Here is a 56,800-nt window from a genome sequence, read left to right on the forward strand (position 1 = left end):
ATTTAGTAGCTGTAGCAGAGAAAGATGAGCGCGATGTGGATATTGAATCAAGCACAATGAATTTTATCGCTGATCGTACAAAGCTTGTATTTATGGACGATAAGTTAACGGTTGATTGGCATGAAGGTGGAGGAACTTTTCAGTTGAAGAGCCCAAGCCAGTTTTATAATCCAAATATGAAATTACACGTTCGAGTATAGTAAAGGAAAGGTGATTCCAAAATGTATTTTGGAATCACCTTTTTTTATTTTATAAGTCGATATATTTGGGAAGTCGCCGATATAAATGGAGTTGCGCCAATATAATTTCATTTACCAAAACGTTTCATATTATAAAAAGTTTTTTCACATAATGAAATGTACACATGATTGAATTTTCTGTATAATTTTCTTTGCGGAGGGGATACGCATGAGAAGATGGGGAATTGAGTTATTAATTTTAAGTGTTGTTATTATTTGGGGGATTAACTATACAATTGCGAAGTATGGACTTTTAGAATTTACAACAATTGAGTTTACCGCACTTCGTATGATGGCGGCGGCACCGCTCCTGTTACTTCTTACTTTTTTTATTGAAAAGTCGGTTTATATGGAGCGAAAGGATATACCTAGATTAATCATCGTTAGCGTTGTAGGTATTGTACTGTATCAAACGTTATTTATGGAAACTGTCAAATATACATCCGCTACAAATGCCTCTTTACTCATTTCTATTTCACCTATTTTTACAACTGTATTTGCGATTTTTCTGAAACAAGAAAAGTTTTCTTCTCGAAAGCTCATAGGTTCTATCATTGCCTTTAGTGGTGCAGCATTAGTTTTAGTAGCAGGACATTCACTTGCTAGTTCTTTTTATGGCAATGGAATTGGACTTATTACATCAATATGCTGGGGGCTTTATCCTGTTTTAGCAGGACCATTAATTAAAAAATATTCAGCACTACGTGTTACCGCATGGTCAGCCTTAGTTGGCGCGATTCCGCTTTTATTGTTAAGTGGACCATATGTATTTATAATGCCATTTCACATTACACACGGAATGACACTATTCGCCTTACTATATTCCATTTTCTTTGTAACAGTATTCGGCTTAGTCATGTGGTATGTTGGTGTTCAAAAAATTGGGGCGTCACATACGATGGTATATATGTATATAACGCCGCTTGTAGCTGTTTTATTTGCAGCTGTCTGGGCAAATGAATATGTATCGTTTCAACAAATCATCGGTGGAATTATTATTTTTTTCGGTCTATGGTTTGTGAAATCAGAGAAAGTAAAAGTTCATTCTACTGCGGGGGAACCTATATCAAAATAGGAAAACAGATCACCTATGATCTGCTTTCCTATTTTTTTATTTTTGGTAAGAAGATGAGAAATAAGATAGCAGTAATAAGTGGAATTAAGTTTAAAAATGGAATACGGAAGAGTGTAATAAGAATAATACCTGGAAGAAGAACACCGAGGACAGCGTAAAAAATGCTATGATTTTTCGTGTACCAATACAGTGAAAGTCCGATAAGTGCAGGGATAATGAGGTGAATGAGAGCCATTAAAAAATAAATCATTAGACGCCCCCTTTATTTGTGTGTTTATTACATCATATCCGTATGTTCATAGATTGATATCATTTTTTTCATAAATGGACGAAAAAGTTTGAAAAACCGTCACAAAATATGAGAATATGATGTTCGAAATCTTGTATAATATTATTTTCTAAAAACATTTAAACAACATGAACATACTGTTTATGTTGTTTTTAATTTGAGTGAAATGAATTTTAAGTAGTATGAACTCGAAAGAACTGAGTTATACAGCTTTTGTTGGATAGATAAAAATTACTGAAGAGGAGAACAGCATGATTAGTATGTCATTAAGATCGTTTAAAATTCAATCGTATTATATATTAGGTCTTCTTTTGTTAGGATGGATGTTAACACCGTTTTCAGCACACTTTTTAGGCGCTGGAATTGGACTTATTGTAAGTATGTATTGCGTTTGGCTTTTAGGGAGACGAATTGAGAAGCTTGGAGATAGTATCGTAAAGAAAACGAAAGCACCGACGCTCGGTATGTTTAACCGTTTTGCCGCTGCTATTTTGGGTGCTATTATTATGTACGAAATTGAGCATCATATGGTTATGTGGGCATTTGCAGTAGGGATTATGGGTGGTTATTTCTTAATTGTTGTTAATTTAGGATACTATAGCATGAAAGATGAGAAAGAATTAACGAAGAGCTAAAAAAGATAAAAAGATAAAAAGATAAAAAACCTCTTTTGGATGGAATAGAGGATCCAGCGAGGGATAGAAGCGGTCAGAGCCTCTTTTAGCCTCATGCGATGTGAAACCAGAGAGATGTAATGAGTAGGGATATAATTTATATGTTCGAAACCGTGATTTGTCCCTGTGGAAATAGGTTTACTCTGGGATAAGTGATTCAGTGATGGATAGTACAACAGGAAGCGAAACTTTGCCTGAAATGCAGGTTTCTGCTTCTAATAAGTTAACATGAAATCACGTATTAGTAGGACTTTTATGTTCTTTAAAAAATTTGGATCGCTCCGTAAATGAATAAAATTTTTCCTGCACGAGAAAAATTTTTCATAGGCTTCACCCTTTCCTGTATATGTAAATTGTATCATAAAAAACTAAAAATGAATGAGTATAAAATGAATTTTCTGTAATTTATTGAACTAAGTCACAGATGAAGAGATTAACGTTGCACTTTATATAAGATATAAAAAGAAGCTTACGTAAAAACGTAAGCTTCTTTTTTATGTAAGTGTGTGTAACCGTTAAGCCGCATTGGGTTTTGTCGGTGAGTACGCGAAACTTTACGGTTACACGACACTTATTCATATGAGTAAAGGGTTATTCCAACAGAAAGTGTTAATTTAAGCGATTGGGCCGCCTAAGTTAATAATATCTTCAGAAACGCTTTCGAACTTTTTGAAGTTCTCTTTGAATTCATTTGCAAGCTCGATTGCTTTTGCTTTGTAAGCAGCTTTATCAGCCCAAGTTTGTTCAGGCATTAACACTTCGTCAGGTACACCTGGTACGTGAAGTGGAACTTCAAGACCGAAGATGTCATGTTTAGCTGTTTCAGTTTTTGCAAGTTCACCGCTTAATGCTGCTTGAATCATTGCACGAGTATAACCTAAGTTCATACGTTTACCAACGCCGTATTCGCCGCCAGTCCAGCCAGTGTTTACTAGGAATACTTTCGCATCGTGTTTCTCGATTTTTTCACCAAGCATTTCAGCGTAGCGAGATGCATCAAGTGGTAAGAATGGTGAACCGAAGCAAGTTGAGAATGTAGCTTGCGGAGATGTAACACCGCGCTCTGTTCCTGCTAGTTTACTAGTGTAACCACTTAAGAAATGATACATAGCTTGCTCTTTTGATAACTTACTGATTGGAGGCAATACGCCAGATGCATCAGCAGTTAAGAAAATAATAGTATTTGGGTGTCCAGCAACACTTGGCAGTACGATATTGTCGATCGCATGCATAGGGTATGCAGCACGAGTATTTTCTGTTAAAGTAGTATCGTTGTAGTCTGCGATACGCGTTTGGTTATTAATGATAACGTTTTCTAAAACAGATCCGAATTTGATTGCATCGAAAATTTGTGGTTCTTTCTCGTGAGAAAGGTTTACACATTTTGCATAGCAACCGCCTTCAATATTGAATACACCGTTATCAGACCAACCGTGCTCATCATCACCGATTAATTTACGGTTTGGATCAGCAGATAAGGTTGTTTTACCTGTTCCAGATAAACCGAAGAATAGTGCTACGTCACCTTCTTCACCTACGTTTGCAGAGCAATGCATAGAAAGAATATCTTGTTCAGGTAGTAAGAAGTTCATAATAGAGAAGATTGATTTTTTCATTTCTCCAGCGTATTCTGTACCACCAATTAGTACAATACGTTTTTCGAATGAAACCATAATGAATGCTTCAGAGTTTGTACCGTCAACAGCTGGATCAGCTTTGAAATTCGGTGCAGAAACAATTGTGAACCCTGACTCATGAGTTGTTAATTCTTCTTCAGTTGGACGAATGAATAATTGATGTACAAATAAATTGTGCCATGCATATTCATTAATAACTTGAATTGGTAGGCGGTAATTGCGGTCAGCGCCTGCAAATCCTTTGAAGACGAATAACTCTTCTTTTTCTTTTAAGTATTCTAAAACTTTAGTATATAATTTATTAAAATGTTCTTCAGAAATCGGTTGGTTCACAGCTCCCCAAGCAATTTTGTCAGCAACCGATGCTTCTTTCACAATAAATTTATCTTTAGGAGAACGTCCTGTATATTTTCCTGTTGAAGCAGAAACGGCACCAGTAGAAGTTAATTTCCCTTCATTTCGCATTAATACTTTTTCCACTAATTGCGGAACACTTAGTTGAATCTGTGCATTGCTTCCGTTCAATAATTCGTGTAAACCAATTTGGACATTCACAGTACTCATATTTATATACCATCCTTTTCATTTAATGAAATATTTCTCGTAATCCCCAACAAGAGTATAACACAATTATATAAATAATGTATACTATTTATTTCTTTTTGTTTGTGTGAATGTATTATTTCCCTATTAATATTTCATTTTAGGCGTATTGAGAAAAACTTTCAGGAAAATGTGAATATTAATTGACAAATGAATATCATTTCTTTAGTATAGGTTGGGACGGATACTCTCTTATCCCGAGCTGGCGGAGGGACAGGCCCGATGAAGCCCAGCAACCTCACTTGTATTGATAAATGCAGGTGAATAGGTGCTAAAACCTGTGCGAGGCTACAGGTCTCGAACGATAAGAGCGAAGGGCAAAAAGCAGTATGCAAGTAGCAAATTAAACCTTTCCTCTATGTAAAGTAGGAAAGGTTTTTCTGTATGCTTGTGTGGGAGAATAAATGTATGTCGCAGTTTGTGGCAAATTAAGGATGAGTTCCGTACAATATATACAATTACTGTAGGGAGGTTTACCACATGACAAAAAAACGTCATCTGTTCACATCTGAGTCTGTAACTGAAGGACATCCAGATAAAATTTGTGACCAAATTTCTGATTCAATTTTAGATGCGATCTTATCAAAAGACGCAAATGCACGTGTAGCTTGTGAAACAACTGTAACAACTGGTTTAGTATTGGTAGCGGGGGAAATTACGACTTCTACTTACGTAGATATTCCGAAAATCGTTCGTGAAACAATTCAAGGCATTGGTTACACACGCGCAAAATACGGATTCGATGCAGAAACTTGTGCTGTTTTAACATCTATCGATGAGCAGTCTGCTGACATCGCTATGGGTGTTGACCAAGCGCTAGAAGCACGCGAAGGTCAAATGACTGACGCTGAGATTGAGGCAATTGGTGCAGGAGACCAAGGTTTAATGTTTGGTTTTGCATGTAATGAAACACAAGAATTAATGCCACTTCCAATCTCGCTTGCTCACAAATTAGCTCGCCGTTTAACTGAAGTACGTAAAGATGATACATTGTCATACTTACGTCCAGATGGAAAAACGCAAGTTACAGTTGAGTATGATGAAAATGGTAAACCAGTACGTGTTGATACTATCGTAATTTCTACACAACATCACCCAGATGTTACATGGGAAGAAATCGATCGCGACTTAAAAGAGCACGTAATTAAAGCTGTAGTACCAGCAGAATTAATGGATGGAGAAACGAAATTCTTCATTAATCCAACTGGCCGCTTCGTAATTGGTGGACCACAAGGTGATGCTGGTTTAACAGGACGTAAAATCATCGTTGATACTTACGGTGGATATGCTCGCCATGGCGGCGGTGCATTCTCTGGTAAAGATGCAACAAAAGTTGACCGTTCAGCAGCATATGCAGCTCGTTATGTTGCGAAAAACATCGTAGCAGCTGGTCTTGCTGACAAAGCAGAAGTACAACTTGCATACGCAATCGGTGTAGCACAACCAGTATCAATTTCAGTTGATACATTCGGCACAGGTAAAGTATCTGAAGACGTACTAGTAGAACTAGTTCGTAACAACTTCGATCTTCGCCCAGCTGGTATTATTAAAATGCTAGACTTACGTCGCCCAATTTACAAACAAACAGCAGCTTACGGCCACTTCGGACGTACTGATGTAGATCTTTCATGGGAACGTACAGACAAAGCTGCAGCTTTAAAAGAGCAAGCTGGTCTATAATATATGAAAAAAAGCTTTGCGCGGTGAGCGCAAAGCTTTTTTTATTTCGTTTTACTTACAATTTGAATACATGAACTACAATATACTTCTCCATCTAGCTCAATATACTTTTTCATATTAGTCATGCCACTTGCTGGAAATGGCATATGAATCCAAGCCTTTTCATACGTTTGTATTTCCTTTTTATATGATTTACAAAGGGTGGGTTTCTTCTGGAACATATGTAATCAACCGTTCATTTGACGTGCTTTACCTGCGCAAAAGGCACTGCTTAGTAAAAATAGTGTCGCGAATATAATGCTTACTAATGTAGCGTATGGAATTGCGCCTTTTAAGGAAAAGCCGACAGTGATTGAAGCGACGAATAAGAGGATGAATGTTGTTGTTAATTTTTTATAAAGTTCCATACTATGTAGACCTCCAATTTATTTTTTAGTACAAGTTTTAAAATTGAATTCTATTATGTAGAAAATATAAAGAGTAACTAAAGATGTGTAGTCTAGGAGTATAAGAAAGTGCACTTTCCTTTTTGTGGATTAGTATACTTATATTGTATCATGGCGCATGATTGGCTTCATACATAATTGTGTAAAGATATGTATGATAAAATGAAGAAAAGTCTTTAAGAAAGGAAAGATAAAAAATGAGTGTAACTGAACATAAAAAACAAGCTCCAAAAGAAGTGCGTTGCAAGATTGTTACGATTTCCGATACACGTACGGAAGAAACGGATAAGAGCGGACAACTATTACATGAATTGTTAAAAGAAGCGGGCCATACAGTAACCTCTTATGAAATTGTAAAAGATGATAAAGAAAGTATTCAGCAAGCAGTGTTAGCTGGTTATCATAAGGAAGATGTAGATGTTGTATTAACAAATGGCGGTACTGGTATTACGAAGCGTGATGTAACAATTGAAGCAGTGTCAGCTCTATTAGATAAAGAGATTGTCGGGTTTGGTGAGTTGTTCCGCATGATTAGTTATTTAGAAGATATCGGAAGCAGCGCAATGTTAAGTAGAGCGATTGGGGGTACAATTGGGCGCAAAGTAGTTTTCTCGATGCCAGGATCGAGCGGGGCGGTTCGCCTTGCGATGAATAAATTAATTTTACCGGAATTAGGCCATATTACATTTGAGCTACATCGCCAATGAGTAGGTGGGCTGGAATTGTATTAGCGGGCGGTATGTCGAGTAGATTTGGTGAGCCGAAAGCGTTAGCGAGCTGGCAAGGTAGTACTTTTATTGAGCATATTTTGAAAGAGATGACAAGTGCGCTCCAAGAAGTTGTAGTCATTAGTCATTCTGATATAAAAGAGCGAGTAGAGCAATTCGTACAAGTTCCTGTTATAGAAGATATCCCGCACTATAAAGGGAATGGACCGCTGGCCGGTATTGTATCAGGAATGGAATACATAGAAGCAGATTGGTATGCTATTATGCCTTGCGATGCGCCAAATGTTTCGCATGAATGGTTTACCATTTTACTGGAGCAAACGAGCAATGAATATGATGCAGTTGTACCTATTATTAATGGAAGAAAACAGCCGCTACTTGCAGCGTATCATAACCGCGTGAAAGAAAAGATTTATGCTTTACTTCAGGAAGAGAAAAGAAGTATGGGGCAGCTTTTATCACAATGTAATGTGAAGTATATTGTTGGTGAAGATGTACAAGCGAATGCGGATTGGTTTATAAATGTGAATACGAAAGAAGAATATGTGCAGGCTCAAAAAGACCTTTCAAATGAATGAAAGGTTTTTTTGTATACAGAAATTGGGGAACAATTACTGTATAAAGGTATGTGAGTAAGTTGATTTTAAGGGGAATTTCTTAAAATCACTATACAGTTAAAATAGTGTATAACCATATATTAATTTTTATGGGTTTTTATTACAAGTCTGTTTAGTTATGTTTGTTTTTGCTATAATAAATATGGAAATAAATGATATTTCACCTTATGTATCATTAGTTTAACTAAAATTTACAAGTGTGTAATAAACTCCCTTCGTTTTTTGAAGGGAGTTTTTCTAGTTAAGCAAGTAACTCTGATGTGTTATGCTGAAGGACTTCTTCATACTGGTTAAGTAAGCCGCGAAAGATCTCATCCCAGCTTTTTGATTTCGCATAAGATGAAGCTGTTATCCCCATTTGTATAAGTTGCTCTTTATTTTGCAATAAAGAATAAATGGATGATAGAAATGCATCCTCATTTTTAGGGGGACAAAGAATTCCCGTTTTTCCATCTGTAATAATATTTTTAACCCCGCCACTATTTGCACCAATGACAGGTGTGCCGCATGCGAGTGATTCAAGTACGACATTTCCGAATGTTTCAGTAGCTGATGGAAATACCATTATGTTAGAACAAGCATATGCTTCAGCTAAATCTGCACTTTGTAAATAGCCAGTAAAAGTGACATTTGTTTGTGGAACAGCTTCACGCAAATTTGTTGCTAGAGGTCCGTCTCCTGCGATGAGCCAATGAATGTCGTTTCGAGTATGCGATGTTTTAACGATAAGGTTTTGCAACGTATCAATATCTTTTTCAGGAGCAATTCGTCCTACATAGGAAAGAACGTACTTCGCTGTAATATTATATTTTTTTCGGAATAGGTCTGTATTGTAAGCTGGATGAAAGAGTGTGCAATCTACACCACGTCCCCAAATGGAGAGGGCCTGAAAGCCTTTATTTTTTAATTGATGTAATGTTTCAGAGGAGGGAACAAAATTTTTTTGCATATGACTATGAAACCATTTTAAATAGTTCCAAAGCATATTGGAGAGAAATTCAATTTTGTAATAGCGTAAATACGCATCGAAATCAGTATGATAAGAACCGACAACTGGGATGTTTAACTTTTTGGCGTAATACAGTCCACAAAGTCCCATGTTGAAAGGTGTGGCAATGTGAATAATGTCAGGTTTAAAGGAATGAAGTTCCCGTTTAATACGCGAAGTAGGAAAAGAAAAGCGACATTCTGGATATAATATTGTTAACGGGATACTTCTCATCTTGTTCACATTAGCTACGAAATTATCTTCAGCTGTATGCTGAGGGGCGAAAACAGAATAGGCGATCTGTTCTTTCTGAAAGTAACTTGTTAATCGTTCTAACGTTTTCGCAACCCCGTTAACTTGTGGCGTAAAAGTATCGGTAAAAATGGCGACTCTCATCATATCACTCCTTTATGTGAAAAGTGGGATGAATTGATAAAAAGAGATGATGCCAGAGCAAGTGCCAAGGCACATGCCGACGAACACATCTGACGGATAGTGAAGTCCTAAATAAATACGTGAAATACCGACGCATAATGCTAACGGTAATAGGAAAGCAAGTAAGCTTGGATTATAGCAAATAAATGGAATGAAGACAGAGAAAACGGCTGTTGTATGACCAGACGGGAAAGAGTGGTCTTTTAATGGATGGACTGGATATTTCGCATCCTGAATTGTTAAATAAGGACGTTTTCGTGGATACCACCTTTTTAATATTTGTACAGGAATATGGCTAATTGCTAAAGAAATAGCAGTAGCGATTGCTGCTTGGTGTAAAGTCCCTTTTGCAAAAATTAAAAAGAAAAGTGTAAGTGCAATGGAGAAAGTAGCACCACCGATATGGGTAATATTGCTGAAAAAGATGTTTAATGTTTTTTGATCAAAGTAGCGATTAATTCCTTTAAAAATGTAACATTCTATTTTATATAATCCACTGACCTTCATGAAAATTCTCCTCCCTCGTTTACATATATATGGAGATATTAGCTTTTATTTTAATAAGATTTTGTTGAGGGAGTAATAATATTTTGTAAAGAAAAAGTTAGATTTTATATAAAAAAAGCTGCCAATCTTATGGCAGCGGAAATTTACTTCTGTAATGATTTATAATATTGACCTTTTTCAACGTATTGCGTACGAATACGCTCCATATCTTTACGGTCTTCTTCTGTTAATTCACGAATGACTTTCGCGGGACGACCGAAAGCTAACGTGTTTGGTGGAATTTTCTTTCCTTGTGAAACGAGGCTTCCGGCACCGATAAAAGCTCCTTCGCCAATTTCAGCACCATCTAATATAATGGATCCCATTCCAATTAAAGCATCCTTTTTAATATGACAGCTATGTAAAATAACTTGATGCCCAACTGTAACATCATCTTCTAAAATAAGAGGATACTGAGGGCTTTGGTGGAGTGTACATTGGTCTTGTACATTTACTCGGTCTCCAATGATTGTTGCTGACACATCACCACGGATGACTGTATTAAACCAAATACTTGATTCCTCGCCAACGGAAACATCGCCTGTAATCGTAACATAGTCAGCGATAAAAGCACTACTCGCAATTTTCGGATTTTTTTCTTTGTAAGGATATATCATGTAAAGTCTTCCTTTCCTAGAGACTAGTTTTAGTGTATCAAATTATGAGAAAGAGTGAAATGGAGGAGGTCCATATGTGGAATTATGAAGCAGAGGAAGCGAAAGCTGTCATTGTTATCGTGCACGGCGCAATGGAATATCACGGACGTTACGAAGCCGTTGCGGAAATGTGGAATCATCTCGGCTACCACGTCGTGATGGGGGACCTTCCGTCACATGGAACGACTTCAAGAAATAGAGGACATATTGATTCGTTTGATGAATACATAGAGGAAGTTAAATTATGGGTGAAAGAAGCAAGAAAGTATAGGTTACCTATTTTTCTATTCGGTCATAGTATGGGTGGTCTTATTGTCATTCGTATGATGCAAGAAACGAAGAGAGAAGATGTAGATGGTATTATTTTGAGTTCGCCTTGTTTAGGGGTAGTGACTGGGCCCTCTGCTCCGCTTCAATTTGCTGCAAAAATATTAAATGTTGTGGCTCCAAAATTGCAATTTGCAACGAATCTTACGGTGGAAATGTCAACAAGGAATCATGAAGTGAGAGATGCAATGGAGAATGATTCATTGTTCTTGCGCAAAGTATCAGTGCGTTGGTATAGTGAATTGATTAAGTCTATTGAAATTGCTCATAAGAAAATAGATGCTTTTCCAGATGTTCCGCTCTTGCTAATGCAAGCATGTGAGGATAAACTTGTAGATAAAACACGTGTCCGCATGTGGTTTGATAATGTTAAAATAAGTGATAAGGCATATAAAGAATGGCCGAATTGTTATCATGAGTTATTAAATGAGTATGAGCGTGATGAAATTTTGAATTATATTCAGTCATTTACTGAAATGCATGTCAATAATATAGTAAAAACAAACAAATAAATCATTATTTGTACATTTAATAGAGGAGATGAAGGAAGAAGTGAACGTACCGAGTAATCCCATAACGCTCATGGCGAAAGTATACCGTGATGTGTTTCCGGTTGTACACCATGAGCTAGCGATGTGGAAAGAGCGTGCCTACCATATTCCGAATGATGAGCTTCATAGTCAGGCAATCGCAAGTATTGAGCATAAAACGTTTCATTGTGAGGGTGGTGGCATTTTATCGCTGCTAGCAAATGAACACCGAGAGGAATGTATTCGTTTTATCGTAGCGTATCAAACAATCAGTGACTATTTAGATAATTTATGTGATCGCAGTACATCACTTGATCCGAATGATTTTGCCGCTCTACATGAATCAATGTTAATGGCACTATCACCTGAAGTGGAAGGTGGCGGTAATTATTATCGTTATCGTGATGATCAAGATGATGGTGGTTATTTAGATGAACTTGTTGAAACGTGCCAAGATGTTTTAAAGAAAACGAAGCACTATGAAAAAATTGCTCCTGTTCTGCATGAACTTGCTTGTTATTATTGTGATTTGCAAATTCATAAACACGTGAAGTTAGAAGAAAGAGAGCCGCGCCTGAAAACTTGGTTTGAAGCACATAAAGAAAACTTACCTGAGATGAGTTGGTTTGAGTTTTCAGCATGTGCCGGTTCTACACTTGGAATTTTCTGTCTTGTAGCATATGCATTTCATGATGAATTACATGATGAAGATATTGCGAAAATTAGACAAGGGTACTTCCCTTACGTACAAGGACTTCATATCTTACTTGATTATTTCATCGATCAAGAAGAAGACCGTATAGGCGGGGATTTGAATTTCTGTAGTTATTATGAAAACGAGCAAGCTATATTAGATCGTATGAAACACTTTGTAGAAGAAGCAGAGAAGAGCATTGGTGATTTACCTCATGCGAAGTTTCATCGTCTCATAAGCCGAGGATTACTTGGTATTTATTTATCAGATCAAAAAGTATCAGCACAAAAGAATATGCACAAAATGGCACGGCGCATTGTAAAATACGGAGGCCTCACTTCACGATTCTTCTATTGGAACGGGAAGATGTACCGAAAGAAAATGGCGCAGTGATGAAGAAAACCACTCATGTAGAGTGGTTTTCTTTTTATTATGATCGTATTTTTGAAAATACATATATGAGAAGTTCAATCGCAAAAATAACTAAAACAGATAGTCCGAATAAAGGCATGACAGCGCCTAGTATAATCATCATGATAAAGAAAACGAGTACGCTTTTCTTATCTCTTTGCTTTGGAGGTGCTGCTAATTTTCCTTTTGGCTTTCTTGCTAACCACATTTTTACTCCGTAATAAATAAGAAGTAATAGAGATAATGTCGTTAGTAAGCATAATATTTTATTTGGCCATCCGAATAAATGTCCTTCGTGAAGTGGGATGCCGTAAGTGAACCATTGTGCAAGTAATCCATAATCACGATAGTCCGTTTTTGAAATGAGTTCCCCGCTATATTGATCAAAGTAAGCTGTTATCTCTTCACTTGGTGCAACATGCATACCTGTAATACCAGAACCGCTCGATTTCGAAACAGTGAATACACCTTTCGGATCAGCTGGTAGTGAAATAACATATGGCTTCTTTATTTCAATTCCTTTTTGTAATTCATTGACAGAAATTGCTTTCGGTTCATTTGAATTCGATTCAGGAGGAGCTTCTTTTCTTGTTGCCCACGGCAATTCTTTTACCTTTGATTCAGGCGGTGCCATGTACAATTTTGGATATCCGAGTGATTCATTAGAAGATGCAATTTTATAAATTTGGTTCCCCATAAATCCTGACCATGGCAATCCAGATGCGATTAGCAGAAAGAGAGGAATTGTAAATATAATACCGATAATAGAATGACGTCTTTTTGCCTTTTCTCGCTTATTGGATGATGGTGTGTTTTTGAATTGGCGTATACTCATGTACAATCCGGTTACAATTAAAAAGATTGTCCAGCATGCCGCAAGTTCTACAGTATAGTTGACGACAGTGCCACCAACTAAAAGAGAACTATGTAATTCCCGCATGATATTGGCAAACGTTTCACTTGCGTTTTGATCCTCAACAATTTGATTATTACTATCTAAATACACATATTTTTGTTGCCCAGTATACTCATTTGCAATCGTAAGTCTCGTATTATAATCCCCATTAAACTCACTAATTTTCGCCACGCTATAATGTGGATATTTTTTCTCTGTTAAGGAAATAGAATCAGCCATCGAAATAGATTCTGTTTGAGCGCTCTTTCCAAAATATAAATCTTTATAGATGAAATCTTCAACTTCCTCCCGAAATAAATACCCAATTCCGCTCAGTGACAAAGTAATAAGAAGCGGCGTAATAAAAAGTCCAGCATAAAAATGCCAACGCCAAAAAATGTAATGAAGCGAACGATTTACTTTCATACTTTCAGTTCCCCTAACCTTCCCTATATGAATAACTACTTATTTAATATAGCGAGATTAAGTGTGATTACTTTGAAAGAATTGTGAAGAAAGTTAAAAGTTTTTAGGGGTTTCAACGTTTATAAATGTTTCTTCTTATTTGATAAATACATTTCAACAACAGCATCAGCAAGACATTGAGAGGAATCAACAAAATCCTCACTAGCCACTACATTCAAATCAGTGCATGCGATAATTGCAGTATCTATTTCATCTCTCAGTTGTAAAACGAGCGTATTCCACAATTCGCGAGCTTCTTCAATCTCTCCAGATTTAATGCAAGTAATAATTTGATTAATGCTTTCCTGCCATTTTTCATGATGAATGTATTCTATATTACGCTTTGCAATCCCATCTTGGTAAATCCTAGCTTGAACAGTTGCTTCTGTTGCGAGAAGAGCGACTCTTTTTGTATTTTCAGGAATTGCTTGTAACGTTTCATCGACTATATTTAAAATCGGGATAGAAAGCGAACGCTGTAATTCTTCAAAATAAAGATGCGCCGTATTACACGGCATGGCAATAAAGCTTACGCCAGTACTTTCAAGTTTTTGTGCTCCGTCAATAATCGCTTTTTTCATCGCTCCGTGATCAATAGGGCGATCCATGTAAAACGGTGTTGGACACGAGTAGATCATCATATGAGGAAAGTCCATATCATGCTTTGCTCCGTATATTGTTTGGCACCTTGCTACAACTGTATCGACGAATGGTCCAGTTGATTTTGGACCCATTCCTGCTAGTATTCCGATCATTGGTTTGTCTCCTTTAAGATTGTATATATCCATTATATAGGAGGATAACAAAAAAACGTGCAGTGAATGCACGTCTTTTTTTGTTATGTTTTGTCGAACAATCGATATATCCGAGAAATCGTTGATATATTGTAAGTTATGATAGATATATCGAAAAAATCGTTGATATATCCCGAGTTACGATAGATATAATTGAAAAATCGTTGATATATTCCCCCGCATTAACGGGCAGTAAAACTCCCACCTTAAAATTCGCCTGGAGCAAAGAGGTTAGGTGGGAGATAAACTGCCCATAAATGCCCGATTGGTTCAACTAATAATCAGTGGGGATGCCCCCACTGATTAAAGTTTCACTTTATCGCTTTTCAATCGCCACAATAAATGGCGGGTTATTTTGCTGGTTAATGAAGCCATATCGTAGTACGTGAGCTTGTTTTTGGTCTAGTTTTTCAGCAAATGTAAGTACAGCGTCGCGTTCTACTTGTCCTTCTGGATGTCCGTGGTAAATGACAAGAACGATGATACCTTCAGGTGCCATTACTTCTAATAGTTGTTCGATCGCTGAGATTGTTGAGTTCGGTTTTGTAACGATATGCTTGTCTCCGCCTGGAAGGTAACCTAAGTTGAAAATTGCGCCTGTTACTTTTCCTTTTGCATCTTCTGGTAATACGGATAGAAGAGTATCGTGACTATCGTGAACTAAAACAGTACGTTCAAAAAGTTCTTTTTCTTTTAGATGAGTTGTTGAGCTTTCGATTGCCTCTTTTTGAATATCAAATCCAAATACTTTTCCGCTATCTCCAACGATTTCAGCTAGGAAGCAAGTGTCATGGCCGTTTCCTAAAGTTGCATCTACAGCGTAATCGCCTTCTTTTACTGCCGTTTGCAGAAGCGAGCGAGCAAACGGTAATACACGTTCTAATTTCATTTTTGTTTCTCCTCATTTGCATATTTTCCTTGCCAGCTTCCGCGGCGTACAAATTCTGCATCGATGGAATTTAATACTTCCCATTTATTTAAGCTCCACATTGGGCCAATCATTAAATCAGGCGGACCGTCACCTGTGATGCGGTGCACAATTACGTCTTCTGGAATCATTTCAAGTTGGTCAACAACGAGACTTACGTAATCTTCAAGAGAAAGGAACTCGAGTTGTCCTTTTTCATATTGCTTCACCATTGGCGTTCCTTTTAATAAGTGAAGTAAATGAATTTTAATTCCTTGTACGTCAAGCTTTGCTACTTCACGAGCTGTTTCCATCATCATGTCGTAATCTTCAAGTGGAAGACCATTAATAATATGAGAGCAAACTCTAATGCCATGCTTACGTAATTTATTTACACCTTCCACGTAAGATGGGTAATCATGAGCGCGATTAATAAGGTTTGCAGTTCGTTCGTGAACAGTTTGTAAACCGAGTTCAACCCAAAGGTATGTGCGTTTATTTAAGTCCGCTAAATATTCAACGACATCGTCTGGTAAGCAATCTGGACGAGTCGCGATAGAAAGACCGACAACGTCTTTTTCTGCTAGAAGCGGTTCGAATTTTTCTTTTAAAACTTCAAGTGGTGCATGTGTATTTGTGTACGCTTGGAAATAAGCGATACATTTTCCGTCTTTCCACTTTGAGCGCATTTTTTCTTTCATTTCATGATATTGCGTTATAACATCATCGCGGCGATCACCAGCGAAGTCACCAGATCCGGCAGCACTGCAAAATGTACAACCGCCGTAAGCAACTGTACCGTCCCGGTTCGGGCAATCGAAGCCAGCATCTAATGAAACTTTAAAGATTTTTTCACCAAATTCATTTCGTAAATGGTAATTCCATGTATGATAACGTTTATTGTCGTTTGTATATGGAAAAGGGTTTTGAACCTTCATTACTTTCCCTCCTAAGCCGAGTCAAAATGAAACAAAATCCATTATAACATACTCATAAGGTAGAGATGGAAGGGACACACTAAAGGGGAATTGAAGCAAGGAGGGACAATTATGGCAGAGCGTCAATCACTTGAATCGTATATTACACAAGCGGAACAAGCGGTGGAATATGCGAAAGAACAATTAGACCAAGGTATGAGACAAGAGCATTACAATACGATGGAGTATTCGGATGCGCAGTTACAATTAGAACAAGCATATAACGATTTACAAACGATGCAACAACATGCGAATGATGAGCAACGTGAGCAGTTAAATAGAGCACGTATGGCAATTCGCCAATTGCAACATCAAATGATTATTACACCGCACTAATAAGGAGTGAATGTAATGGCGAAACGTTCAGATCAAAATAATCCAGAGCAAAAAACGCAAAATGGACATAACGCTGAATTTTCGAATGAGCTTGATCCGATTGTTCAAGTAAAACAGCGTAATAGTAAAAAAGGACAACCGCAAAAATCGAAACAATCAGAGTAAACCAGGTCGAAATATGACCTGGTTTTATTTTGTTATATGACAATAATGTAAGATTACTGTAAGGTTTGTCGATAGTTGTGAGCAACTTTCTCCAGTAGAGTAAGGAAGGATTAAATTTTATACAAGGAGTTGCTTTATGGGGAACAATATTACAAACAAGCGAATTGATGAGTTAGATTACATTCGTGGCTTTGCACTACTAGGGATTATTTTAGTAAATATTCTCGCACTACTTAACATTAAAATTCCAGATCCTAATACAGTGGATGCTAGCTATCAAAGATTTTTATATTTATTTGTAGAAGGTCGTTTCTTCTCAATCTTCTCATTCTTATTTGGAGTGGGATTCTATATCTTTATTTCAAGAGCGATTGCGAAAGGGAAAAATGGCTATATTTTATTTTTACGTCGCTTAGTAGCATTATTTATTTTTGGTTTAATTCATCACATGTTTCAGCCTGGAGAAGCATTAGCGTTATACGCAATTTGCGGGTTAATCGTTTTACCGTTTTATAAAGCGAAAAAAGAAGTGAACTTAGTACTAGGAATTATTTTGACAATTGCCTTCAGTGTAATGGGAGTTAAAGAGTTATTACCACTTGGCTTAATTTTATTAGGGCTTGCTGCAGGCCAATATCGTGTATTTGAAAATCTCACGCAAAATATAAAGAAAGTCGCTATTTTTACAGGTGTTATGTTTGTTTTAAGTGTCGTAGCTGTATGGTATCAATACGGGCACGTTCCTGCTGAACCATTTATAAATATGATACTTGAGAATGAGGATGGAACAATGAATGCTGCAGGCCAATTTTTAAAAATTGGTGTTACAGTAGGACCTATTATTTCAGCTTTCTATGTTGGAGCTTTAATTTTATTACTTCAATTAAAACCGGTTCAAACATTGTTAGCACCACTGAAATATTATGGACGAATGGCTTTAACAAATTATATTGGACAAACTGCAATGATTTTAATTGCGGGCAGTGTATTTAACTTTGCAGAAAACTTAACGTACATGCAGACGTTATATGTGTGTATTGCAATTTATGCAATTCAAATTGTGTTTAGCGTAATTTGGATGAAGGTCTTTAAAATGGGTCCACTAGAATGGATTTGGCGAGTTGTTACTTACTGGACGGTAACACCTTTAAAGAAATAAAGAGAGAAGTGGGTTGTTCCTTTTGTGGAACAGCCCATTTTTATTGTCATCTTTTTCGGTAAGTCGATATTACTTGTCGAATCGCTAATAAAATTTTCATTTATCAACGAACCTTACACACTCATCTTTTTTATATTACAAAAGTGTAAGGTAAATGTAATGTTAACAAATAGCAGTTCACTTCCAAAAAGCGCAAAATAGGTAATGGAAAAACAAGCGTAGGAGGATATATATGACGAAACCAGTTGTAGACGTGAAAAACGTCCAAAAAGTGTACGGTAAAAAAGGTGAGAACCAATCACATGCGTTAAAAGGTGTTTCATTCTCAATTCAAGAGGGTGAGTTTGTTGGAATTATGGGGCCATCTGGTTCTGGTAAAACGACATTGTTAAATGTAATTTCAACGCTTGATAAAGCAACGGGCGGCGTTGTTGAAATTGCGGGTACGGACATTACGAAAATGAAGCAAGGTGAACTTTCTGATTTTCGTTCACAAAAGTTAGGATTCATTTTCCAAGACTTCAACTTATTAGAGAACTTATCTATTTATGAAAACATTGCACTTCCACTTTCTCTTCAAGGTGTTTCATCACGTAACATTGGACCAAAAGTAGAAAAAGTAGCGGGTATGCTAGGGATTACAGAAATTCTTCAAAAGTATCCATCTGAAGTATCTGGTGGGCAGAAACAACGTTCAGCAGCAGCGCGCGCACTTGTGCATGAGCCAGCAATTATTTTAGGGGACGAGCCAACAGGAGCACTTGATTCTAAAAATGCAGCGAGTTTACTTGATGCGATGACAAACTTAAATGAAGAACAAGGCGTATCTATTATGATGGTTACACATGATCCGTATAGTGCAAGTTATTGTCAGCGAATTTTATTCATTCAAGATGGTGAGCTGTATAAAGAAATTCATCGCGGTGGTACGCGTGAAGAGTTCTACAAAGAAATTTTAGATGTACTTGCAGATTTAGGTACACAAAAAGCGTAAGAAAGGAGGTTCCAGTATGTTATTTAAACTTTCCATGTCGGGGCTGAAAAGTAAGCTGAAAGATTATATCGTCTTACTTGTCGGTCTTGTCATGTCGATTTCAATTTTTTACATGTTCCAAACGTTAGCGCTGAATAAAGCGTTTATCGAATCTAACTCAGTTATTCAATCAATTGGATTCGTATTCCAAGCAGGTTCATTTTTACTAGCTATTATAACGTTCTTCTATATTTTATATGCGAACTCTTTCTTATTATCTCTTCGTCAAAAAGAGTTCGGTATGTATATGATGCTAGGAGCAAAAAAGCATAAAGTTACATTACTTATGTTTATTGAAACGATCGTATTAGGCGCTGCGTCTCTTGCCATTGGTATTACAGTTGGTGTAGGACTTGCAGAGGGTATCGGACAATTATTAATGAAACAATTAGAATTTGCTGGTGAAGGCTATAAAGCATTTTACCTGCCATCTATGACTGTTACTTGCATCTTCTTCTTTGCGCTATTTGTATTATCAGCAATTATGAACAGTATTAAATTATCACGTATTTCTGTACTGCAACTTGTACATGCAGATGCACAAACAGAACGTGTTGTGGTAAAAGGAAAAATGACAGGTTTAGTTGCATTCCTAGCGGTTATTTTATTAGGTATTGGTTATGCAGCTATGATTAATATGGAAACATTAAGAGAAATGGGAATCCTTATTGCATTAGTTACAACAACAGCAGGTACTTATATGCTATTTGGATCACTCCTTCCAGTTATTATTAAAAAGTTAAAGAGTAATAAAAAGCGTAGTGAAAAAGGACTTAATGCTTTTACATTTGCACAATTAAATTTCCGTATTAATAGCTTAACAAAGGTACTTGCAACAGTAGCGATGTTAGTTGCTCTTGGAGCTGGTGCAATTTCAGGTGGTATGGCATTTAAAAATAACGTTATAAAAACGGTTGATGGATTTGAAATTTACGATTCAATTGTTCATAATCCTACAGCTGAAGAGAAGAAAATTTTAGATGGTATATCATTTAAAAATAAAGCTGAGTACCGTTATAAAGTAGACGACAAATATATTTATTATGTAAAAGAAGATTTAGAGAAACATAAGCCATTTATTCGAGATGGTGTAGGTAAAGAAAGTTTCGGTAAATATAAAGAAGTTTCAGGAGAAGCTCCAGTAGGTACAGTAGCAGGAGTGAGGTCAGAACAAGATAAAAATGAAAAAACAATGCCGGAAGAATGGGATGAGGCATTTAGAACAATCCAACCATATTATATATACCAAGATCGTGCCATTAAAGTTGTAGATCAAAAAATGTACGATACTGTAAATGGTAAAGAAGGAATCGTATTTACTGGAAAAACAGACGATTTCGTAGCATACACAAAAGAATGGAAAAAAATTGACGAGTTGCAGCTAGCTAAATATAAAAATGTAAAAGCTGAGCAAATGAGTAGTAAATATCAAGTGTATGACATGTTCTACGGTGTTGCGAGCGGAACAGTGTTTATGGGCTTCTTCCTTGGAATTGCTTTCTTAGCAATGATGGCAAGCTGTCTTATGTTCAAAATTCTTTCTGGTGCATCAAAAGATATTACGCGTTATCAAATGCTTCGTAAAATCGGTGTACGCCGTGAATTATTAACGAAATCAATTTATAAAGAGTTATTCTTAGTATTCTTATTCCCAGCAATTGTGGGTATCGCTCACGTATTAGTTGGTATGAATATTTTCGGATTTATTTTAGTCGATCCGTACTTCCGTATTTGGATACCAATCGTAATTTTCGTAGTTATTTACACGATTTATTACCTTATTACAGTTCAATTGTATAAAGGAATTGTTCTTCCGAAAGAAGATTAATAAAAAACCGAGCGAAATTGCTCGGTTTTTATTATTTTCAGAAAAAATACTTTAATGTTACTGAAATATATAATATAATGTAAATAAGTAACGTAATATAAAAGTAGAAGCAGCTGGATAAGGAAAGGAGGAATCCAATCTATAGAAAGAAGCTGAACTTTTATCCCCTATTTCTTTTCTAACCACAACGTATTTGTACAATCGTAAATTTCCAAATTGAAAATTGCTTGGATCACAAAAGTATATTGTGAAAATAATGGATAATACATGGAAATCTCATAGCATGATAAGGTAAAATGGACAACATGATGAGAAAATTACCGTTCATAAGATGAGGAGAATACATGTATGGAAGTTGTAGAGGCATTAAAAGATATAAGCCAAATTGAGGCTATGAAAAAATATTTAAAAGAGCACTCCCAGCGAGACTATCTTTTATTTGTTATTGGAATTAACACAGGATTAAAAATTACAGAACTACTTGGCATGAAATTTGAAGATGTATTAAATGAAGACGGGACTGTTAAAGAGTTTTATTCTCTTCCTGTGAAAGATGAAAAATTTAAACAAGATATTTATTTAAATACAAAAGTAAAAGAAGCGCTTTTAGATTACGTACAATCTATTGGCGTTAAAAGAGAAAATTACGTATTTCAATCTAATAAAACGCCAAATTCAATTACGCGCCAACAAGCGTATCGTGTAATTCATAATGCTGCAGAAGCAGTTGGAGTTGTTGGTAAGATCGGAACGAATTCAATGCGAAAAACGTTTGGATTTCATGCGTACAAAAGAGGGATAGCGATTGCGCTATTGCAAAAACATTTTCATCACGCGACTCCATCAGAGACGCTAAAGTATTTAGGTATCTCAAAGGATGAGACCTTTAAAACGGAGATTGATGTCGATTTATAAAAGCCGTAACTAAAAAAATTAGGAGGCGGAAAATATGAATATTAGAGAGAGTGAACTGCCAGGTATTGGATGTAAGTTTGAAGTGATTACAAAAGGTAATGAAAAGATGGTTATCGTTATTCATGATGATGGCCGAAGAGAAATGTACCATTTTGATGCTGATCATGAGGAGAGTATTTCAAGCGTCTCTCTTCGTGATTCTGAAGCGAGACAAATTGCAGCTATATTGGGCGGAATGGTGTATAGGCCACAAGCTTTAGATACGATTGAAATGGCCTTTGAAGGATTATCAATTGAGTGGTTTAAGGTGGAAAATAATGCACCAGTCGTACAAAAAACAATTGGTAGTTTACATGTCCGAAACACATATAATGTAACGATTATTGCCATTTTGAAAAAGAATATGAAGAAGTTCTTTAATCCAGGCCCAGATTCTATCATTGAAGCTGGCGATATGCTTGTATTATCAGGTGAAAGACATGAAGTAAAAAGAATTATTAATGAGTTGCTTTCAGTAGGAGGGGATTCATAATCGATGGATACTTTAATCTTTGAAGTTGGGACTGCGTTAGTATTAGTCGCTTTTGCAGCTATTCTCGCTGCAAAGTTAAAGTTCTCGATTATTCCGTTTCTCATTATACTCGGTATGCTAGTGGGGCCTCATGCCCCAGATTTAGGGCTTATCGATTTAAGATTTATTGAAAGCGGAGAAGTTATTTCCTTCCTTGGCCGTGTTGGCGTTATATTCCTCTTATTCTATTTAGGCTTAGAATTCTCAATTAAAAAATTAATTAAATCAGGAAAATCAATTGCTTTTGGGGGAACTGTTCATATATCGCTTAATTTTATATTAGGTTTACTTTACGGATATATAATGGGTTTCCCCTTATTAGAAACATTAATTATTGCTGGGATCATAACAATTTCATCGAGTGCAATTGTTGCGAAAGTAATTGTTGATTTAAGAAGATCTGGTAATAAAGAGACGGAACTAATTTTAGGAATCATTATGTTTGACGATATCTTTTTAGCGGTATATTTATCAGTCGTTTCAGGATTAGTACTCGGAGGGGCAACGTCATTTGTAGGTGCTCTCACATCCATTTTAATCGCAGTAGGGTATATGTTACTATTCTTTGTAGTTGCTAGAAAAGCTACAAGGCTTTTAAATAAAATGTTAGATATTTCGTCCAATGAAATTTTTATTATTGTAATATTCGCTATTTTGTTCTTTGTAGCAGGATTTTCAGAAACGATTCATGTTGCAGAGGCGATTGGAGCATTATTACTAGGACTCGTCTTTTCAGAAACGGAGCATAGTGATCGAATTAAACAGCTCGTTGTTCCGTTTCGTGATTTCTTTGGAGCTATATTCTTTTTCAGCTTCGGTTTAAGTATAGATCCATTTTCACTTGGAGGAGCAGTGTGGTTGGCATTAGGAGCAGTTTTTATTACTCTTATCGGTAATTTTACCGCTGGAATGGTTGCGGGGCGTAAAGCGGGATTATCGCATAAGGCTTCTACGAATATTGGTTTAACACTTGTATCACGCGGAGAGTTTTCCATTATCGTCGCGAATATTGGAATTGCGGGCGGCTTAATGGCAACGATTAAACCATTCTCAGCCCTGTATGTTTTAATATTGGCATCGTTAGGACCTTTGTTAACGAAAGAATCTGGGAGAATATATTCCGTATTAGATAAAATATTTAAATGGAGCGCTAAAGAACGTGCGAAGCGAGAAAAAGAAGTTGGATAATATAAATAAGGGGAGACTGTATGAAGTTCATACAGTCTCCCCTTATTTATATATTGTTACTGATGTCGTTTTTGTCGGTAAGTCAATATATTTTCAAACAGGGATCAGTATAATTTCATTTACCGATGAACCATTATCTGAATTTCATCAACTATTAATCAGTTGCCTTCCTATTTAAAAACGACTACAATTTTACTGTTATATATATGAACGAAAAAAATAGAATAGGAGGGGAAACTATGCCAAGGAAAGTATGGCTATTAGTAGCTGGGATGATTATTAATGTCACGGGTGCTTCTTTTTTATGGCCTTTTAATACAATTTATTTGCATGATCACCTAGGAAAATCTTTATCTGTGGCCGGAATGGTATTAATGATCAACTCGCTTACTGGTGTAATCGGAAACTTGCTCGGCGGTGTTTTATTTGATAAATGGGGCGGTTATAAATCAACTTTAGTAGGAATTGTTATTACACTTGTATCAATTTTAGGTCTTGTGTTCTTCCACGGTTGGCCGTTATATGTTGTGTGGCTAGCGTTAATCGGCTTCGGTTCTGGAATGGTCTTCCCATCGATGTATGCGATGGTTGGTACGGTTTGGCCAGAGGGCGGAAGACGGGCATTTAATGCGATGTACGTTGGACAAAATGTTGGTATTGCGATTGGAACAGCGTGTGGTGGATTAGTTGCATCATATCGTTTTGATTATATTTTCTTAGCGAATTTTATTTTATATTTTGTTTTCTTCTTAATTGCTTTTATTGGATTCCGTGGTATGGAAGACAAGAAAGAGCCAGGAGTGCAAAAGGAAATCGAAACGAAAAAAGGTTGGTCACTTACACCTGGATTTAAAGCACTTCTGATCGTGTGTGTAGCATATGCTTTATGCTGGGTTACATACGTACAGTGGCAAGGAGCGATTGCAACACATATGCAAGAATTGAATATTAGCCTTCGTCATTATAGTTTATTATGGACGATAAATGGAGCTATGATTGTTTGTGCGCAGCCACTTGTTAGTATGCTAATTCGCTGGATGAAGCGTTCTTTAAAACAGCAAATTATGATTGGAATCTTCATTTTTGCGGCGTCATTCATTGTGTTAAGTCAAGCGCAGCAATTTACGATGTTCCTCGTTGCGATGGTAACATTAACAATCGGTGAATTATTTGTGTGGCCAGCAGTTCCGACGATTGCAAATATACTTGCACCAAAAGATAAACTAGGTTTTTATCAAGGTGTTGTAAATAGCGCGGCGACTGTAGGGAAAATGTTTGGGCCGGTCGTTGGCGGAGCGATTGTTGATTTATACAATATGGAAGTATTGTTTATAGCAATCATGGTAATGCTTGTAGTAGCGCTTATAGCAACGAGCATGTATGATAAACGAGTAAAAGTAGAAGAAACAGTTGAAGAAAAAATTGCAGTTTAGTTTGACGGAACATGTAACATGTTTTAGAATATATTTAAATAAAACAACCTTTAGAACAAGGGAGATAGCTCGGCTGTCTTAAGACGAATTCGTTAGTTATTAAAAGTAACGATTAACCGAGAAGCCCCGCTTTAAGTAAGCTTTTTAGAGATACTAAGTGGAGGGTAGTTCACATTAACTCATATGTGTAATAACAGTGAGAAGGAGTAGTAGTAATAGAAGCTGGTTTAGAGAGTTGACGGTCGGTGCAAGTCAATCCACGTTTCGTTATGAACTCGCCTTTGAGTTGCAGTTGTGAAACTAATAGTAGCAATTGCCGTTAATCCACGTTACGGATCTAAGCGAATGTATATTTTTACATTAATTTAGGGTGGTACCGCGGGAATCTATAACCTCTCGTCCCTTTCTAGGGATGAGAGGTTTTTTGTATTTTGGGCGGTGAAAATAAATAGAATTTCAAGGAGGGTATCTCATGAGCTTTAATCATCAAGATATTGAGAAGAAGTGGCAAGGGTACTGGGAAGAGAATAAAACATTCCGTACGCCAGATGAGACAGAAAAACCAAAATTTTATGCACTAGATATGTTCCCATATCCATCAGGTGCAGGCCTACACGTAGGACATCCAGAAGGTTATACAGCGACAGATATTTTATCTCGTATGAAGCGTATGCAAGGGTATAACGTTCTTCATCCAATGGGATGGGATGCATTTGGTCTTCCAGCAGAGCAATATGCACTTGATACTGGAAATAGCCCAGCTGAATTTACAGAGCATAATATTAATACGTTCCGTAACCAAATTAAATCACTAGGTTTCTCTTATGATTGGGACCGTGAAGTAAATACAACAGATCCAAACTACTATAAGTGGACACAATGGATCTTCTTAAAACTATTTGAAAAAGGCTTAGCTTACGTTGATGAAGTACCTGTAAACTGGTGTCCAGCACTTGGTACAGTACTTGCAAATGAAGAAATCATTGACGGTAAGAGTGAGCGTGGTGGACATCCAGTTGAGCGTCGTCCGATGAGACAGTGGATGTTAAAAATTACAGCTTACGGAGATCGTCTATTAGAAGATCTAGATGAGCTTGATTGGCCAGAAAGCTTAAAAGATATGCAACGTAACTGGATCGGTCGTTCTGAAGGTGCAGAAGTACACTTCAATATCGATGGTACAGACGAGAAGTTCACAGTATTCACAACGCGCCCTGATACACTATTTGGTGCAACATACTGTGTACTAGCTCCGGAACATGCACTTGTTGCAGAAATTACAACAGCAGAACAAAAAGAAGCGGTAGAAGCTTACATTAACGCTGTAAAAATGAAGAGTGACCTAGAGCGTACAGAACTTGCGAAAGAGAAAACTGGTGTATTCACTGGTGCTTACGCAGTTAACCCAGTAAACGGTGAGAAATTACCAATCTGGATTGCTGACTATGTTCTTGCAACTTACGGAACAGGTGCCGTAATGGCAGTTCCAGCTCATGATGAGCGTGACTATGAATTCGCATCAGTATTCAATCTTCCGATGAAGGAAGTTGTAAAAGGCGGAGATATTACGAAAGAAGTGTACACAGGTGATGGTGCACACGTAAACTCAGCATTCCTTGATGGATTAAATAAAGAAGAAGCAATCGCAAAAATGATTGAATGGCTTGAAGTAACGAGCGCAGGAAATCAAAAAGTAACGTACCGTCTGCGTGACTGGTTATTCAGCCGTCAACGTTACTGGGGTGAGCCAATTCCGGTAATTCACTGGGAAGATGGGACAATGACAGCTGTGAAGGAAGAAGAATTACCATTAGTTCTTCCGAAAACAGAAAACATCCGTCCTTCAGGTACAGGTGAATCACCACTTGCTAACATTGACGAGTGGGTAAATGTTGTTGATCCTGAGACTGGTAAAAAAGGTCGTCGTGAAACAAATACAATGCCACAATGGGCTGGTAGCTGCTGGTATTACCTACGTTACATCGATCCAAACAATAGCGAAGCACTTGTAGATCCTGAAAAAGTAAAACAATGGCTTCCAGTTGATATTTATATCGGCGGAGCAGAGCATGCTGTACTTCACCTACTATATGCTCGTTTCTGGCATAAAGTATTATACGATATCGGTGTAGTTCCAACGAAAGAGCCGTTCCAACAATTATTCAACCAAGGTATGATTTTAGGTGAAAACAACGAGAAAATGAGTAAATCAAAAGGTAACGTTGTAAACCCTGATGATATCGTAGCAAGCCACGGTGCAGATACACTTCGTCTATACGAAATGTTCATGGGACCATTAGATGCTTCAATCGCTTGGTCTGAAAATGGTCTTGACGGAGCTCGTCGTTTCCTAGACCGCGTATGGCGTCTATTCGTTCAAGATAACGGTGAATTAAGTGAGAAAATTACTGACGCACCAAATAAAGAGCTTGAAAAAGCTTACCACCAAACAGTGAAGAAAGTAACAGAAGACTATGCAGAGCTTCGCTTCAACACAGCGATTTCTCAAATGATGGTATTCATCAATGATGCATACAAAGCTGAAACACTTCCGAAAGAATATGTAGAAGGTTTCGTAAAAATGATCGCACCAGTTGCACCTCACATCGGGGAAGAGCTATGGAGCAAACTTGGATATAATGAAACAATCACATATGCAAGCTGGCCAATATTTGATGAGTCTAAACTTGTAGAAGATGAAGTTGAAATCGTTGTTCAAGTTATGGGTAAAGTTCGCGCAAAACTAACAATGAGTAAAGACGCATCAAAAGAAGAAATGGAACAACTTGCACTTGAAGCAATTCAAGACCAAATTGAAGGGAAAACAGTTCGTAAAGTAATTGTTGTTCCTGGAAAACTTGTTAACGTTGTTGCAAACTAATTCATTCTAAATAAAAGCTCAGAGCATTTATGCTCTGAGCTTTTTTGTGTAGAAAATAATCTCTGGATCACTTTAGTCTAAGTTTTCAATTATTCCACTACGTATAAATAAAAGAGCGGAATTCCCATACAGACAAACACCTATTTTTCTATAGGAAATATGATAAAAAAGGTAGGCTAAATTGAGTAGAAGAGGTGAAAGGAATGAAAGGGATGGACAATAATGCACCACATGGCTTCTTCGGAGGTGAATCGGATAGTTATGAACAAATGATGTTAATGGGAGGGGCTGGCCAACAAGGATACGGTGGAATTCCGAGCTGGATGGGTGGAGCAGCAGGAGGGTTCCAAACATCGGTAGCTGGCATGCAAACTGGAATGCCTACATCAATGGGGGGCTTTTCGACATCAGGGGGTGGAATGCCTACAGTAACAGGAGGATTTCCGACATCAGTAGCTGGCGTACAGACAGGATTTCCAGTAGGAGCACCAACTACATTTCCTTCTTTCGTTGGAGGAGTGCAGACAGGATTCCCGGTACCGGGAGTGGGTGTTGTAGCTGGAGGAATAGGTGGGTATCCGCAAGTTGTTCACGGTCATCATGGACATCACCATCATCAAGGCCAACATGGTCATCATGGACACCATCATCACCAAGGTCACCACGGTCATCATGGACATCATCATCACCAAGGTCACCACGGTCATCATGGACATCATCATCACCAAGGTCACCACGGTCATCATGGACATCATCATCACCAAGGTCACCACGGTCATCATGGACACCATCATGACCAAGGTCACCACGGTCATCAACAACAAGTACATCACCAAGGTCACCACCACATTCATCCGCAAGCTGTTCTTTATCAAACTCACCAAGGCCATCAAGGTCACCACGGTCACCAAGGTCACCAAGGTCACCAAGGTCACCACGGTCACCACGGTCACCAAGGTCACCAAGGTCACCAAGGTCACCAAGGTCACCACGATCAACACGGTCAACACGGTCATCAAGGCCAACATGGTCAACAGCACCAACAGCACCAACAGCACCAACAATACCAACAATATCAACAGCAACAATCTTCTCCTTGGGCAGGTGGAATTGGAGCAGGAGCAGCAGGGGCAGCGGCAGGAGCAGCTAGCATTAGTGGAGCAGCAGGACACGCGGGACACGTGGGTCATTAATGAATTGCAGAAAAAAGACATAATAAAAAACTGCTAGGAAATCCTAGCAGTTTTTTTCAGCTTCTTTGCGCTGACGTTCGATTTCAGCACGAAGTTGTGGTTCTGGTGCTTGCCAGCCTTCTGGTTTTAGAATTTTGCCGTCGCCTTCACGGAATCGGGGTTTTCCATCAGGGAATAGTTTTGCCATGTTTGCGTTATTTACAATTTCGAACCCTTTATCAGGACGTACGCCCATTTCGGCAAACGTTCCGAATGCAAAGTAAATAAGGTCAATCAGTGCATCGTATTGATCTTCAACAGTCGTTGCTTCTAGAAATTCTTCTAGCTCTTCTTGCATAAAACTTGCACGAATTTTTGCACGCTCTTCTGTTAGTTTTGTTGGAGTATTTGTCACAGGATGTCCGAACTCTTCATGCATTTTTGCAACAAGTTCGAATCCTTTATCTAAACCTTTTTCGTTTGCCATGTTGTTTCATCCTTTCTCGTTTTCTGCCGAATTTCATTGTAACATAAGGTGATTATGAAATGAAAAGAACATCTTATCGAAATAAGATGTTCGCTTGTTATTCTTCTTTTTTTATTAAAAGGGATAAAATAAGATCGATGCCAAAAATACCGACGAGTAACATTGGTATAACGACAAGTAAATAACGTGTGAAGGAAACATTTTTTAAGTATGTATGAGCAAATAAAAAGACACCGAGAAATAAAATACCATTTAAAATAGGCTTTACTAATTTTTTAGACATAAGTTCCCCCATAAATATCTTCTCTCTCTATTTGATAATAAAAAACTCCTCTCTCCGTTGTATCATGCTGGAGAGAGGAGTTCAATCATTTCTCATTCAATGACACCAGAATTTGTAATATTTACGGTGTATTTTATATGAACCGGAACATCTTTATACATTTGTCTCCATTCTTCTAATTTGAATGGGCGATAATGTTGTCTATATTTTGCTCCTAGTGCAAGAGGATCAACATTTAGAGATTTAAACTGTTTAATTAGTTTTGTAGCTTTTGCATCTAATTGTTTTTCGATTGATTTGGCTATTTTTGTTGTATTTTTTTTGTTTTCTAAATTAAATTTTCTAGAAAGCTCCTGAATACGAGCATCCATCTTAACGTGAATATAGAAAGAAGGTTTCCCATCTTTTATGTTTACTTCGTAGGTAGGAACGGAACGAATGTTATTAATCATTGCATAGCCAGGATTTGTTTTAAATTCATGTGAGTCCAAGCGGTGCTTTTCTAGCAGTCCTTTGAAAACAAACATATCGTGATACTTAATTGTTCCGACCAACTTATCCTTTTTCAAAAGACCAATACCAGTAATTTTTATTTTATCTCCATGTTTTTTTAGGATAGGCATATAAGAATCTTGTCCTTCACGGTAGTACCTGAAGGCACCTAAATATAAATTGTCAGTTGGCAATGGCCCAGTGTCCATATTATGTTCTAACATTTTTTTTATATAAATCGCAACATTGTAAGAGGTACTATATTTTCCTTTAAATAGTTCAGTACCACTGCCTTCTAATAGTCCAACATACAGTGAGTTACCAATATTCACATCACGAATTAATGTGTCAAAGGAAGTTGATAATCCTTTTTTAGCAATCTTTGTTGTGAATAAGGCAACACGCATTTGCCCGCTTGCGAACGGTTGCGAAGATTCCAAAGATGTATCTGCCTTTACTTGTTTTACTGCGTTTCCTGTTCCTTCATAAACTTGAACTTTATTTCCCTTTTTTTGTATGGGACAAACAAATGTAACTTTTACTTTATTATCTTTTGCTGTATCGAAGGCAGCTCCTTGAATGAGCTGAACATCATCAATAATATTTTTTTGTAAACAACCAGTTAGACTGAAGACACTGATGCAAATAAGAAGTATTAATTTTCTTTTGGTTTTTTCCATTTTTTTTTCACCCACACAATAATAAATAGAATTGGGATGTATACATATATAAGCCAAAAACTAACTTTAGATGTATTGCTAATAAAATCATTAATATCATGCCTATTTGTTAAAAGTTGTGAAACAACTAAGGTGATAAGCATAAATGCAATTAAAATACCTCGTTGTTTTACACGAAAGATTTCATGTGTTCCTCGAGTAGCGGCCCATAAAGGTAGAATAAAGCTTGTAATAATAACGAGAGCATAACCGGAAATAGCAATATACTCAAGTCGCTCGATAAAAGGAAGCTTAATAACTTGTGTCATGGACAGTTGAGACCAAATTGTTTTGAGTAGTTGTTTTTCGCTAAAGAATGTAAAAGCGAGAATGGTACTAAATAAATATAAGAAGTTAGAGAATAATGCACCATATTGTGCAAATTTATGGGATTTTTCTGGTTCTTTAACAAACGGATAAACCATAAGGAAAATTTCAAATCCTGTCATACTATAAATGGATAGTTGAGCTGCTTTCAAAATATCTGTAAAAGAATGTGAAAACATTGGAAGTAAATTATCCCAATGTGAGAATTTCAAAATGAAAAGACTTAGAAAAAGATAACCTAATGTTCCACCAACGGAAATAACACAAATTCCTGTAATGACGCGGAATCCTGATGAAATAATGTAATAACTTATTAAACATAAAAAGAAAGTGAGCATCCAGGTGGATGCGCTAGGAAACATCCACACTTGAATAATTTCGACATAGGTTCGAACGACAGAAATACTTACAATAAAAAAATAAGCCATAAAGATGAGACTAATACCATTTCCAATCCATTTTCCAAAAATCTGTTTGTGTAAATCAATTAAGTTTCCTTCTGTATTTTTGAATGAATAATACATCATCCAGATGAGAATATGAATGATAATTCCTGTGAGGAGAACTCCTATCCAGCCGTCGTATCCGGCGGCTTTTGCTATAATTCGAGCGAAGCCGAGAACGCCAGCTCCAAATTGTGCACCGTGAATTAAGAAGAAAACAAAGATAGGAGATATTTGATATTTTTCTTGAACTTTACTCATCAATGCACCTCATTTCTTAATCATCAAAGTCCGATCTATGTTTTGTTGAAATCCCTTTTGCTGATTTTTTTACATGTTGTGGTCTTGCTTGTACATCTCTTGTATCAATCATTGTTAAAGGAAAACGAATCCAAGAGTCCTTAACGGATTGTTGTCTTGTCGGATAAAACAAAGCGTACGGCTTACGTAAGGAAGTAAGCCTGAATAGATGAGTAAATAAGAAGATAAATCCAAGAGAAATCCCGAACAATCCGCCTATTTCTGCAAACATAAGAAAAGGAAAGCGTAGTAATCGAACAGCGTTACCCATTTTATAAATAGGTGTAATAAAAGAAGCGAGTGCTGATAGTGCAACGATAATTAATAAAATGTTACTCGTTAACCCAGCTTGTACAGATGCTTGCCCGATTACGATACCGCCCACAATACCGAGTGTTTGCCCCACTTTCATCGGTAACCGTGCGCCGGCTTCTCTTAATAAATCAATAACTAATTCCAAAAACAGTGCTTCAATTAAAGGTGGGAATGGAACTTGCGCTCGAGATAAAATCAATGTTTCCAGCAAATCGCTTGGAATTAGTTCATAATGATAATTTAAAACGGCAACATATAATGGAGCTGCACAAATCGAGAAAAGGACAGCGATAAGTCGTAAAACTCTTGAAAATGTTGCATATAGCCAAGAGACATTATAATCTTCTGGTGAAATAAAGAAATCGAAATATGATACGGGCGTTAATAGAACATTTGGTGAACCATCAACAAAAATTGCAATTTTCCCATCAATTAGTGCTTTTGTAACTCTATCAGTGCGCTCTGTATTGATATAGAGAGGAAAAATCGATTTTTCACCCATTAATTCTTGTAAATAAGCACTATCATTAATTTGATCATATTCAAGAGCGCGTAATGACTCTTCTAGAAAATCTACATTATCTTTTTCAGCGAGGTTGTCTAAATACATCATGACAACTTTTGTTTTGGAAAACTCGCCGATAATCATTTCTTTTGTTTGTAAATCTAAAACAGGAAGACGTTTTCGAACTAAATTAATGTTTGTATCAATATCCTCTACAAAACCTTCTTGCGGACCAATAACAGTTGATTCGTTTAAAGGAGGGGTTGGTGCACGATAATTATCAATTGCAATGTTTGCAAGCATACACTTTTGATCTTGCTGATTCAATTGAATAATCGCATGCCCCTTTAAAACCATATCCTCAATTTTTTGTAAATCGTTCGTAATTGTAATGCCGCTCATCGGAATATGTTCTTTTAGTTGTTCTAGAGAAGCACAGGGTTTCTCTAAAAGAGTGGGCATTAAATATTTCTGTAATTTCTCTCCATCAAGTGAAGGGCGATAGTAAGAAATCCAATAAGGCATCGTTTCATCGTCAGATGTATGGTAATTAATAAAATCACTAGACTTTTTAAGTTTCTCTATTAAATCTTGTAGAGAATGAATACGGTCTTTTTCTGGTTTGGTAAAGTCATAAATACTATTACCTCCAGAGCTTTGTTGCTTACTTTGAGAAGAATCATCTTGTTTAGAGCTTTGTTGTTTATTCTGAGAAGAATCATTTTGTTTAGAGCTTTGTTGCTTACTTTGAGAAGAATCATCTTGCTTAGAGTTTTGCTGTTTATCTTGAGAAGAATCATCTTGCTTAGAGTTTTGCTGTTTCTCTTGAGAAGAGTCATCTTGCTTAGAGTTTTGCTGTTTCTCTTGAGAAGAGTCATCTTGCTTAGAGTTTTGCTGTTTCTCTTGAGAAGAGTCATCTTGCTTAGAGTTTTGTTGTTTCTCCTGAGAAGAGTCATCTTGCTTAGAGTTTTGTTGTTTCTCCTGAGAAGAGTCATCTTGCTTAGAGTTTTGCTGTTTCTCTTGAGAAGAGTCATCTTGCTTAGAGTTTTGCTGTTTATCTTGAGAAGAATCATCTTGCTTAGAGTTTAGTTGTTTCTCCTGAGAAGGGTCATCTTGCTTAGAGTTTTGCTGTTTCTCTTGAGAAGAGTCATCTTGCTTAGAGTTTTGCTGTTTCTCTTGAGAAGAGTCATCTTGCTTAGAGTTTAGTTGTTTCTCCTGAGAAGAGTCATCTTGCTTAGAGTTTAGTTGTTTCTCCTGAGAAGAGTCATCTTGCTTAGAGTTTTGCTGTTTCTCTTGAGAAGAATCATCTTGCTTAGAGTTTTGCTGTTTCTCTTGAGAAGAGTCATCTTGCTTAGAGTTTTGCTGTTTCTCTTGAGAAGAGTCATCTTGCTTAGAGTTTAGTTGTTTCTCCTGAGAAGAGTCATCTTGCTCGTTATTTTTACCTTTAGTATGTTTCATACTTCTAGTCTGTTCTTTGTTATCGTCATCTGGATTGTTAGACTGCTGCTCCCAGTTATCGGCTTCTTTTGCCTCTGTTGTATTTGATTTTTTTTTCTTACGAAACCAATTCCAAATCATATGTATGCCCTCTTTAATTGTGTAATATAGTGCTATTTTGTGGCTAATTTTGTATATTATTCATTTATTTATGAAAAGAAGGAGGAGATTGGTTTACATAGAAAAAAACCTTTAGTAAGCAGTTCATACTATAACGGGGAGAGGGAGAGTCTGTGCAAATTGTAAAAAAGGAGAAGTTTGTTTTAAAAGAATTTACGTTTGAAAATGGTAGGGAAATTCCTGTTCAAATGGGGTACGAGACATATGGTACGTTAAATAGAGAAAGGTCAAATGCAATTTTGATTTGTCATTACTTTAGTGCAACAAGTCACGCAGCGGGGAAATATACAGTGCATGATGAGGAGCTTGGTTGGTGGGATGGGCTCATCGGACCTGGAAAAGCAATTGATACAAATAAGTATTTTGTTATATGTACAGATAATCTTTGTAATGTGCAGGTGAAGAATCCATATGTGATTACAACGGGACCGAAATCAATTAATACAGAAACTGGAGAAGAATATGCAATGGATTTTCCGGTTTTTACATTTCTTGATGTAGCTCGTATGCAATATGAGTTAATAAAAGGTATGGGAATTTCAAGGTTACACGCTGTAATCGGACCGTCGGCGGGGGGAATGATTGCACAACAATGGGCGGTTCACTATCCACATATGGTAGAGCGGATGATTGGTGTTATTACGAATCCACAAAATCCAATTATCACCTCAGTAAATGTAGCGCAAAATGCGATTGAAGCAATTCAACTAGATCCAAGTTGGAAAGATGGAAAATATGGAGAAGAGCAGCCGATAAAGGGGCTTTATTTAGCAAATAGAATGATGTTTATGAACGCGTTTGATGAGCATTTTTATGAAATGACATTTCCTCGTAATAGTATAGATATAGAACCTTATGAAAAGTTTTCTACATTAACATCATTTGAAAAAGAGATAAATAAAGCGACATATAGAAGTATAGAGTTAGTAGATGCAAATTCATGGATGTATACTGCGAAGGCGGTTTTATTGCATGATATTGCACATGGGTTTTCTTCACTAGAAGAATCTCTTTCTAACATAGAAGCGAATGTACTTATGATTCCGTGCAAACAAGATTTGCTTCAGCCGCCACGTTATAATTATAAAATGGTAGACATTTTGCAAAAACAAGGAAAATATGCGGAAGTGTATGAGATAGAAAGTATAAATGGGCATATGGCAGGAGCATTTGATATTCATTTATTTGAAAAGAAAGTTTATGAATTTTTAAATCGGAAAGTATCTAGTTTTGTGTAGGAAATAAATTATGTGAAAAAGGTGCAATATGTGTAGTAGGCACCTTTTTTTACATGATTTGTAGACGGAATATATATGTAGCGATTGCTATGCCGAAGAACGCTATACTAAGTAATAGAAATAAGAATGACATTTCTTGGGGAGATTTTATCTTTTTATTATTTTGCATACTAAGTGCAATAATTGCAGCGATTAAGAACACAATGCCCATAATGAAAAGAAAAAGCGACATTTTAATCGACTCCTTTCATAAAACAAGTATATTGAGGATACAATGTGCTAGTTATGTTTGTAAAGAATAAGTTTTGCGAGAAAATTGAGAAATAGCTTTTCGATTCTTTGCGTTCTTTCTTTTGCATGCTAAAATTGGTAGAGAATGTTTGTGGAAAAGAAACTAAAGGTTTTATTGTATATAAGGAGGAACTACATATGACAGAAGTTAAAACAATTACTACAGAAGAGGTACAAGTGCGTTTAGAAAATGGAGAAACGTTATTTCTAGTAGACGTAAGAGAAGATGAAGAAGTAGCGGCAGGAAAGATTCCAGAAGCTGTACATATTAAAATGGGCGATATCCCACATAAAGTAGACTTCTTTAATAAAGAGAATGAATATATCTTTATTTGTCGTTCAGGAATGCGCAGTGAAAATGTATGTCATTATTTAAATGAGCAAGGATTTAAAACAGTGAACATGGTTGGCGGTATGCTTCAATATGAAGGTGAAACGAAATAGTTAATAGTTAAAAACTTGAAACGAGTCTGTTTCAAGTTTTTTTCTTTTGCATACAGTATAAAAAAGGAGGAGGGGTAAATGGGGGTTAATTTGCGTAAAGTAAAAATTATTAATAATACAGGAGCTGTTAATGTTGGTGACTGTTATGATATCTCGCCTTTAGCTGTGGCGAAAGTATATGCAGGAGCTGGAGGATCGAGTGCGGCTATTTTTTTTAATGGAAAAAGACAGCCAGAAGCGGTGATTAGAACATCGGTATTTCTTCCGCCTTTGGCAACGAGTACACGTACGTTAGGTTCATAAAGGAAAGGTAGAGTGTAATTATGCCTGCGCATATAAAAGAGTTTGTTATTGTTAATAATACTGGGAATATATTTACAGGTGATAATTTGAGTGATACTTCATTTACTGCTACGAAATCGTATAGTGGTTCAATGGGGTGTACTTGGATTGATGTTGTTACAGTAATAGGGACAGAAACGAAGCTTTGTTTACAGCCGGGAGATTCGGTGACGACGACATATACAAGGGGCACCCCTGCTGGTACTGTAACAGGAACAAATATGGGGCAAAGTGTAAATACATCGGGTATAGCGCAAGCTGTCCCTAATACAGATAATATGGATTCAATTGCAGGACTCCCTTAAGGAATTAAGGGAGTTTTATTTATTTGAAATAAAAATAGTCTTGGAGATTATTTTTGTAAATAGATTAAGAAGAGGTTTATTTATTATGAAAAAGACGGTTTGTAGGTGGTGAAAGTGTGAAGAATCGTGATAATAAAGGGAAACAACAATCTAATTTTAGAATTCCACCAGAACTTATTGGTCCTACTTTTCCTCCTGTTCCAACTGGATTTACGGGTATAGGGATTACTGGTCCAACAGGTCCACAAGGTTCGACTGGACCGCAAGGACCGAGAGGATTTCAAGGTCCAATGGGAGAGATGGGTCCGACTGGACCTCAAGGTGTGCAAGGGATTCAAGGTCCAGTTGGACCAATAGGTGCAACTGGACCAGAAGGGCAGCAGGGAGCACAAGGATTGAGAGGACCACAAGGAGAAACTGGAGCGACAGGACCTCAAGGTGTGCAAGGGTTACAAGGTCCGATTGGTCCAACGGGAGCGACTGGGGCACAAGGTATACAAGGGGTACAGGGATTGCAAGGGCCAATTGGAGCGACAGGACCTGAGGGACCTCAAGGAATTCAAGGCGTCCAAGGGTTACCGGGTGCAACTGGTCCACAAGGAATACAAGGAGCACAAGGGATACAAGGAACACAAGGACCGAGTGGAAATACAGGTGCAACCGGAGCAACGGGTCAGGGGCTAACAGGTCCGACTGGAATAACAGGCCCAACTGGGATAACTGGACCATCTGGAGGACCTCCTGGCCCGACGGGGCCAACTGGTGCGACAGGTCCGGGTGGCGGACCGAGTGGGAGTACAGGTGCGACTGGAGCAACGGGGGATACTGGGGCTACAGGAAGTACAGGTGTAACAGGAGAAACGGGAACTACAGGTCCGACTGGAAGTACGGGAGCACAGGGCTTGCAAGGAATACAAGGTATTCAAGGGCCAATTGGCCCAACAGGTCCAGAAGGACCGCAGGGGATTCAAGGTATTCCTGGTCCGACAGGAATAACTGGTGAACAAGGAATCCAAGGGGTTCAGGGGATTCAAGGAGTAACAGGAGCAACAGGAGATCAAGGTCCACAAGGTATACAGGGGACTATAGGACCTCAAGGAGCGACAGGGGCAACAGGAGATCAAGGTCCACAAGGTATTCAAGGAGTACCAGGTCCATCAGGAGCAACAGGACCACAAGGTGTTCAAGGGATACAAGGTCCGATGGGTGATATAGGACCAACAGGTCCAGAAGGCCCAGAGGGACTTCAGGGCCCGCAAGGAATCCAAGGAGTACCAGGGCCAGCTGGAGCAACGGGTCCGGAGGGGCCGCAAGGGATACAAGGCATTCAAGGACCGGTAGGCGCAACAGGTCCAGAAGGTCCACAAGGAATACAGGGAATCCAAGGAGTGCAAGGGATAACGGGAGCAACAGGAGTACAAGGAGCAACTGGAATTCAAGGGATACAAGGGGAAATAGGAGCAACAGGTCCAGAGGGTCCCCAAGGAGTGCAAGGTGCTCAAGGGGCGATTGGTCCAACCGGTCCAATGGGGCCACAAGGAGTTCAAGGAATACAAGGCATTCAAGGAGCAACGGGAGCCCAAGGAGTGCAAGGTCCACAAGGAATTCAAGGAATACAAGGTCCTACGGGGGCCACAGGAGATACGGGAGCAACAGGGGCGACAGGGGAAGGAACTACAGGCCCAACTGGAATAACGGGAGCAACAGGGGTAACGGGACCTTCTGGAGGACCAGCAGGACCGTCCGGCCCAACAGGGCCATCAGGTCCGACGGGAGTAACTGGTCCATCGGGTGGACCACCTGGCCCGACAGGAGCAACTGGTGCGACAGGAGTAACAGGGGATACTGGTGCGACAGGCTCAACTGGAGTGACAGGAGCGACAGGAGAAACGGGAGCAACCGGAGTGACAGGGTTACAAGGTCCTCAAGGAATACAAGGTGTACAAGGAGATATTGGTCCAACTGGTCCGCAAGGGATACAAGGTCCGCAAGGGATACAAGGAGTAACTGGGGCGACAGGAGATCAAGGACCACAGGGAATCCAAGGCCCGCAAGGAATCCAAGGTCCAACCGGTCCCCAAGGAATTCAAGGGGAACAAGGCCCTCAAGGGATTCAAGGAGCAACCGGAGCCACGGGAGCACAAGGCCCACAGGGGATTCAAGGAATTCAAGGGATCCAAGGTCCGACCGGTCCTCAAGGCCCAACAGGAATACAAGGGGTACAAGGAGAGATAGGTCCAACCGGTCCTCAAGGTGTGCAAGGATTGCAAGGTCCCCAAGGTCCTACAGGGGACACAGGGGCAACGGGAGCGCAAGGTCCCCAAGGAGTTCAAGGGATACAAGGCCCAACGGGAGCTACAGGAGCAACAGGAGCGACAGGTCCACAAGGAATTCAAGGCCCGCAAGGAATCCAAGGCCCAACAGGGGCTACAGGAGCAACCGGTTCCCAAGGACCAACTGGAAATACAGGTCCAACAGGTTCCCAAGGAATCCAAGGTCCAACTGGTCCAACAGGAGCTGGAGCAACCGGAGCAACAGGAGCGACCGGGGCGACTGGAGTCAGTACAACTGCAACATATGCATTTGCGAATAATACATCAGGAAGTATTATTTCTGTTTTGTTAGGTGGCACGAATATTCCGTTACCAAACAATCAAAATATTGGACCAGGAATAACCGTTAGTGGTGGAAATACTGTATTTACAGTTGCGAATGCAGGAAACTATTATATAGCCTATACAATTAATTTAACGGCAGGATTACTTGTAAGTTCCCGTATAACTGTAAATGGCAGTCCGCTTGCGGGAACGATAAACTCTCCGGCAGTGGCTGCAGGTTCATTTAGTGCAACAATAATCGCTAACTTGCCTGCTGGAGCTGCAGTTAGTTTACAATTATTTGGAGTAATTGCGTTGGCTACATTATCTACGGCAACGCCAGGGGCTACTCTAACGATTATTAGATTAAGTTAATAAGCAGAAAACCTTGAAACTTTTATGTTTCAAGGTTTTTTTATCCTTGTATCTGGAAGTAAACCTCATTAACCAGGGGGAGTGGATACCCTCTAATTATTTAAAGTTTCACTTTATTCACTTGGGCAAAAACATCGCAGTCCGAAAATATATTATAATAGAATGAAAAGAAAGAAATTTGGCAGAAAGGGAGGGTGGCGATGCAGGAGATGGTTAAAGATTTTTTTGGACGCCCACTTCAAGATTTACGTATATCTGTCATTGATCGTTGCAATTTTAGATGTACATATTGTATGCCGGCGGAAATATTTGGGCCAGATTATGCTTTTTTGAAAGATGAGTTTTTACTAACTTTTGATGAAATTGAGCGTTTGGCAAAATTATTTGTTAACATCGGTGTACGAAAAATTAGAATTACTGGCGGTGAGCCACTGCTTCGTAAAGATTTAACAAAACTGATTGCACGTCTCGTGAAAATTGATGGGCTAATAGATATAGGGTTAACGACAAATGCTATCCATTTAACGAAACAAGCGAAGGCATTAAAAGAAGCTGGATTACATAGAGTGAATGTTAGTTTAGATGCGATAGATGACGACATATTTAGGAATATTAATGGTCGAAATATTAATACGAAACCGGTGATTAAGGGAATTATAGCAGCTAAAGAGACGGGGCTGGAAGTAAAGGTAAATATGGTTGTGAAAAAAGGGATGAACGATCATCAAGTACTTCCGATGGCTGCGTATTTTAAAGAGCAAGGAATCACGCTTAGGTTTATTGAGTTTATGGATGTTGGTAGTACAAATGGGTGGAATTTTGATCAAGTGGTTACAAAACGAGAATTGATTGAGATGATTCATAAGGTGTATCCGCTTGAGCCAGCTGAAGTCCATTACTTTGGTGAAGTTGCGAAGCGATATCGGTACGTTGGAACAAATGTTGAAGTTGGTTTTATTACATCTGTTTCTGAGTCATTTTGTGCCTCTTGTACGAGGGCAAGAATTTCGGCAGATGGAAAGTTTTATACGTGCTTATTTGCGACAGAGGGTTTGAATGTAAGAGAACTTCTTAGAGGAAATCTTTCGGATGAGGAGTTATTAAGTGTTATACAAGATGTATGGATGAATAGAAAAGATAGGTATTCGGATGAACGGACAGAAGAAAGTGCAAAAAATCGTCCGAAAATCGAAATGTCTTATATAGGAGGATAAGAAAGGGGGCTATCGCATGCAGGAGCGATATTCAAGACAAATATTATTTTCTGGTGTTAGAGAAGAAGGACAGAGAAAAATAAGAGAGAAGCATGTGCTTATTATTGGTGCTGGTGCTCTCGGTGCGGCAAATGCAGAAGCGATTGTTAGAGCAGGTGTTGGAAAAGTAACGATTGCTGATCGTGATTATGTAGAATGGAGTAATTTACAAAGACAACAACTATATACGGAAGAAGATGCAAAGCAGTATAAACCGAAGGCGATAGCGGCTGCAGAACATTTACAAGCGATTAATTCTGAGGTGGAAATAAATCCAGTTGTGACGGATGTAACGGTGCAAGAAATGGAAGAGCTAGTGCGGGATGTAGATTTAATATTAGATGCGACAGATAATTTTGAAACGCGTCTTCTTATTAATGATATTTCACAAAAGTATAATATTCCGTGGATATATGGTGGGTGTGTCGGAAGTTACGGAGTAACGTATACAATTTTACCAGGGAAAACACCGTGTTTTCGCTGTTTAATGGAGCATCCAGCGAGCGGAGCAACATGTGACACAGCTGGTATTATACAACCGGCAGTACAATTAGTAGTTGCGCATCAAATTACGGAAGCGCTGAAAATATTAGTAGAAGACTTTGGGGCGCTTCGTGAAACGATGTTATCATTTGATCTTTGGAATAATCAACAGATGGCATTTAAAGTGAATAGGCAGAAAAAAGATACTTGTTTATCTTGCGGAAGGTTACGTACATATCCGAGTTTAACATTTGAAGCACAAACAAAAACAGAAGTGTTATGTGGGCGAAATACAGTACAAATTCGCCCGGGTGTGCGGAAGAATTTTAATTTAGAAGAAATTAAAAAGCGCTTACAAAGAAGTGTAGAGATAAAGGCGACACCTTATCTATTATCATTTCCGGTAGAAGAATATCGTTTTGTTTTATTTACAGATGGCAGGGCGTTCATTCATGGGACGAATGATATGAATGTAGCGAAAAATTTATATGCAAGATATATAGGTTGAACCTAAAGGAAATCCTTTAGGTTCAACGGAGAGAGGATTATGAATTTCTCGTATAATCTCCACTTTTTCCACCTGTTTTTTCAAGTAAGTATGTTTCGCCGATAATCATACCTTTATCGACAGCTTTACACATATCATACACAGTAAGAGCGGTAGCGGAAGCAGCTGTTAAAGCTTCCATTTCAACACCAGTGCTACCTTCTGTTTTAACTTTTACTTCAATGAGTAAACGATATTGTTCTTCTGATTGTTTCCAATCAAAAGAAACGTCAACACCTTTTAATAATAAAGGATGGCACATTGGGATAATATCAGAAGTTCGTTTCGCAGCCATAATGCCTGCGATTTGCGCAACTGCTAATACGTCACCTTTCCCAATTTCATTGTGAGAGATTTTATCGTAAATTTCTTTCGTAACGACAATGCTAGAGCACGCAATTGCTGTTCGAACGGTTGCTTTTTTGTCGCTTATATCAACCATTTTTGCGCGTCCTTGGTCATTAAAATGTGTAAATGAAGACATGGAATTCCTCCTTGAAGTAATTTCTATTGAATACATAAAGTTTAATCGAGATAAAAAAAATTGCAAATATGAGGTGAGAAACGATGGTAGAAAAACGAATTCCAATTCAAGTTGCTGAAGCAGTAGAACGGGTAATGAAATATGCGAAGCATGGTGAAGTAGAAGAAATTTCTATTACGGAAAGTTACGGGAGAATTCTCGGGGAAGATGTTGTCTCAGATCATGACGTTCCTCATTTTGATCGTTCCCCTTACGACGGTTTCGCCATTCGAGCAGAAGATACGAAAGGAGCAACCCAAGAGAATCCAGTTGAATTTGAAGTAATAGGAGAGATCGGGGCGGGTTCTGTTTTTTTAGAAGAAGTAGGAGCTTTTGAAGCGATTCGAATTATGACAGGAGCAGCTATTCCAGAAGATTGCAATGCAGTTGTAATGCTAGAGCTGACAGAAGGATTTGAGAAGAACGGAAAAACATATATGAAGTTAAAACGCCCTTTTAATAACGGTGACAATGTGTCGTTTAAAGGAGAAGATATAAAACAAAATCAAGTTCTCGTTAAGAAAGGTGTGGCAATTAATCCAGGAGTTGCGGCCTTACTAGCAACGTTTGGATATAGCACTGTGAAAGTTATAAAACAGCCTGTTGTCGGTATTGTAACGACAGGGAGTGAATTATTGGAAGTACATGAGCCGTTAGAACCGGGGAAAATTAGAAATAGTAACTCGTATATGATCGCAGCTCAAATTATGAAAGCTGGCGGGAAAGTTCGTTATTATGGTCAACTCGCGGATGAGTTAGATGCATGTTTTACAGCTATTCAATTAGCGATGGATGAGGTCGACATTTTAATTACAACCGGCGGTGTATCGGTAGGAGATTATGACTACTTACCAGCTATTTATGAAAGGTTACAGGCGAATGTACTCTTTAATAAAATAGCCATGAGACCTGGAAGTGTAACGACAGTAGTTGAATTTGATGGGAAGTTACTTTTCGGTTTATCAGGAAATCCGTCTGCTTGTTATGTAGGCTTTGAATTATTTGTGCAACCAATTATAAAAACGTATTTGTATGCGAAGAAACCTCACGTATATAGAGCGGATGCTATTTTACAAAAAGATTTTCCAAAGCCAAATCCATTTACTCGTTTCGTAAGAGCAAACGTAACGATTGTGGACGGGGCGTTACAAGCGATGCCGGTCGGTTTAGATAAATCGAGTGCAGTATCTTCACTTGCAGATGCGAATGCTTTTATCGTGTTACCTGGAGGAACGAGAGGATTTGAGACCGGGATGAAAGTATCTGTATTATTGTTAGAGCACTCTGAGGGATGTGATTGGCCATGGGCAAAGCCACTTCAATCTTACAAATAGTAGGATATCAAAATAGCGGAAAAACAACGCTTGTGGAGAAAATAGTGCATGCATTAGCTGAACGGAAAATGAAGGTTGCTACCATTAAACATCACGGGCACGGAGGTTTTCCAGAAGTAGCGCAAAAAGATAGCGAAAGACACCGTAAAGCTGGTGCTGTCGTAAGTAGTGTAGAAGGTGCTGGATTGCTTTCACTTTCTTCACTAAGAAAGAAATGGTCCTTGCAAGAAATTATTCGCTTATATGAGTTTTTTGAAGTGGATACAATTTTAATAGAGGGCTATAAAAAAGAGAACTACCCGAAAGTAGTGTTACTTCGTTCTGCGGAAGACGTTGAGCTTTTACATAAAGTAGAAAATATAGTAGCGATTATTACGTGGTATGATGCCCCGGCAAATATACGAGAAGAATATAAAGTATTTCATATAACAGAAGAAGAGTTGTACATAGACTGGTTTTTACAAACGGTTAGGAGTGCGAAATGACAAATACATATTATGAAGTAATTAATACAGAAATCTCGATTGAAGAGGTAACGAAGAAAGTGATTCGACGTGAATGCGGTGCTGTTACAACATTTATTGGAACCGTTAGAGAGTTTACGAAAGGGCGTCGTACATTATACTTAGAGTATGTTGCTTATAAGACGATGGCAGAAAAGATGCTAGAGAAAATTGGCCTGGAAGTGAAAGAGAAATGGCCGGATACATATGTTGCGATTACACATCGCATCGGTACGTTGCAAATTTCTGATATAGCGGTTGTTGTTGCTGTTTCAACACCACACCGTAAAGCGGCTTATGAAGCGAACGAATATATTATGGAACGCATAAAACAAATTGTTCCGATTTGGAAAAAGGAGTTTTGGGAAGATGGTGACTCATGGATTGGTGATCAATTAGAAAAAACACCATATCCGGCGGGAGAGCCTGGGAAGGAGCTATAAGTATGATTCGAGTATTGTTATTTGCGCACTTGCAAGAAGAAGCAGGGACAAGTGAATTACAAATAGAGAAAGAAAATATTACGGTTGCAGAGTTAAAAGATGTTATTGCGAAAGAATATAATGTACCAGTTTCAGAGCCAATTATGGTTGCGATTAATGAAGAATACGCAAATGAAGATGACAGGGTCCAATCTGGTGATGTTGTTGCACTAATTCCACCAGTGAGTGGTGGTTAATATTGGATTCATTAAAACGACTTTCCTAAGTAGGGGAAGTCGTTTTTTTATGGCGTTTTTGAGAACACTAACTTATAGGATAAGGAGGACGTTATGAAAAAAATATGTGTAATTATTACAGTGATATGTTCTATCTTTTTCTCTTCTCCAAGTGATTCTTTCGCGAAAGAATCAAGGGAACAGCTTTTAGAGAGTGCTTTATTGAATAGGTACTATTCGGTTATTAGACAAGTGACAAAAGATCAATATGAATGTGATTCAGTTATAAATATAAAGCGTCTCGGCAGGAAAGATGAATTTGTTCCTAGATTTGAAGTGACGCTACAATTTCTTACTTTTCAAGGGGCGCATAATCCCCCAAATGACAAAGTTACACTTACTTTGGAGGATTATTTAGATCATATAAAGGTAAAAAATGTGGAGCGAGAAAAGAATGTTTCTAATGATGTTGTAGAAAAGATTTGTGCTCGCAAAAAAGAAAAAATGAAAGCTCATTCTAATGATTGAGAGTGGTAACTTATTCCGCTATTTTGCGGGATGATTAAAGTTTCAATTTATGACATTTTACAGAGAAAGGTAATGGGCGATGGATATATTTTTAGCAATTTTACCAGCTATATTTTGGGGAAGTATTGTGCTATTTAATGTAAAACTGGGCGGGGGACCGTATAGTCAAACGCTCGGAACAACGTTTGGAGCACTTATTTTCTCAATTGTTGTTTATATTTTTATGAAGCCAGTATTAACACCTACCGTTATTGGAGTTGGAGTTGTTTCAGGTTTATTTTGGGCGCTTGGTCAGGCGAATCAATTAAAAAGTATTGATTTAATGGGTGTTTCGAGGACGATGCCAATTTCAACAGGACTTCAATTAGTCGCGACGACTTTATTTGGCGTTATCGTATTTCATGAATGGTCCACGACAATATCGGTCGTCCTTGGGATTTTAGCGCTCGTTTGTATTATTATCGGTGTTATTTTAACATCGCTTCAAAGTGAAGAAGAAAAAAATGCAGAGCAAGCAGCAAACTTTAAAAGAGGTATCGTAATTTTATTAATTTCAACAGTCGGTTATTTAGTTTACGTAGTAGTGATTAGACTATTTAACGTAGATGGTTGGTCAGCTTTGTTGCCACAAGCAGTTGGTATGGTGTTAGGTGGGATTTTGCTTACCTTTAAACATCAGCCATTTAATAAATATGCAATCCGAAATATTATTCCAGGATTAATTTGGGCAGCTGGAAATATGTTTTTATTCATTTCGCAGCCGCGTGTTGGAGTCGCAACAAGTTTCTCGCTATCGCAAATGGGAATTATTATTTCCACGCTTGGTGGGATTCTTATATTAGGTGAAAAGAAAACGAAACGCCAATTAACGGGTATCGTTGTCGGTATCGTTTTTATTATTGCAGCCGGAATTATGTTAGGTATAGCCAAAAGTTAAAGGAGGTATAGAAATGTATAGTGATTTAGCAGGGAAAGTTGTCGTTATTACAGGATCAGCAACTGGTCTCGGAAGAGCGATGGGAGTGAGGTTTGCTAAGGAAAAAGCGAAAGTGGTTATTAATTATCGCTCACGAGAATCAGAAGCAAATGGTGTGTTAGAAGAAATTAAAAAGGTAGGCGGCGAAGCGATTGCTGTAAAAGGTGATGTAACGGTCGAATCAGATGTTGTGAATCTCATTCAATCTGCTGTGAAAGAGTTTGGTACGCTTGACGTTATGATTAATAATGCAGGGATAGAAAACGCGGTACCGTCGCATGAAATGCCGCTTGAAGATTGGAATAGGGTAATTAATACAAATTTAACAGGTGCTTTTTTAGGAAGTCGTGAAGCGATTAAATATTTTGTAGAACATGATATTAAAGGGTCTGTCATTAATATGTCTAGTGTTCATGAGAAAATTCCGTGGCCACTATTTGTGCACTATGCAGCAAGTAAGGGTGGTATTAAACTGATGACAGAAACGTTAGCGCTAGAATATGCGTCAAAAGGTATTCGAGTAAATAATATTGGGCCAGGTGCAATTAATACGCCGATAAATGCAGAAAAATTTGCTGATCCAAAGCAGCGTGCTGACGTAGAAAGTATGATACCGATGGGCTATATTGGAAAACCTGAAGAAATTGCAGCAGTAGCAACTTGGCTTGCTTCTTCAGAGGCGAGTTATGTAACGGGAATTACGCTATTTGCAGATGGTGGAATGACGTTATATCCATCGTTTCAAGCTGGGCGTGGGTAATATGAAAAGGACAAAGAGTTTTATCTCTTTGTCCTTTTTACAAAAAAAATAGCGTTCAGCTATTTTAAATTTAATGATTAATTGTATCTTGAAGAAATTCTGTTGCTTGATGTTCAGTAACATTTTGTACGAGCGCGACTTCGCTAATCATCATTTTTCGGGCATTATCTAGCATTTGTTTTTCGCTCGCATTTAATGTTCTCTCTTTATTACGGCGAAGTAAATCCCGAACCACTTCTGCGCTATCTTGTAAATTGCCATTTTTCATTTTTTCCATATTCATTGTATATCTTTGTTTCCATGAGAGTGATGGGTCTGACTCCCCGTTTTGAAATTCAAGAAGTATATCATCTAACGTACCTCGATCAACGATATAACGAATACCTGATTTTTTTAATTGTTCCATCGGAAGCATTACTTGCATATCTTTACTAATGATGCGTATCACACAATATTGACGTGAAGTACCTAATATTTCTTTCTCTTCAATTGCTTCGATAATTCCTGCACCGTGCATTGGATAAACGATTTTATCACCAATTTGAAACAAATCATCCACCTCCATATGTGGTAACCACTTTTAATGATAGCATACGTATGTAAAAATGTCAAATTTTATATAATAACATAATATTTATATTCGAGTCAATAAGGTAAAGTGCTTTTTTTATGTTTTTTTGGGGATTTTATTTATAGTGATTTTTTTAGAAAAATAGTACAGGTGAAGAAAGAAGGCATATCCACTTATTTTTAAGCATAAAATGTAAAAGCGCTAATACAATATACCTAAATCCGTTCTTTGCAAAGGAGGGAGAGAAGGTGGGGCGCACAATAAAAATTGATATTACAAATAAAGTTGTAGCTAAATTTAGACCAAATTATTTGGAATTATATACGAGTAACTTTATGATAGGTAAGTTTTATGTCTATACTGAAGATAAAAAATATGTGTTAGAAGACGGATATATATATGAGAATGGAAAGTTTTATCGCATCATAGATACGCACCGTGGCAATAATCAAGCGGCGGAGGGCTGCGATCTAGGATGGTGTTAACATGATTCGTGTGAAAGTGTTTGATGAAAGTCACGAAAAAGACTTAGAAGACGCTGTGAATGTTTTTTTGAAAAAGATTGATGATAGCAACTTTGTAGATATTAAGTACCAAGTTGGTGTTTCCATTAACGACGATGAAAACCAAATTTATTGTTTTTCAGCAATGATCGTTTATAAAACATAAAAAAGAGCTGGATGAGCCAGCTCTTTTTTATGTTTTATGTTGGGACAACATGTGTCGGTAATACGTTCATAATAGATTGGGTTGTGCCTGGTTTCTTTGTCGTTAAAAGAGGCTCCCCTGTTTCATGGTTTTGGGCATCTTTACACATACCAAGGTGATAACGATCACCTAAAAATGGATCAATATAAAAACCGTTTTTGAATACTTTATCATTCGGATGTTTTTCATGATGAATATCAGAGCAGTTAATGCAATAGAACATAGCGTTCAACCCCTTTTTATTTTGTTTGAAAAAAGTGAGTCGGTAGTCATTTCGCTCCTAAGGAAATGTTGAGGAGAAGAGAAATAACTACCTACTCAAATGGTGGGCATATTCCTTCTGATTTGTCATATCTCGCGTATTGTCCCTGAGGGAAGGAGGAGAGACGAAGTACGCATGATATAAGTAAGGCACTTCTTTCAATATGAATGATGGAGTTTCATGTTGAGAGAAGTTTTTATTTTGTATTGCCTTTGTGAGTATATTATGAGGAAATGCTAAGAGGGTGTTTGTCCTGTTGAAAAAATGTTGAGAATTTCTCAACAGTAAAAGAATTAGCGTTGACATGAAACCAAAAGGTGTTATATCATCAAAGTATAACCAAAAGGTGTTATGTTATAACGCGGAGTAAAGGAGAATGAAAATGGAACAACAAAATACATTAAATGATATTAAACAAACAATCGTTTTTAACGCGTCTATTCAAAAGGTATGGAGTGTAGTATCAACTGCAGAAGGGATTGCGTCATGGTTTATGCCAAATGATTTTGTATTAGAGGTAGGACATGAATTTCATGTGCAATCACCATTTGGGCCATCACCATGTAAAGTGTTAGAAATTGATGAGCCAAACCATTTATCTTTCTCATGGGATACAGATGGCTGGATTGTTTCATTTAATTTGAAAGACTTAGGAGATAACAAAACAGAATTTACGTTAATTCACGGCGGCTGGAAACATCCTGATGAAATTCTTCCGAAAGCAAATGCGAAGAGCTCTATTATTCGCGATAGAATGAGCGGTGGTTGGGTAGCGATTGTAAATGAAAAACTGAAAAAGGTTGTCGAAGGCTAAGTGTCCTCGTCAGCAGCGAAATATGATGTATTTCAAGCAATTGCTGATCCAACCCGCCGAGAAGTAATACGGTTATTAAGTGACAAAGAGTTACCGATTTCCAAAATAACGGATCATTTCCCGATGAGTCGTACTGCGGTTGTAAAGCACCTTCATATTCTTTCGGAAGCGAATTTAGTAAGTGGAAGAAAAAGCGGAAGAGAGAAGATATATCGTTTGCATCCAGAACCATTAGAAGAATTACAACAGTGGCTCTCGTATTATGAGCGTTTTTGGGATAATAAATTATCCATGCTGAAACATATTGTGGAGAATGAAGAGTAGATGTTATGTAAAAAGGATGACCAAAATGGTCATCCTTTTTATTGTTGCTCACTTGTTTGTGTAGCTGGCTTTAATAAAATCCAAGCGATAATTAATGTACATATTGCTAATACGAAAGTGCTCATATAAATGACGTGTACGCTTGATGCTAATGCGGATTGTGATTCGGTTACTACGTTTGCTGTAGTACCGCCATGTCCACCAGATACAAGATCAAGATTTTTAATACCACGTGCGTGAATCATCGTATTGAAGATTGTACCGAATATTGCAGCACCTAACGTTTGACTAAATGTATTAATAAATGTGTTTAAACCAACAGCTGTTCCGCGTGTATGAGCTGGGACTGCTGCTTGAATTGTTACCATGTAAATTGGTGTCACAAGCCCCATTCCTAAGCCGAATAATCCAACTGCTACATAAATAAGGAACGATGGTGAATTGGTTGATAGTGTAAATAATAAGAACGTAGCGACTGATAAAATGCTAGCCCCAAGTAAAATGATTTGTTTCGTTTTTAATTTGCCTACTAAGTTACCAGAGAAAATAGCGCCAAATGTCCACATAACAGGGATTGGCATTAAAATAAGTCCAGCTTCTGTAGCGTTTTTTCCTAATACACCTTGGCTCCAGATTGGTAGGTACATTGTAATACTAATAATCATTGCGCCAGCAATAAGAGTTAATATATTTATCGTAGATAATGTACGGTTAGAGAAAAGTGTTAAAGGAATTAATGGTTCCGGAGATTTTTTCTCGATGAACAAGAAAATAATGAATGAAATAGCGGCAAAGATTAATAGGCCGATAATTGTCATGTCTCCCCAGTTTTGCTTACTGCTACCTGTTAATAATGCATATAGTAGAGCGATTGTACTTAATGAAAAAACTGTTGCACCAAGATAATCGATATGGTGTTTAGCGGGCTTAATAGATTCTTTGTAGTAAATTGCAATCATTAAGCAAGCGATAATTCCAAATGGAACGTTTAAGAAGAAAATATAGCGCCAAGAAAGGGAATCAACTAAAAATCCACCTACTAACGGTCCGATAACACCGGATACACCCCAAACGGCACTCATCCAACCTTGTGCTTTCGCGCGGTCTTTCGCTTCGCTATATAAGTCTCCAATTATCGTCATTGTGATTGGCATAACAGCACCAGCACCGATACCTTGAAGAGCGCGGAAGAAAATTAATTGTTCCATCGATGTAACGACTCCGCAAAGTGCAGAACCGACTAAAAAGATTGTAGCTCCGATCATTAAAACTTTTTTACGGCCGAATAAATCAGCGAGCTTTCCGTATATTGGAGTCGAAACAGCTGTTGCAAGCATATAAATTGCATATACCCAACTAACAAGTTCGACGCCTGACAAATCACTCGTTATACGAGGGATTGCTGTACTAACAATCGTTCCTTCTACCGCAGAAAGAAACGTCATTAACATTAAAGACATCATGACTTTTTTTCTCATTTGTTTTCCCCTTACCCTTTTTTAAATATTCAACAATATAAAATATAAAGGTACTAAGGTATATAAAGCAACAAAAAAGCAATGGAAAGTTACATGGAGCAGATGTTTGTCGCTTCTTGTCGGTAAGTCGATATATTTGAGAAATCGCCGATATAAGTTGTAGAATCGCCGATAATGATTTCATGGCAATATTAAAAAAGAAACAGGAATCCCTGTTTCTTTTTTAATATTGCATTTTCGCGTTTTCTCCAGCTGTCGTTCCAGCAATTCTACCAGTAACGAGGGCTGATGTAATATTATAGCCACCAGTATAACCGTGGATATCAAGAACTTCTCCGCAGAAATATAAGCCGTTCGTGAATTTAGAAGACATTTCTTTCGGATTAATTTCTTTCACGGATACACCTCCGCCAGTAACGAATGCTTTTTCAATTGACTGCGTACCATTTACATTCACAGTAAACTCTTTAAAGTCTTTCACAAGTGCACGAATCTTTTCGTGAGAAACTTGTCCAGCTTGTTCACTACCGTCAATTTCATTTTTTTCTAATAAGAATAGGAAGTAACGCTCAGGGACATAACCTTTTAAAACGTTTTTAATTCCTTTTTTCGGATCTTCTTTCATTTGTTTCAGCATGCGCTGAAATAGTTGCTCACTATTTTCCTCTGGCAATGCATCAATACTCATTTGTATTGTGTTCGTTTTAAACTTTTTCAGTGCTTTCACGACGAATTGACTACAGCGAAGAGCAGCAGGACCAGATAGGCCGAAATGAGTGAAGAGCATGTCCATTTTGTGAGAAATGATAGCTTTTCCTTTCGGGTTTAATACGCTTAAGTTTATATCACGTAAAGCAAGACCTTGTAATGAGCGATCACGTATAAACGGCTCGTTTGACAGGATAGGTACTTCTGTTGGGAATAATTCTGTAATTGTATGACCTGCTTTTTCAGCCCAAGCGTATCCGTCTCCAGTGGAACCAGTTTGAGGAACGGATTTTCCGCCAACAGCGATAACGACATGATTTGTTTCTAACACTTCGCCTGTTTGCAGTACAACTGCCTTCGTTTGACCATTTTCATATTCAATCGTTTCAACAGGTGTATTTGTACGGATTTTTACACCTAAGTCTTTTAATCGTGTTAAAAGTGCATCTACAACAGATTGCGCTTTGTTTGACACGGGGAACATGCGACCGTGGTCTTCTTCTTTCAATTTAACACCAAGATTTTCGAAGAATGTAATAATATCTTCATTATTAAAAAGAGAAAAAGCGCTGTATAAGAAGCGACCGTTTCCTGGTATATGTTTAACAATTTCATCAAGTGGTAGACGGTTCGTTACGTTACAGCGTCCGCCACCAGAAATCGCAAGTTTACGCCCAAGTTTATTTCCTTTATCAAGAAGCAAGACATTTGCGCCTTCTTCTGCAGCACCAATTGCAGCCATTAGCCCAGAAGGACCGCCGCCGATGACAATAACATCATAATGCATAATATATCGACCTCATTTTCTACATTTCCTGCCTAAAAGAATAGCATGTTTTCCGTTAAAAGAAAAATAGAGTGAAGTACTGCTTAATGAGAGAATTGTGGTACAATACAAAAGTTAGAGTTCAGCACTATCCTGCTATTTGTAGGTGATAAGACTAAAACCTCAAGATTTAGGAGAAGTAAATAGGGAGTCTGTTAGCCTGTAAATGCTCGAATGGTTCAACTAATAATCAGTGGAGAAGAACACCCCACTGATTAAAGTTTCATTTTATGTAGATGTAGGAGGATTTTTGTATGTCCGATTCGAAATTTCTGCGCGGAACGCTTATTGTTACGCTAGGGACATTTTTAGTAAAGTTCTTAGGCATGATTTACGTCTTCCCGTTTCATGCATTAGTAGGTACAGAAGGCGGAACGCTCTATACATATGGATACATTCCATATACGATCTTTTTAAGTATCGCAACGGCAGGTGTGCCGCTTGCTGTTTCAAAATTTGTTTCCAAATATAATGCGCTTGGCGATTATAAAACGAGCCGGAGAATGTTCCGCTCGGGAATGGTTATGATGATAGTAACAGGAGTTCTTTCGTTCCTAGTACTGTACATGACGGCACCGTTGTTTGCAGAAGCGATGCTTGGTAAACAAAGTATACACAATAATGTAGGAGAAGTTACGACGATCATTCGTCTTGTAAGTTTCGCACTTATTGTTGTACCAGCAGCGAGTTTAATTCGTGGTTATTTCCAAGGTCACCAGTCTATGGGACCAACTACCGTTTCACAAATTATTGAACAAATTATTCGTATCGTCTTTTTATTAGCAGGTAGTTTTATCGTTATTAAAGTACTTGGCGGTACAGTTGCAACAGCAGTTGGAGTAGCGACATTTGCTGCGTTCGTTTCAGCGGTTGGAGCACTCGGTGTGTTAATTTGGTACTGGTTAAAACGTAAAAAATATTTGGATCAATATTTAATTGAACAAACTGTACCAGAATCAACAGTAAGTACTGTTCAATTGTTTAAAGAGTTATTCGCATATGCGATTCCTTACGTTGTAATTGGGTTAACAATTCCTTTATATCAACAAATTGATACATTGACATTTAACTCAATTATGCAGGCGATTGGTCAAGGTGATATCGCAGAGCGAGCGCTGGGTATTTTCACAATGTGGACGCATAAGTTAATTATGATTCCTGTATCACTTGCAACAGCGTTTAGTTTAACGCTTGTACCAGCAATTACAAAATCATTTACTGAAAAACAATACCGCTATTTGAAATTACAAATTACACAAACATTCCAGGCAAATATGTTTTTAACATTGCCAGCAGTTATCGGTATTTCAACACTTGCATATCCAATTTACACTGCTTTCTATGACTCAGATCCATTAGGTGGACAAGTATTAATGTGGTATGCACCAGTTGCATTGTTATTTGCTTTATTTACAGTAACAGCGGCAATTCTTCAAGGGATTAATCAGCAAAAGCATGCAATTGTCGCGCTTATTATGGGTGTTATTTTGAAATTTGTATGTAACGTAATCTTTATTCGTTATTTCGGTACAGTAGGAGCAATTCTAGCGACCGCAGTTGGTTTCTTAGCTTCTGTTTGGTATACAAATCGACAAATTAAAAAATACGCACACTATTCATTCGGTGTTGTATATAAAAGAACATTCCAAATTGCAGTACTGACACTTATAATGGTCGTTGCTGTAAAACTATCACAATGGCTTCTATCCTTCATGATTTCGCCTGATGGCCGTATTGGTGCTCTTATAACAGTTGCGATTTGTGCAGGTATTGGTGGTCTTGTTTACGGATTGTTAGCAATTCGCACAGGAGTACTTGAAAGAGTATTTGGCGGAGAAGCATTAGATAAAATTCAACGTAAACTTGGTAGTAGATTTAAAATAAAGTTGAAATCAAGAGGGGCGTAATTACGTCCCCTTTTCTATGATAAATAAAGAAGGTGAAAAGCGTGAGATTAGATAAATTATTAGCGAATATGGGATATGGAAGTAGAAAAGAAGTAAAGAAATTATTGAAAGATGGCGTTGTGAAAATTGATGGAACGCCAGTAAAAGATGCGAAAGTTCATGTAAATGTAGAAGAGCAAGAAGTTATGATTCACGGTGAAGTTGTGGAATACAAAGAGTTTGTTTACTTAATGATGCATAAACCACAAGGTGTTATTTCAGCGACGGAAGATGATAATCATGAAACAGTAATAGATTTATTAGAATTAGAAGATGCAATCTTTGATCCGTTCCCAGTTGGACGACTTGATATCGATACGGAAGGTTTCTTATTGATAACAAATGATGGGAAGTTATCACATCAATTATTATCTCCGAAAAAGCATGTGCCGAAAAAATATTATGCACACGTTGCAGGAGTAGTAACAGAAGAGGATGTAAAAGAGTTTGCTAAAGGTGTTATCTTAGACGATGGCTATGAAACAAAACCAGGTACGCTTACAATATTGAAAAGCGATGATATTTCCGAAATTGAGCTTGTGATTACAGAAGGGAAATTCCATCAAGTGAAGCGTATGTTTGAAGCGGTAGGGAAAAAAGTAGTCTACCTAAAGAGAACGGAGATGGGTCCGTTAGTATTAGATGAAGAACTAGAACTTGGACAATACCGAGAGCTAACAGATGAAGAAGTAGAAATGTTAAAAACATATCAAGTAGATACTGAAAAGTAGTACCTTTATAGGCGCAGAAAAGACCCCTTTCTAATAGTTAGAAAGGGGTATGTATTTATTTACATACAATTATTTTTTGTTATGAGGTCATTCTCACTTTCTTTCCTGTTGTTGTCCACTTACCGCGGCAAGGGCTATACACGAGTTCATTAAACTGCAACACATTTAGATCACGTTGTATCGTTCGCGGTGTGATCCCGAACTCATCTACAAGGTCTTTCGTCGTTACCGTTCCGTTTTCATTGATGTACATATAAATTGATTTAATGCGTGTTAGCATACGAGTAGTTGTAGGTTTCAAGAGAAAACCACTCCTCTACTAGTTTTTTTGACCCCATTCAGGAAAGAAGGTCGTTACTACCATTGTACTCTACATGATAAAATTCATGCTTTAATCTACTTAAATTTTACAAAAGTTTAACAAAAATTCATATAGAAAAATATTGGTAGTTGACATTGTATATATGGTCAGTCAACTAACACATAAAATTCT

At 37.8% G+C, this 56,800-nt stretch carries 62 protein-coding genes, 1 riboswitch and 1 other annotated feature (1 of these 64 cut by a window edge); of the genes, 39 read left to right on the top strand and 23 right to left on the bottom strand.

All coding sequences use genetic code 11. The annotated features are described in order from the left end of the window. On the top strand, window positions 1-200 hold the 3' portion of the coding sequence (locus tag N2V92_RS11095) for an iron-sulfur cluster biosynthesis family protein (RefSeq protein WP_000289570.1). It extends 124 nt beyond the left edge of the window; only the last 200 of its 324 coding nucleotides appear in the window; its start codon lies off the left edge, out of view; its stop codon occupies window positions 198-200. Between the two features lie 208 nt (window positions 201-408). Further along, the gene (locus N2V92_RS11100; protein ID WP_016077180.1) at window positions 409-1,314 is read left to right on the top strand and encodes a DMT family transporter; all 906 of its coding nucleotides are present in this window, start codon (window positions 409-411) and stop codon (window positions 1,312-1,314) included. A 28-nt stretch (window positions 1,315-1,342) separates the two neighbouring features. On the opposite strand, the gene N2V92_RS11105 is transcribed toward N2V92_RS11100, so the two are convergent. Beyond that, on the bottom strand, window positions 1,343-1,564 hold the full coding sequence (locus tag N2V92_RS11105) for a hypothetical protein (RefSeq protein WP_000639042.1): 222 nt from the start codon (window positions 1,562-1,564) through the stop codon (window positions 1,343-1,345). A gap of 290 nt (window positions 1,565-1,854) precedes the next feature. Here N2V92_RS11105 and N2V92_RS11110 point away from each other — a divergent pair, with 290 nt between their 5' ends. Continuing rightward, window positions 1,855-2,238 (top strand): ATP synthase subunit I, encoded by a 384-nt coding sequence (locus tag N2V92_RS11110; RefSeq protein ID WP_016077181.1) that lies wholly within the window; start codon window positions 1,855-1,857, stop codon window positions 2,236-2,238. A 653-nt stretch (window positions 2,239-2,891) separates the two neighbouring features. On the opposite strand, the gene pckA is transcribed toward N2V92_RS11110, so the two are convergent. After that, the gene (gene pckA / locus N2V92_RS11115) at window positions 2,892-4,478 is read right to left on the bottom strand and encodes a phosphoenolpyruvate carboxykinase (ATP) (protein ID WP_000108813.1); all 1,587 of its coding nucleotides are present in this window, start codon (window positions 4,476-4,478) and stop codon (window positions 2,892-2,894) included. A gap of 228 nt (window positions 4,479-4,706) precedes the next feature. Beyond that, window positions 4,707-4,828: riboswitch (SAM riboswitch) on the top strand. Window positions 4,829-4,997: 169 nt separating this feature from the next. Between pckA and metK the strand changes: the two genes are divergently transcribed. Beyond that, window positions 4,998-6,197: a methionine adenosyltransferase gene (gene metK, locus N2V92_RS11120; protein WP_000163117.1), complete on the top strand. Its 1,200-nt coding sequence runs from the start codon at window positions 4,998-5,000 to the stop codon at window positions 6,195-6,197. A gap of 41 nt (window positions 6,198-6,238) precedes the next feature. On the opposite strand, the gene N2V92_RS11125 is transcribed toward metK, so the two are convergent. Together N2V92_RS11125 and N2V92_RS11130 are read right to left on the bottom strand one after the other, a co-directional pair. Next, window positions 6,239-6,418, bottom strand: coding sequence for a hypothetical protein (locus N2V92_RS11125; RefSeq protein ID WP_000486788.1), 180 nt, complete (start codon window positions 6,416-6,418; stop codon window positions 6,239-6,241). Window positions 6,419-6,424: 6 nt separating this feature from the next. Beyond that, a complete protein-coding gene (locus N2V92_RS11130) occupies window positions 6,425-6,604 on the bottom strand; it encodes a hypothetical protein (protein ID WP_000424807.1) in 180 nt (59 codons plus the stop codon). A 236-nt stretch (window positions 6,605-6,840) separates the two neighbouring features. Here N2V92_RS11130 and N2V92_RS11135 point away from each other — a divergent pair, with 236 nt between their 5' ends. After that, window positions 6,841-7,350, top strand: a complete 510-nt coding sequence (locus N2V92_RS11135) for a MogA/MoaB family molybdenum cofactor biosynthesis protein (protein ID WP_000117130.1) — start codon at window positions 6,841-6,843, stop codon at window positions 7,348-7,350. Next, entirely contained in the window at window positions 7,347-7,949 is a 603-nt protein-coding gene (locus N2V92_RS11140; RefSeq protein ID WP_016077182.1) for a molybdenum cofactor guanylyltransferase, read from the top strand. The genes N2V92_RS11135 and N2V92_RS11140 overlap by 4 nt, the downstream gene beginning before the upstream one ends. 280 nt (window positions 7,950-8,229) lie before the next feature. Here the strand turns inward: N2V92_RS11140 and N2V92_RS11145 are convergent, their stop codons facing one another. The 3 genes from N2V92_RS11145 to N2V92_RS11155 form a co-directional block, all read right to left on the bottom strand. Next, a complete protein-coding gene (locus tag N2V92_RS11145) occupies window positions 8,230-9,372 on the bottom strand; it encodes a glycosyltransferase family 4 protein (RefSeq protein WP_042595969.1) in 1,143 nt (380 codons plus the stop codon). A 12-nt stretch (window positions 9,373-9,384) separates the two neighbouring features. After that, window positions 9,385-9,918: a phosphatase PAP2 family protein gene (locus N2V92_RS11150; protein ID WP_000868582.1), complete on the bottom strand. Its 534-nt coding sequence runs from the start codon at window positions 9,916-9,918 to the stop codon at window positions 9,385-9,387. Window positions 9,919-10,061: 143 nt separating this feature from the next. Then, a complete protein-coding gene (locus tag N2V92_RS11155) occupies window positions 10,062-10,574 on the bottom strand; it encodes a gamma carbonic anhydrase (protein WP_000640205.1) in 513 nt (170 codons plus the stop codon). A 74-nt stretch (window positions 10,575-10,648) separates the two neighbouring features. Here N2V92_RS11155 and N2V92_RS11160 point away from each other — a divergent pair, with 74 nt between their 5' ends. Then, complete coding sequence (locus N2V92_RS11160) at window positions 10,649-11,452, top strand: alpha/beta hydrolase (protein WP_000267427.1); 804 nt, start codon at window positions 10,649-10,651, stop codon at window positions 11,450-11,452. A gap of 40 nt (window positions 11,453-11,492) precedes the next feature. Continuing rightward, window positions 11,493-12,557: a tetraprenyl-beta-curcumene synthase family protein gene (locus tag N2V92_RS11165; RefSeq protein ID WP_001102476.1), complete on the top strand. Its 1,065-nt coding sequence runs from the start codon at window positions 11,493-11,495 to the stop codon at window positions 12,555-12,557. Between the two features lie 37 nt (window positions 12,558-12,594). Here N2V92_RS11165 and N2V92_RS11170 read toward each other — a convergent pair whose 3' ends face one another. The 4 genes from N2V92_RS11170 to N2V92_RS11185 all read right to left on the bottom strand — a co-directional run bounded on the left by N2V92_RS11170 (window position 12,595) and on the right by N2V92_RS11185 (window position 16,574). Next, window positions 12,595-13,896, bottom strand: a complete 1,302-nt coding sequence (locus tag N2V92_RS11170; protein WP_016077184.1) for a PepSY-associated TM helix domain-containing protein — start codon at window positions 13,894-13,896, stop codon at window positions 12,595-12,597. 119 nt (window positions 13,897-14,015) lie between these two features. After that, entirely contained in the window at window positions 14,016-14,690 is a 675-nt protein-coding gene (locus N2V92_RS11175; RefSeq protein ID WP_000579346.1) for an aspartate/glutamate racemase family protein, read from the bottom strand. A gap of 355 nt (window positions 14,691-15,045) precedes the next feature. Next, window positions 15,046-15,618, bottom strand: a complete 573-nt coding sequence (locus N2V92_RS11180; protein WP_000764475.1) for a class I SAM-dependent methyltransferase — start codon at window positions 15,616-15,618, stop codon at window positions 15,046-15,048. Continuing rightward, entirely contained in the window at window positions 15,615-16,574 is a 960-nt protein-coding gene (locus tag N2V92_RS11185; RefSeq protein ID WP_000868035.1) for a TIGR01212 family radical SAM protein, read from the bottom strand. Before N2V92_RS11185 ends, N2V92_RS11180 begins: the two co-directional genes overlap by 4 nt. Window positions 16,575-16,685: 111 nt before the next feature. Between N2V92_RS11185 and N2V92_RS11190 the strand changes: the two genes are divergently transcribed. The 11 genes from N2V92_RS11190 to N2V92_RS11240 all read left to right on the top strand — a co-directional run bounded on the left by N2V92_RS11190 (window position 16,686) and on the right by N2V92_RS11240 (window position 29,315). Then, a complete protein-coding gene (locus tag N2V92_RS11190; RefSeq protein WP_000840869.1) occupies window positions 16,686-16,949 on the top strand; it encodes a YtzC family protein in 264 nt (87 codons plus the stop codon). Window positions 16,950-16,964: 15 nt separating this feature from the next. Continuing rightward, a complete protein-coding gene (locus N2V92_RS11195; protein ID WP_001129340.1) occupies window positions 16,965-17,114 on the top strand; it encodes a hypothetical protein in 150 nt (49 codons plus the stop codon). 136 nt (window positions 17,115-17,250) lie between these two features. Beyond that, window positions 17,251-18,273 carry a DUF418 domain-containing protein gene (locus N2V92_RS11200; RefSeq protein WP_016077185.1) on the top strand — a complete coding sequence of 341 codons (1,023 nt, stop codon included), beginning with the start codon at window positions 17,251-17,253 and terminating at the stop codon, window positions 18,271-18,273. Window positions 18,274-18,505: 232 nt separating this feature from the next. After that, window positions 18,506-19,267, top strand: coding sequence for an ABC transporter ATP-binding protein (locus tag N2V92_RS11205; protein ID WP_000165855.1), 762 nt, complete (start codon window positions 18,506-18,508; stop codon window positions 19,265-19,267). A 16-nt stretch (window positions 19,268-19,283) separates the two neighbouring features. Then, window positions 19,284-21,134, top strand: coding sequence for an FtsX-like permease family protein (locus N2V92_RS11210; RefSeq protein WP_000897786.1), 1,851 nt, complete (start codon window positions 19,284-19,286; stop codon window positions 21,132-21,134). 348 nt (window positions 21,135-21,482) lie between these two features. Then, complete coding sequence (locus N2V92_RS11215) at window positions 21,483-22,049, top strand: tyrosine-type recombinase/integrase (RefSeq protein ID WP_000454200.1); 567 nt, start codon at window positions 21,483-21,485, stop codon at window positions 22,047-22,049. Between the two features lie 34 nt (window positions 22,050-22,083). Then, the gene (locus tag N2V92_RS11220) at window positions 22,084-22,581 is read left to right on the top strand and encodes a cation:proton antiporter regulatory subunit (protein ID WP_001026053.1); all 498 of its coding nucleotides are present in this window, start codon (window positions 22,084-22,086) and stop codon (window positions 22,579-22,581) included. Window positions 22,582-22,584: 3 nt separating this feature from the next. Further along, window positions 22,585-23,808, top strand: a complete 1,224-nt coding sequence (locus tag N2V92_RS11225; protein WP_170264980.1) for a cation:proton antiporter — start codon at window positions 22,585-22,587, stop codon at window positions 23,806-23,808. 239 nt (window positions 23,809-24,047) lie between these two features. After that, window positions 24,048-25,241: an MDR family MFS transporter gene (locus tag N2V92_RS11230; RefSeq protein WP_001137549.1), complete on the top strand. Its 1,194-nt coding sequence runs from the start codon at window positions 24,048-24,050 to the stop codon at window positions 25,239-25,241. A 187-nt stretch (window positions 25,242-25,428) separates the two neighbouring features. Continuing rightward, window positions 25,429-25,648, top strand: a binding site (T-box leader). A 65-nt stretch (window positions 25,649-25,713) separates the two neighbouring features. Then, entirely contained in the window at window positions 25,714-28,122 is a 2,409-nt protein-coding gene (gene leuS / locus N2V92_RS11235) for a leucine--tRNA ligase (protein WP_000009441.1), read from the top strand. Window positions 28,123-28,325: 203 nt separating this feature from the next. After that, window positions 28,326-29,315, top strand: a complete 990-nt coding sequence (locus tag N2V92_RS11240; RefSeq protein ID WP_340864250.1) for a hypothetical protein — start codon at window positions 28,326-28,328, stop codon at window positions 29,313-29,315. A gap of 43 nt (window positions 29,316-29,358) precedes the next feature. Here the strand turns inward: N2V92_RS11240 and N2V92_RS11245 are convergent, their stop codons facing one another. The 5 genes from N2V92_RS11245 to N2V92_RS11265 form a co-directional block, all read right to left on the bottom strand. Beyond that, complete coding sequence (locus tag N2V92_RS11245; protein ID WP_016077189.1) at window positions 29,359-29,781, bottom strand: hypothetical protein; 423 nt, start codon at window positions 29,779-29,781, stop codon at window positions 29,359-29,361. Between the two features lie 97 nt (window positions 29,782-29,878). Next, complete coding sequence (locus N2V92_RS11250; RefSeq protein ID WP_000038780.1) at window positions 29,879-30,064, bottom strand: hypothetical protein; 186 nt, start codon at window positions 30,062-30,064, stop codon at window positions 29,879-29,881. Between the two features lie 92 nt (window positions 30,065-30,156). Beyond that, window positions 30,157-31,236 (bottom strand): Ger(x)C family spore germination protein, encoded by a 1,080-nt coding sequence (locus tag N2V92_RS11255; RefSeq protein WP_000416067.1) that lies wholly within the window; start codon window positions 31,234-31,236, stop codon window positions 30,157-30,159. Further along, complete coding sequence (locus N2V92_RS11260) at window positions 31,212-32,306, bottom strand: spore germination protein (RefSeq protein ID WP_042595961.1); 1,095 nt, start codon at window positions 32,304-32,306, stop codon at window positions 31,212-31,214. The genes N2V92_RS11255 and N2V92_RS11260 overlap by 25 nt, the downstream gene beginning before the upstream one ends. A 16-nt stretch (window positions 32,307-32,322) precedes the next feature. Then, a complete protein-coding gene (locus N2V92_RS11265) occupies window positions 32,323-34,743 on the bottom strand; it encodes a spore germination protein (RefSeq protein WP_080893266.1) in 2,421 nt (806 codons plus the stop codon). A gap of 152 nt (window positions 34,744-34,895) precedes the next feature. Here N2V92_RS11265 and N2V92_RS11270 point away from each other — a divergent pair, with 152 nt between their 5' ends. Then, complete coding sequence (locus N2V92_RS11270; protein WP_016077192.1) at window positions 34,896-36,020, top strand: alpha/beta fold hydrolase; 1,125 nt, start codon at window positions 34,896-34,898, stop codon at window positions 36,018-36,020. Between the two features lie 49 nt (window positions 36,021-36,069). Here the strand turns inward: N2V92_RS11270 and N2V92_RS11275 are convergent, their stop codons facing one another. Continuing rightward, a complete protein-coding gene (locus N2V92_RS11275; protein WP_000051780.1) occupies window positions 36,070-36,252 on the bottom strand; it encodes a hypothetical protein in 183 nt (60 codons plus the stop codon). A gap of 197 nt (window positions 36,253-36,449) precedes the next feature. Here N2V92_RS11275 and N2V92_RS11280 point away from each other — a divergent pair, with 197 nt between their 5' ends. The 6 genes from N2V92_RS11280 to N2V92_RS11305 all read left to right on the top strand — a co-directional run bounded on the left by N2V92_RS11280 (window position 36,450) and on the right by N2V92_RS11305 (window position 42,618). Then, complete coding sequence (locus N2V92_RS11280; protein ID WP_000141224.1) at window positions 36,450-36,755, top strand: rhodanese-like domain-containing protein; 306 nt, start codon at window positions 36,450-36,452, stop codon at window positions 36,753-36,755. Between the two features lie 78 nt (window positions 36,756-36,833). Continuing rightward, window positions 36,834-37,058, top strand: a complete 225-nt coding sequence (locus N2V92_RS11285; protein ID WP_016077193.1) for a spore germination protein — start codon at window positions 36,834-36,836, stop codon at window positions 37,056-37,058. Between the two features lie 20 nt (window positions 37,059-37,078). Continuing rightward, on the top strand, window positions 37,079-37,402 hold the full coding sequence (locus N2V92_RS11290) for a hypothetical protein (protein WP_001110864.1): 324 nt from the start codon (window positions 37,079-37,081) through the stop codon (window positions 37,400-37,402). Window positions 37,403-37,518: 116 nt separating this feature from the next. After that, window positions 37,519-40,374, top strand: coding sequence for a BclA-related collagen-like exosporium protein (locus tag N2V92_RS11295; protein WP_016077194.1), 2,856 nt, complete (start codon window positions 37,519-37,521; stop codon window positions 40,372-40,374). Between the two features lie 200 nt (window positions 40,375-40,574). Beyond that, window positions 40,575-41,588 carry a GTP 3',8-cyclase MoaA gene (moaA, locus tag N2V92_RS11300; protein WP_016077195.1) on the top strand — a complete coding sequence of 338 codons (1,014 nt, stop codon included), beginning with the start codon at window positions 40,575-40,577 and terminating at the stop codon, window positions 41,586-41,588. Between the two features lie 16 nt (window positions 41,589-41,604). Continuing rightward, a complete protein-coding gene (locus N2V92_RS11305) occupies window positions 41,605-42,618 on the top strand; it encodes a molybdopterin-synthase adenylyltransferase MoeB (protein WP_016077196.1) in 1,014 nt (337 codons plus the stop codon). Between the two features lie 37 nt (window positions 42,619-42,655). On the opposite strand, the gene moaC is transcribed toward N2V92_RS11305, so the two are convergent. After that, window positions 42,656-43,141: a cyclic pyranopterin monophosphate synthase MoaC gene (gene moaC / locus N2V92_RS11310; protein ID WP_000094146.1), complete on the bottom strand. Its 486-nt coding sequence runs from the start codon at window positions 43,139-43,141 to the stop codon at window positions 42,656-42,658. 83 nt (window positions 43,142-43,224) lie between these two features. On the opposite strand from moaC, the gene N2V92_RS11315 reads away from it, so the two are divergent. The 7 genes from N2V92_RS11315 (at window position 43,225) to N2V92_RS11345 (ending at window position 47,939) form a co-directional block, all read left to right on the top strand. Next, window positions 43,225-44,514, top strand: a complete 1,290-nt coding sequence (locus tag N2V92_RS11315) for a molybdopterin molybdotransferase MoeA (protein WP_016077197.1) — start codon at window positions 43,225-43,227, stop codon at window positions 44,512-44,514. Beyond that, window positions 44,478-44,999 (top strand): molybdopterin-guanine dinucleotide biosynthesis protein B, encoded by a 522-nt coding sequence (gene mobB, locus N2V92_RS11320; RefSeq protein ID WP_016077198.1) that lies wholly within the window; start codon window positions 44,478-44,480, stop codon window positions 44,997-44,999. Before N2V92_RS11315 ends, mobB begins: the two co-directional genes overlap by 37 nt. Next, window positions 44,996-45,460, top strand: coding sequence for a molybdopterin synthase catalytic subunit MoaE (gene moaE / locus N2V92_RS11325; RefSeq protein ID WP_000185947.1), 465 nt, complete (start codon window positions 44,996-44,998; stop codon window positions 45,458-45,460). The genes mobB and moaE overlap by 4 nt, the downstream gene beginning before the upstream one ends. 2 nt (window positions 45,461-45,462) lie before the next feature. Next, window positions 45,463-45,696, top strand: coding sequence for a molybdopterin converting factor subunit 1 (gene moaD / locus N2V92_RS11330; protein ID WP_016077199.1), 234 nt, complete (start codon window positions 45,463-45,465; stop codon window positions 45,694-45,696). Between the two features lie 93 nt (window positions 45,697-45,789). Then, entirely contained in the window at window positions 45,790-46,203 is a 414-nt protein-coding gene (locus tag N2V92_RS11335; protein ID WP_000717657.1) for a DUF3888 domain-containing protein, read from the top strand. A gap of 79 nt (window positions 46,204-46,282) precedes the next feature. Continuing rightward, a complete protein-coding gene (glcU, locus tag N2V92_RS11340; protein ID WP_000350863.1) occupies window positions 46,283-47,140 on the top strand; it encodes a glucose uptake protein GlcU in 858 nt (285 codons plus the stop codon). Window positions 47,141-47,153: 13 nt separating this feature from the next. Then, a complete protein-coding gene (locus N2V92_RS11345; protein WP_000286680.1) occupies window positions 47,154-47,939 on the top strand; it encodes a glucose 1-dehydrogenase in 786 nt (261 codons plus the stop codon). A 70-nt stretch (window positions 47,940-48,009) separates the two neighbouring features. On the opposite strand, the gene N2V92_RS11350 is transcribed toward N2V92_RS11345, so the two are convergent. Continuing rightward, entirely contained in the window at window positions 48,010-48,504 is a 495-nt protein-coding gene (locus tag N2V92_RS11350; protein WP_000451446.1) for a CarD family transcriptional regulator, read from the bottom strand. Between the two features lie 254 nt (window positions 48,505-48,758). On the opposite strand from N2V92_RS11350, the gene N2V92_RS11355 reads away from it, so the two are divergent. After that, complete coding sequence (locus tag N2V92_RS11355) at window positions 48,759-48,995, top strand: DUF2553 family protein (protein WP_016077200.1); 237 nt, start codon at window positions 48,759-48,761, stop codon at window positions 48,993-48,995. Between the two features lies 1 nt (window position 48,996). Then, a complete protein-coding gene (locus N2V92_RS11360; RefSeq protein WP_000621752.1) occupies window positions 48,997-49,179 on the top strand; it encodes a sporulation protein Cse60 in 183 nt (60 codons plus the stop codon). Between the two features lie 34 nt (window positions 49,180-49,213). Here N2V92_RS11360 and N2V92_RS11365 read toward each other — a convergent pair whose 3' ends face one another. Continuing rightward, window positions 49,214-49,441, bottom strand: a complete 228-nt coding sequence (locus N2V92_RS11365; protein WP_016077201.1) for a DUF3973 domain-containing protein — start codon at window positions 49,439-49,441, stop codon at window positions 49,214-49,216. A gap of 421 nt (window positions 49,442-49,862) precedes the next feature. On the opposite strand from N2V92_RS11365, the gene N2V92_RS11370 reads away from it, so the two are divergent. Then, the gene (locus N2V92_RS11370; protein ID WP_000437764.1) at window positions 49,863-50,294 is read left to right on the top strand and encodes an SRPBCC family protein; all 432 of its coding nucleotides are present in this window, start codon (window positions 49,863-49,865) and stop codon (window positions 50,292-50,294) included. Next, complete coding sequence (locus N2V92_RS11375) at window positions 50,295-50,618, top strand: ArsR/SmtB family transcription factor (protein ID WP_000098837.1); 324 nt, start codon at window positions 50,295-50,297, stop codon at window positions 50,616-50,618. It abuts the gene before it with no gap. Window positions 50,619-50,656: 38 nt separating this feature from the next. On the opposite strand, the gene N2V92_RS11380 is transcribed toward N2V92_RS11375, so the two are convergent. Continuing rightward, window positions 50,657-52,096 carry an MDR family MFS transporter gene (locus N2V92_RS11380; protein ID WP_016077202.1) on the bottom strand — a complete coding sequence of 480 codons (1,440 nt, stop codon included), beginning with the start codon at window positions 52,094-52,096 and terminating at the stop codon, window positions 50,657-50,659. A gap of 223 nt (window positions 52,097-52,319) precedes the next feature. After that, the gene (locus N2V92_RS11385; protein WP_000558871.1) at window positions 52,320-53,591 is read right to left on the bottom strand and encodes a BaiN/RdsA family NAD(P)/FAD-dependent oxidoreductase; all 1,272 of its coding nucleotides are present in this window, start codon (window positions 53,589-53,591) and stop codon (window positions 52,320-52,322) included. Between the two features lie 293 nt (window positions 53,592-53,884). On the opposite strand from N2V92_RS11385, the gene N2V92_RS11390 reads away from it, so the two are divergent. Together N2V92_RS11390 and N2V92_RS11395 are read left to right on the top strand one after the other, a co-directional pair. After that, complete coding sequence (locus N2V92_RS11390; RefSeq protein WP_001284026.1) at window positions 53,885-55,537, top strand: putative polysaccharide biosynthesis protein; 1,653 nt, start codon at window positions 53,885-53,887, stop codon at window positions 55,535-55,537. A 41-nt stretch (window positions 55,538-55,578) separates the two neighbouring features. Next, window positions 55,579-56,307 (top strand): pseudouridine synthase, encoded by a 729-nt coding sequence (locus N2V92_RS11395; protein WP_001234949.1) that lies wholly within the window; start codon window positions 55,579-55,581, stop codon window positions 56,305-56,307. 79 nt (window positions 56,308-56,386) lie between these two features. Here the strand turns inward: N2V92_RS11395 and N2V92_RS11400 are convergent, their stop codons facing one another. Beyond that, window positions 56,387-56,608, bottom strand: a complete 222-nt coding sequence (locus N2V92_RS11400; protein WP_000805512.1) for a DeoR family transcriptional regulator — start codon at window positions 56,606-56,608, stop codon at window positions 56,387-56,389. Window positions 56,609-56,800 lie beyond the last annotated feature (192 nt).

This window comes from Bacillus sp. CH_48 (genome assembly GCF_038008465.1).
GTDB classification, from domain to species: Bacteria; Bacillota; Bacilli; order Bacillales; family Bacillaceae_G; genus Bacillus_A; species Bacillus_A thuringiensis_S.

What these genes read in the sequence shown, in the direction of transcription:
- N2V92_RS11175 (WP_000579346.1), bottom strand. Translation starts at nt 14,690, where the DNA reads ATGATCGGAATACTAGCAGGAATGGGTCCAAAATCAACTGGACCATTC.
- N2V92_RS11370 (WP_000437764.1), top strand. Translation starts at nt 49,863, where the DNA reads ATGGAACAACAAAATACATTAAATGATATTAAACAAACAATCGTTTTT.
- N2V92_RS11335 (WP_000717657.1), top strand. Translation starts at nt 45,790, where the DNA reads ATGAAAAAAATATGTGTAATTATTACAGTGATATGTTCTATCTTTTTC.
- N2V92_RS11205 (WP_000165855.1), top strand. Translation starts at nt 18,506, where the DNA reads ATGACGAAACCAGTTGTAGACGTGAAAAACGTCCAAAAAGTGTACGGT.
- N2V92_RS11135 (WP_000117130.1), top strand. Translation starts at nt 6,841, where the DNA reads ATGAGTGTAACTGAACATAAAAAACAAGCTCCAAAAGAAGTGCGTTGC.
- N2V92_RS11130 (WP_000424807.1), bottom strand. Translation starts at nt 6,604, where the DNA reads ATGGAACTTTATAAAAAATTAACAACAACATTCATCCTCTTATTCGTC.
- N2V92_RS11360 (WP_000621752.1), top strand. Translation starts at nt 48,997, where the DNA reads ATGATTCGTGTGAAAGTGTTTGATGAAAGTCACGAAAAAGACTTAGAA.
- N2V92_RS11345 (WP_000286680.1), top strand. Translation starts at nt 47,154, where the DNA reads ATGTATAGTGATTTAGCAGGGAAAGTTGTCGTTATTACAGGATCAGCA.
- N2V92_RS11195 (WP_001129340.1), top strand. Translation starts at nt 16,965, where the DNA reads ATGGCGAAACGTTCAGATCAAAATAATCCAGAGCAAAAAACGCAAAAT.
- moaC (WP_000094146.1), bottom strand. Translation starts at nt 43,141, where the DNA reads ATGTCTTCATTTACACATTTTAATGACCAAGGACGCGCAAAAATGGTT.
- N2V92_RS11285 (WP_016077193.1), top strand. Translation starts at nt 36,834, where the DNA reads ATGGGGGTTAATTTGCGTAAAGTAAAAATTATTAATAATACAGGAGCT.
- pckA (WP_000108813.1), bottom strand. Translation starts at nt 4,478, where the DNA reads ATGAGTACTGTGAATGTCCAAATTGGTTTACACGAATTATTGAACGGA.
- N2V92_RS11100 (WP_016077180.1), top strand. Translation starts at nt 409, where the DNA reads ATGAGAAGATGGGGAATTGAGTTATTAATTTTAAGTGTTGTTATTATT.
- N2V92_RS11255 (WP_000416067.1), bottom strand. Translation starts at nt 31,236, where the DNA reads ATGGAAAAAACCAAAAGAAAATTAATACTTCTTATTTGCATCAGTGTC.
- moaD (WP_016077199.1), top strand. Translation starts at nt 45,463, where the DNA reads ATGATTCGAGTATTGTTATTTGCGCACTTGCAAGAAGAAGCAGGGACA.
- N2V92_RS11210 (WP_000897786.1), top strand. Translation starts at nt 19,284, where the DNA reads ATGTTATTTAAACTTTCCATGTCGGGGCTGAAAAGTAAGCTGAAAGAT.
- N2V92_RS11140 (WP_016077182.1), top strand. Translation starts at nt 7,347, where the DNA reads ATGAGTAGGTGGGCTGGAATTGTATTAGCGGGCGGTATGTCGAGTAGA.
- N2V92_RS11160 (WP_000267427.1), top strand. Translation starts at nt 10,649, where the DNA reads ATGTGGAATTATGAAGCAGAGGAAGCGAAAGCTGTCATTGTTATCGTG.
- N2V92_RS11315 (WP_016077197.1), top strand. Translation starts at nt 43,225, where the DNA reads ATGGTAGAAAAACGAATTCCAATTCAAGTTGCTGAAGCAGTAGAACGG.
- N2V92_RS11170 (WP_016077184.1), bottom strand. Translation starts at nt 13,896, where the DNA reads ATGAAAGTAAATCGTTCGCTTCATTACATTTTTTGGCGTTGGCATTTT.
- N2V92_RS11190 (WP_000840869.1), top strand. Translation starts at nt 16,686, where the DNA reads ATGGCAGAGCGTCAATCACTTGAATCGTATATTACACAAGCGGAACAA.
- moaE (WP_000185947.1), top strand. Translation starts at nt 44,996, where the DNA reads ATGACAAATACATATTATGAAGTAATTAATACAGAAATCTCGATTGAA.
- N2V92_RS11230 (WP_001137549.1), top strand. Translation starts at nt 24,048, where the DNA reads ATGCCAAGGAAAGTATGGCTATTAGTAGCTGGGATGATTATTAATGTC.
- N2V92_RS11280 (WP_000141224.1), top strand. Translation starts at nt 36,450, where the DNA reads ATGACAGAAGTTAAAACAATTACTACAGAAGAGGTACAAGTGCGTTTA.
- N2V92_RS11105 (WP_000639042.1), bottom strand. Translation starts at nt 1,564, where the DNA reads ATGATTTATTTTTTAATGGCTCTCATTCACCTCATTATCCCTGCACTT.
- N2V92_RS11125 (WP_000486788.1), bottom strand. Translation starts at nt 6,418, where the DNA reads ATGTTCCAGAAGAAACCCACCCTTTGTAAATCATATAAAAAGGAAATA.
- N2V92_RS11225 (WP_170264980.1), top strand. Translation starts at nt 22,585, where the DNA reads ATGGATACTTTAATCTTTGAAGTTGGGACTGCGTTAGTATTAGTCGCT.
- leuS (WP_000009441.1), top strand. Translation starts at nt 25,714, where the DNA reads ATGAGCTTTAATCATCAAGATATTGAGAAGAAGTGGCAAGGGTACTGG.
- N2V92_RS11265 (WP_080893266.1), bottom strand. Translation starts at nt 34,743, where the DNA reads ATGATTTGGAATTGGTTTCGTAAGAAAAAAAAATCAAATACAACAGAG.
- N2V92_RS11260 (WP_042595961.1), bottom strand. Translation starts at nt 32,306, where the DNA reads ATGAGTAAAGTTCAAGAAAAATATCAAATATCTCCTATCTTTGTTTTC.
- N2V92_RS11365 (WP_016077201.1), bottom strand. Translation starts at nt 49,441, where the DNA reads ATGTTCTATTGCATTAACTGCTCTGATATTCATCATGAAAAACATCCG.
- N2V92_RS11350 (WP_000451446.1), bottom strand. Translation starts at nt 48,504, where the DNA reads ATGGAGGTGGATGATTTGTTTCAAATTGGTGATAAAATCGTTTATCCA.
- N2V92_RS11290 (WP_001110864.1), top strand. Translation starts at nt 37,079, where the DNA reads ATGCCTGCGCATATAAAAGAGTTTGTTATTGTTAATAATACTGGGAAT.
- N2V92_RS11250 (WP_000038780.1), bottom strand. Translation starts at nt 30,064, where the DNA reads ATGTCTAAAAAATTAGTAAAGCCTATTTTAAATGGTATTTTATTTCTC.
- N2V92_RS11380 (WP_016077202.1), bottom strand. Translation starts at nt 52,096, where the DNA reads ATGAGAAAAAAAGTCATGATGTCTTTAATGTTAATGACGTTTCTTTCT.
- N2V92_RS11240 (WP_340864250.1), top strand. Translation starts at nt 28,326, where the DNA reads ATGAAAGGGATGGACAATAATGCACCACATGGCTTCTTCGGAGGTGAA.
- N2V92_RS11220 (WP_001026053.1), top strand. Translation starts at nt 22,084, where the DNA reads ATGAATATTAGAGAGAGTGAACTGCCAGGTATTGGATGTAAGTTTGAA.
- N2V92_RS11150 (WP_000868582.1), bottom strand. Translation starts at nt 9,918, where the DNA reads ATGAAGGTCAGTGGATTATATAAAATAGAATGTTACATTTTTAAAGGA.
- N2V92_RS11215 (WP_000454200.1), top strand. Translation starts at nt 21,483, where the DNA reads ATGGAAGTTGTAGAGGCATTAAAAGATATAAGCCAAATTGAGGCTATG.
- N2V92_RS11245 (WP_016077189.1), bottom strand. Translation starts at nt 29,781, where the DNA reads ATGGCAAACGAAAAAGGTTTAGATAAAGGATTCGAACTTGTTGCAAAA.
- N2V92_RS11200 (WP_016077185.1), top strand. Translation starts at nt 17,251, where the DNA reads ATGGGGAACAATATTACAAACAAGCGAATTGATGAGTTAGATTACATT.
- N2V92_RS11305 (WP_016077196.1), top strand. Translation starts at nt 41,605, where the DNA reads ATGCAGGAGCGATATTCAAGACAAATATTATTTTCTGGTGTTAGAGAA.
- N2V92_RS11110 (WP_016077181.1), top strand. Translation starts at nt 1,855, where the DNA reads ATGATTAGTATGTCATTAAGATCGTTTAAAATTCAATCGTATTATATA.
- N2V92_RS11275 (WP_000051780.1), bottom strand. Translation starts at nt 36,252, where the DNA reads ATGTCGCTTTTTCTTTTCATTATGGGCATTGTGTTCTTAATCGCTGCA.
- N2V92_RS11180 (WP_000764475.1), bottom strand. Translation starts at nt 15,618, where the DNA reads ATGAAATTAGAACGTGTATTACCGTTTGCTCGCTCGCTTCTGCAAACG.
- N2V92_RS11390 (WP_001284026.1), top strand. Translation starts at nt 53,885, where the DNA reads ATGTCCGATTCGAAATTTCTGCGCGGAACGCTTATTGTTACGCTAGGG.
- N2V92_RS11185 (WP_000868035.1), bottom strand. Translation starts at nt 16,574, where the DNA reads ATGAAGGTTCAAAACCCTTTTCCATATACAAACGACAATAAACGTTAT.
- glcU (WP_000350863.1), top strand. Translation starts at nt 46,283, where the DNA reads ATGGATATATTTTTAGCAATTTTACCAGCTATATTTTGGGGAAGTATT.
- N2V92_RS11385 (WP_000558871.1), bottom strand. Translation starts at nt 53,591, where the DNA reads ATGCATTATGATGTTATTGTCATCGGCGGCGGTCCTTCTGGGCTAATG.
- N2V92_RS11155 (WP_000640205.1), bottom strand. Translation starts at nt 10,574, where the DNA reads ATGATATATCCTTACAAAGAAAAAAATCCGAAAATTGCGAGTAGTGCT.
- moaA (WP_016077195.1), top strand. Translation starts at nt 40,575, where the DNA reads ATGCAGGAGATGGTTAAAGATTTTTTTGGACGCCCACTTCAAGATTTA.
- metK (WP_000163117.1), top strand. Translation starts at nt 4,998, where the DNA reads ATGACAAAAAAACGTCATCTGTTCACATCTGAGTCTGTAACTGAAGGA.
- N2V92_RS11145 (WP_042595969.1), bottom strand. Translation starts at nt 9,372, where the DNA reads ATGAGAGTCGCCATTTTTACCGATACTTTTACGCCACAAGTTAACGGG.